The sequence below is a fragment of the Porphyromonas sp. COT-239 OH1446 genome, from assembly GCF_000768875.1.
Classification (GTDB): Bacteria; Bacteroidota; Bacteroidia; order Bacteroidales; family Porphyromonadaceae; genus Porphyromonas.
In genome coordinates this window covers 1-57,363 of sequence record NZ_JRAO01000033.1, presented here as the reverse complement: position 1 = coordinate 57,363, position 57,363 = coordinate 1, and the positions used below count along the sequence as shown (strand labels likewise).

The window sequence follows — 57,363 nt, the reverse complement described above, 5'->3', positions numbered from 1 at the left end:
CACACCTGCTCTCTGAGTCGTGGAGAGAGGCTCTGCCAGTGGCTACAGCTGTAGAGATCTTTCACAACTTCACCCTCCTGCATGATGACCTGATGGATCGCTCGCCGCTGAGGCGTGGCCAGCCTACTGTCTATTGCCGTTGGGATGACAATACCGCCATCCTCTCGGGCGATGCCATGTGCATCGAGGCCTATCGGGCTCTCGAGGGCGTTGCTCGAGGGGAGATCCTTGCGCAGGTGCTCCCTCGTTTCTCCGCTGTAGCTCTTGAGGTATGCCAGGGTCAACAGTACGACATGAACTTCGAGCGTAGGGATGATGTCTCGGTAGATGAATACCTCGAGATGATCCGACTCAAGACCTCCGTACTCATAGGCCTTGCCCTCGAGCTAGGGGCGATGAGTGTGGGGGCAGACGAGGAGATATGTCATCGTCTCTACCAGGTGGGTGAGAGCCTGGGACTAGCCTTTCAGCTACAGGATGACCTCCTAGATGTCTATGGCGATGAGGCTACCTTTGGCAAGCCTGTGGGCACTGATATCGCCAATGCGAAGAAGACGCTGCTGCTGCTCTATACTCAGGCTCAACTCCCCGTTGACCAGAGGCACGAGCTCGCTCAGCTGCTCTGCCTTCCTCCCGAACGCAATGCCGAGCGCATCGAGCGTGTGCGTGCCCTCTACGATCGTGTCGGGGTACGCTCCTATGCCGAGGGACTGATCGAAGACTACACTCGCAGGGCTCTGGAGAGATTGGCCTCAGTTGTACCCGACGAGGCCCGACGGGCCGAGCTGGAGGATCTCTTCCGCTCCCTCATGCACCGCAATAGCTAGGCAATGATCATAGACACCCATGCTCACCTCTATGCTGAGGAGTTTGCCAGCGACCTCGTCGAGGTGGTGGCCCGAGCCCAAGAGGCGGGACTCTCGGAGGTCATCATGCCAGCCACGGATAGGGCTTCGTACGAGCCGATGATGGCTCTCTCTCGATTGTATGCCGGCTACCTCTTTCCCACCATCGGGCTGCATCCGACCTACGTCAAGGAGGATTGGCAGGACGAGCTCAGCTTCGTCCGCAAGCAACTTCCTCAGCACCCCTTCGTCGCAGTAGGCGAGATAGGTCTGGACTATTACTGGGACACAACCTATCGCAGCGAGCAGATTGAGGCCTTCGAGACCCAGTTGGCTTGGGCTCAGGACTTTGATCTGCCCGTCATCATCCACACACGGGAGGCCTTTGCCGATACCTTTGCCTCTATGGCTCGCATGCCCCATCGGGTGCGAGGCGTCTTCCATAGCTTCACGGGCAGCGAGGCGGAGCTGGATGAGGCCCTCAGTTTCGAGGGAATGATGATCGGCATCAATGGCGTGGTTACTTTCAAGAATAGCCGTCTGAGGGAATACATCGCTCGCATCCCTCTCGATCGCCTCCTGCTTGAGACCGATGCTCCTTATCTTGCACCAGTGCCGAGGAGAGGTAAGCGTAATGAACCTGCCTTCATAGCTCATACGCTGAGCTTTGTCGCTGAGCTCTACGGTTGTACGACGGAGCAGCTCGCCGAGGCCACTGGGGCGAATGCTCGTCGCCTCTTCCCCCGCATCCTTCGAAGCTAAGGGCTCGGCATCGAGGCTCTGCCCCTGGTCGGAGGGCAGGGATGGAGGCATGTGGGCGAAGCCTTCGCTCAGGGCTAAGATGCAAGGATAATTGTAACTTTGCCTCCCCGTGCTGCCCCTAAGGCACTAGACCCCTATATGAACCGAAAGAACAATCCCTCCCCCGCTCCTCTAGAGGGGCATCCCTTCTCGCGTCGAAGTCGTCGGCTAGGCCGTGCGCTCTCGCTCGCCCTCTCTCTTGTCGTCCTCGTTGCTCTCAGCTGGGGATGCGCCAATATGGGTAATCCTGAGGGTGGCCCCTATGATATGACCCCCCCAAGGTTCATCGGGGGGACGCCTGACAACCGAGCTACCTCAGTCTCGACGACCAGCCTCCGCTTGCGTTTCGACGAATTTATTCGTCTGCTCAACCAGCAGGAGAAGCTCATTATCTCTCCAGCGCAGCATCAGCCGCCTCGCATCAGTGCCCATGGCAAGGTCATCGATATTCGCCTGGAAGATAGCCTGCGTCCCCATACGACGTACAGCTTCTACTTCGCAGATGCGGTGGTGGACAATAATGAGGACAATCCGTTGGAGGACTTTGACTACACCTTCTCTACTGGTGAGTCTCTCGACTCGATGCGCCTAGGGGGAGTGGTGCTGGATGCTCGTACCCTAGAGCCTGTCGGAGGATTGGTTATGGGTGTGTATTATAAGGATGAGGTCTCTGATAGTGTATTCAGGACAAGCCCCTTCGTCTTCGTGGGTAAGACCTCTCGTATGGGCCGCTTCTCGATCCGAGGGCTTAGAGACTCAGTCTACCGTGTCTTTGCCCTCAAGGATGATGACAATAACTATCGCTACAGCATGCAGACCGAGGGCTTGGCTTTCGATGGGGTGGACTGGTCTACGAGCCTCTTGGACAGCCTGCGTACCGATACCATCCGCATCGACTCGATCGTACGTCGAGACACGATCCGAAGAGACTCGCTCATCACCAAGCCTCATACCTATTATTATCCGGATAGCGTACTTTTGCGCTACTTCGTCGCCCAGGATATGCGTCGAGGGCTACAGAAGCATAGCCGTGTAGACTCACTGCTCTGTCGGCTCGAGTTCGTTCAGGAGCAAGACAAAGCCCCCCTGCTGCGTTCGCTTGAGCGTCCTGAGGTCGAAGCTGACGAGCTCTATGTAGCTTCGGTGCAGGGGCGTGTGGTCGACTATTGGCTCAAGGATGGGGGACTGATCTCTGCCGACTCTATCCGTTTCGCTCTGACTTATGCTAAGACGGACTCGCTCCTAAGGCTCTCGGAGCAGACCGATACGCTGACCTTCTACAAGCCTCGAGAGAAGGCATCAGCTAAGACAAAGGTTGAGCCTCAGCCTCGTCCCAAGCTCACCCTCAAGCTCGAGACCCTCGGTGGAGTCTTCTCTGCGACACCTAAAGATCGACTATACCTTGTAGCCTCTGCCCCCCTTGCTCCTCCTGGAGAGGGTGCTATTATCCTCGAGGCCAGTCGAGACACCCTATACAAAAGCATTCCTTACCGCTTCGAGCAAGACTCGCTCGAGCGACTGCGCTACGAGATCGTTTTTGAGCGTTCGTACGGGCACAGCTACCGGGTGCGCATTGATTCGGCGGCTCTGTCGAGCATCTATGGCTCAGTTAATGATTCTACGGGCCTGCAGATGAGGCTCTCACGGGAGAGTGAGCTGGGGCATCTCAGCATGGAGGTCGTAGGCCTAGAGGGTCGGGTCATGCTCGAGCTCCTGGACAAGAGTGGGGAGGTCCTCGCCCAGCAGCTCGCCCTCGATAGCACAGCCGCCCCAGGGGGGGCTGCCTCGGGGATGGTCGCAGATAGCGTGTCTGCTAGTTATACTCCCCTCAAGAATGGAGCAGCTCCTGACAGTACAGGTGCCGAGGCATCACTGCCAGTGCTGCAGACCGAATTTAGAGACCTTAAACCTGGGGAGTATTACCTGCGCCTCTATATAGATCGCAATGGTGATGGCGTGTGGACGACAGGCAGCTACCCCGATCGTCAGCCCGAGGAGGTATACTATTGCTCGGAGCTCCTCTCCGTCAAGAAGGGCTTCACAACTACCGAGCGATGGGAACCTCTAGCCAAGCCGCTCCACCAACAGAAGCCTGAAGCCCTGCGTAAGACGAAGCCTGAGAAGGTTCGTGAGCGTGTAGACAAGAATGTAGAGTACTACCGCCGCATGGAGGCCAAGGCCAAGAAGTAAGCCCTCGGCCTCCAGTGCGAAGACTCCTAACCCAAGATCATGATCAGGCTACAAACCCCTGTCCCTCTGCCTCCTCGCCCTCGGCTGCTCTCGCATGGCGAGCAGCTCCTGAGCCTAGGCTCTTGCTTTAGTGAGCATATTGCTCGAGAGCTTCATCGATTGGGGCATCGGATCGAGATCAATCCACATGGCGTCCTCTACAACCCACTCTCGATCTGCACTGCCCTAGGGCGGATGCTCGAGGGGCGACTCTATACCGAGGGCGAACTGCTGCCGCATGCAGGCCTCTGGCATAGTATGATGCATCACGGCCGCTTCTCCCGCCGAACGCCTGCCGAGACCCTGGAGGCGATCCAACGCTCCTATGAGGCTGGGCGTAGGGCTCTCTTCGGGGCTCGTTACCTGCTCTTGACCTGGGGGACGGCCTATGTCTATCGCCTTGGCTCGACGAACGAAGTCGTGGGCAATTGCCACAAGATGCCTGAGTCGCACTTCTCCCGTTCGCTCGTCTCGGTTGAGGAGCTACTCGAGCCTTGGGTCGAGCTCCTGGGGCGTCTCCTGGAACATTTGCCGGAGCTGCAAATCATCTCCACCATCAGCCCCATCCGCCATCTGCGTGATGGAGCGCATGGCAACCAACTGAGCAAGGCTACCCTGCTGCTCTTCGATCAAGCCTTGAGGGAGCACTTCCCCGAGCGCATGGTCTACTTCCCCTCGTACGAGATTATCCTGGACGAGCTGCGGGATTACCGTTTCTATGCCGATGACCTGACACACCCCTCGTCCCTCTCGCAGCGCATCGTGAGCGAACGCCTGATCGACTGGCTCTGTAGCGACGAGGCCAAGGCCCTGCACCCACACATTGATCGTCTGCGCAATCGTTGGCTGCATCGTCCGCTACAGCTCGATGAGTGGGAGTATGAGCTCGAACGAGAGCAAACCTTAGTGCTGATCCGTTCGTTTCAGATGCAGCATCCCGAGCTGGATCTCAGCGAATGGTTCATGCCCTCCCTTGAGGAGGGGTTTTAATGCCCTTTTCTTCCCCCTAAATATACCCTCTTCGGAGAGGCTATTTGCCCCTTTGTCGAAGTATAAGTAGGACCTCGATCGAGGTCCTACTTATACTTCGACCGAACTCCTATTTATATCTCAATCGAGGTCCTACTTATACTTCGACCGAGCTCTTTCTTGATGCTCTCCTGAGGCCCAACCGAGAGCTCAATTGCGGCCCCAGGGCTTTGCATCGGTCGATCGGTTGAGAGCTCTACTCTGTGCTCCCTGGTACGAAGAGACCCTGCCCTCGAGTCCCTTTTTTCGATAAATATTGGCTCGATCCTCCTCCCTTAGCGGACAAATCGCCTCGCTAGGGAGGACAAATTCGATAAGGTTCTGAGGAAAATTTGGTTGGAGTAGGGAAAAAATGTATTTTTGACCTCCGAAGTTGCCTCTCCCGTCGTAACAAGAGGGCTGGGCCTGTATGGTTGCCAGGTCAAGTCTCGAGGGGTCGCTCAAGCTCAAGAATAGAATAAACTAAGTATAACAACTAATTCAAAAACAAACAACGATGAAAAAGTTATTTGCAACGATTGCATGTGTCGCTCTTCTGTCTGTTGGTTTCTCTACTGCAGCGGTAGCGCAAGATCAAACAGCTGCTACTCCAGAGCAGGTAGTTACTGACGCTGAAGCTGCTGTAGAAGAAGCTACTGCTACAGAAGCTCCAGTTGAGGCATCTGCCGAAGAGACTGTGGTGGCAGAGAATGCTTCTTTCCACCAGGCTCTCAAGTCTAAGTTCATCGACGGAGGTGCTGACTTCATGTCGTTTGTGGTGATCACTCTGATCCTTGGTTTGGCTATCAGCCTTGAGCGTATTATCTACCTCAACCTGGCCAACGTGAACCCAGATCAGATGCTCCACGACATCGAAGAGGCTCTCGTTAAGCGCAATGACCTAGAGGGTGCTAAGAAGATCGCTCGTGAAACTCGTGGCCCTATCGCCTCGATCGCCTATCAGGCTCTGTTGCGTGCAGATCAGGACATTGACATCGTTGAGAAGTCTGTAGTATCCTATGGCGGTGTACAGGGTGGTCTGCTCGAGAAGAACCTCTCTTGGATCACGCTCTTCATCGCTATGGCTCCATCACTCGGGTTCTTGGGTACTGTAGTAGGTATGGTGCTCGCCTTCGACAAGATCGAACAGGTAGGGGACATCAGCCCAACAGTTGTGGCCGGTGGTATGAAGGTGGCTCTGATCACAACCATCGGTGGTCTCGTAGTCGCTCTGATCCTTCAGGTGTTCTACAACTACATCCTTTCTTTGGTAGAAGGTATCCTCAACCGCATGGAAGATGCTTCTATCACGCTGCTTGACCTCGTAGTTAAGTACAACGTTAAGAACAACAAGTAAGCTTACGTACACTTTTATCAATCAAGAACAATGGCTGTAACTGGAATTAGAAAGGTATCCAGCTCTACTCTCTTGGCTCTTGTGGTCATCAGCATCGCTGTCATCGCTCTCTTCTTCGGAGGGGGCTTCGAGCTCGACGACAAGGGAAATAAGGTGTACGAGTTTACAGATACTCTTCTGTGGTGGACGTACGCCCTCCTAGGCGTTACGATCCTGGGCACCCTCGGGTTTGCCCTCAAGGGTTTCTTCTCCTCTTTTGCAAACGACTCCAAGAAGGCTCTGCTCTCACTCGGCGGCTTGATCGGTCTCATCGCTCTACTGGGGATCACCTACGCTATCGGCGATGGTACGCCTATGGCTAATCTGAATGCAGACTCTCAGCGTTTTAATACCGAAGGCTGGCTCAAGCTCACCGACATGTGGCTCTACTCTACCTATGCACTCTTCGTGCTCGTAGTCGGTGCTGCCCTCGTGGGTGCAATCAGCAAGGTGGTCAAGAAGTAACGGGTGGTAATCAGAAACGAAATATCAAACAAAAAGCATTATGGCTAAGAAAAAAAGAAAGACTCCAGGCATTAACGGATCGTCCTCGGCCGATATCGCTTTTATGTTGCTTATCTTCTTCTTGATTACAACTTCGATGGACACTGACAAGGGGCTCAAGCGTCGCCTGCCGCCGCTTGCCCCTAAGCAGCAAGATCAGAAGCCAGTAGAGATCAACGATCGCAACGTAATGCGCTTGCTTGTGGACCGCACCGACCAGATTGCGATCTCCAAGCGTACAGCGGTCATCCCTGTGCGTATCGAAGAGCTCAAAGACAAGGCTGTTGAGTTTATCATGAACCCCAACGATGACCCACGTCTGCCAGATAAGGAAGTGCGTGAGATCCCTCTCTTGGGGAGCAGGAGAGTAACGACTAGCGGTTATGCGATTTCGCTCAAGAGCGAGATCGAGACGAGCTATCAGATGTTTATCAACGTGCAGAACGAGCTGCTCAAGGCTTACAACGAGGTGTGGGAGAAGACCGCTCTCAAGGAGTTTAAGACCTCCTTCGCAGACCTCTCACCTGCAAAGCAAAAGGCAGTAACCGAGATGTACCCTATGCACATCTCCGAGATGCCTCTGTCTAACCTCAAAAAGAAGTAAGTGAACTATGGGAAAGTTTAGTAAATCAGGTGGGCGCGAGATGCCCGAGTTGAATACTTCTTCTCTACCAGACTTGGTGTTCGCCTTCCTCTTCTTCATTATGATGGTAACGTCGATGCGTGAGGTAACGCCTAAGGTGAGCTACAGTAACCTGCCTCAGGCTACCGAGCTTACCAAGCTCGAGGAGAAGTCGCTCGTTACCTTCATCTATGTAGGTAAGCCTACCGAGCAATATCGTGCGATGTATGGTACTTCATCGGCTATTCAGCTCAATGACCAGATCACTCAGAATGCCTCTGCCGTTTATAACTACGTCAAGGAGGCCGAGGGCAAGATCAAGGATGAGCGCAAGAAGTTGATGCAGATCTCCATCAAGGGCGATAGAGATACGAAGATGAACATCATCTCCGATATTAGGGAGGAGCTGCGCCGAGCAGATGTGCTCAACATCAGCTACTCTGCTCGCCAGAGCAAGAAATAAGCATTCTAACTGGCGATATCCTGAGGCTCGATTACAGAGAGCCTTAGGGCATCGCCCCCTCAAAAGGAGAGCCTCATGCCCACCCTGGAGCGTGGGGCTCTCTTTCTTTATCATCACACACATTCCTCTAAACAAAACTTATGAAGATCAAGCAGCTTATCTATGCGCTGGGCTCTTTGGCCCTGGCCACGACGACTGTACTGGCTTCGGAGGCCGGATCGTCTCCCCTGTGGATGCGTTATCAGCAGATCAGTCCAGATGGTTCTCGCATTGCCTTCTGTTACCGTGGCGATATTTATACGGTCTCCTCTTCGGGTGGGCAGGCCGTTCGTCTGACGAGTAACCGAGCCTACGACTATAGCCCCGTTTGGAGCCCCGATGGAGAGCAGATCGCTTTCAGCTCGAACCGTGATGGCAGCGATGATGTCTACATCGTTTCGTCAAGGGGGGGGAGTCCTCGTCGCCTTACCTTCAATAGTGCTACCGAGAGACCTGTTGCCTTCGATGGTAATCAGAGATTGCTCTTTACGGCGAATATCATGCCTTCGGAGCGTTTCGATATGTTCCCCTCGGGTCTCTTTGTTCAGACCTACCGCATCTCGACCCAGGGCGGACGAGCAGAGCTCTATAGCTCTCTACCTATGGCCGACATCGCCCCTCGAGGTGGAGGTGAATTGCTCTACACCGACATCAAGGGCTACGAAGACCCTTGGCGCAAGCACCACACCTCGTCTGTGGCTCGGGACATTTGGCATCGCTCTACGAAGGGGGAGTACACTAAGATTACCTCCTTCAAGGGAGAGGATCGTAACCCCGTTTGGGATGCTACTGGAGGGATGTACTACCTGAGCGAGCAGGACGGGACTTTCAACGTTTATCATCGTCCTCAGTTCAACTCTCACCTAGCTGAGCGTCAGATCACGACCTTCAAGGGCAATCCTGTTCGTTTCCTCTCTGCCTCGGACAATGGTCGTCTGTGCTTCGGTTACGATGGCGAGATCTATACCTGGGATGCTCAGAGTGGTCTGCGCCAAGTGCCCATCTCGATCAGCTTGGACAATGAAGAGCGAGACATCGTGCATCGTCAGCTGAGTTTGGGATACTCCTCCTTCGCGCTCTCGCCCGACAATAAAGAGGTCGCCTTCGTAGTCAATGGCGAGGTCTATGTGGGCAATATTGAGTTCGGAACGACCAATCGGATCACTAATACTGCCGAGCAGGAGCGCGATGTAGACTTTGCTCCCGATGGCCGCTCGATCGTCTATGCCGCCGAGCGCAACGGGCAATGGAACATCTACCAGGCCTCTCTTGTGCGCAGCGAAGATCCACAGCTCAGTTATGCCACAGAAATCAAGGAGAAGCAGCTGACCAAGCATGCTAAGCCTTCGCAGACCCCACTCTTCAGCCCCGATGGCAAGGAGGTTGCTTTCCTCCGAGATCGTACCTCTATCGTTGTGTTGAACCTAGCTTCGGGCAAGGAGCGCGTTATCCTAGATCGTAAGCACAACTACTCCTACGCTGATGGAGACCAGCACTTCCGTTGGAGCCCTGATGGCAAGTGGATCTTGACTAACTACATGGGTAATGGAGGATGGATGCATGTCGATGCCGCAGTGATCAAGGCTGACGGCTCGGGCGAGATGGTTAATCTGACCGAGAGCGGCTACTCTGATGGTGGGGCTACGTGGGTGATGGGGGGCAAAGCAGTCCTCTTCACCAGTGATCGTTCGGGCTTCCGCAGCCATGGGAGTTGGGGGGCGCAGAGCGACCTCTACCTCATGTTCCTGGATCGCAAGGCCTACGAGGAGTTTCGCCTGAGCAAGGAGGAGAAGCAGCTGCGTAAGGAGATCAAGGCCCTAGAGGAGAAGAATAAGAAGAAGGATACCAAGAAGGAAGAGCCCAAGAAGGATACAGCCAAGAAGAATGGCAAGAAGGATACCGCTGCAGACAGCACCAAGACCGAGTCTCAGAAGGTGAAGACCATCAAGCTTGAGTTCGAGGATAGAGACAACCGCACGATCCGTTTGACCCGCTTCTCGGGCAGCATCGGCGATGCCTTGATCAACAAGGATGGCACGAAGCTCTACTACATCGCAGGCTACGGCTCTGAGGGTGGTCTTTGGGAGCATGACTTTGAGAAGAAGTCTACCCGTCTGCTCTCCTCCAGTGTCAGGGGTGGCTCGCTCTTCCTCGGCAAGGATGGTCGCACGATCTATGTGGGTAGCTTCATGGGCCTGAGCAAGCTCAATGGCAATGCACCTACGCCTATCCGTCTAGCGGCAGAGTTCGAGCACAAGCCTGCGGCAGAGCGTGAGTATATCTTCAATCATGCCTGGCAGCAGGTACTGGACAAGTTCTACGATGTGAACCTGCATGGGGTCGATTGGGCGCATTACAAGAAGGTGTATGCGAAGTTCCTCCCCCATATCTCTAACGATCGCGACTTCGCCGAGATGCTCAGCGAGATGCTGGGTGAGCTGAATGCTTCGCATACAGGTGCTAGTGGACGAGTGGCCGTTGTCGCTACGCAGCAGACAGCGGCTCTAGGTGCTTTCTTCGATTCCAAGCACGAGGGCGATGGTCTGCGTGTGCAGGAAATTCTCAAGGGTGGCCCTCTCTCTCTGCTCGATCGTAAGATCAAGCCTGGGGCGATTATCGAGCGCATCAATGGTGAAGTGATCAAGGCTGGGATGCCCGTCGAGCTGCTCCTCAACGACAAGGTCGGTAAGCGTGTCGTGCTGACGATCAAGGATGCAGGCTCGAGCAAGAGCCACGAGGAGTCTGTCTTCCCCATCAGCCAGTCCTATCAGAATGAGCTGCTCTACCGTCGTTGGATCGAGCGTCGTGCCGAGCTGGTGCACAAGTGGAGTAAGGGACGCATCGCCTACGTTTACGTTCGCCAGATGAATAGCCCCAGCTTCCGTGAGGTATTCCGTGATCTGCTCGGTAAGTACCGCAATTGCGATGCGGTGGTGGTAGATACTCGCTACAATGGTGGCGGTTGGCTGCACGAAGACCTAGCCTACCTGCTGAGCGGGAAGAAGTATCTCGAGTTCACCCCTCGTGGGCAGTACATGGGCCAAGACCCCTTCATGCAGTGGACGAAGCCCAGCTGCGTGCTCATGAGCGAAGGCAACTATAGCAACGGACACGGCTTCCCCTGGGTGTACAAGACCCTCGGGTTGGGTAAGCTCATCGGAACGCCCGTGGCTGGTACGATGACGGCCGTATGGTGGGAGACGCAGATCAATCCTGCGATCGTCTTCGGTATCCCACAGGTTACCTGCTCCGATCTCGATGGACGTGCTTTGGAGAATATGGATCTTATCCCCGACATCGAGGTGTACAACTCGCCCGAGGACTACCTCACGGGTGAGGATGCTCAGCTACGCCGTGCTGTCGAGGAAATGATGCGTCAGGTCGGCGGCCGCTAAGCGGCTTGCTCGTCCGAGCGCACGCTCTCGAGGCCTCATCCCCACGCTCTACCTCTTGCGAGGTCGGGCGTGGGGATGCTCGTTTGTGGGGGCGAAGCGTATCCGTTACCCCTTTGGGTGGATGTCTAAACTTTCTTGCGCAAGGCGAGAAATTTTCTTCCGCACGAAAAAATATTTTCTTCCGCAAGGAAATAAATTTTCTTCCGCAAGAAAAAATATTTTCTTCCGCAAGAAAATTTGGACGCTTTGGCGAAGAAATTTTTGTATCTTAGCAGAGCGATATAACACATTGTTCAACAGTAAATTGAATTATCATGATTAAGATTAAAGCAATTGAGCGCAAGGTGGGCTTCAGTAAGACCGGAAAAACGCTTTGGTACCCTGCCATTCACTTGCATTCGGACGTGAAGTTCGATGAGTTTATCGACTTGGTTTCGGACGAGACAACGATCTCTTCAGCCGATATTAAGGCGGTATTTGATCGTGCTTCGAAGGTACTCATTCGCCTTCTGCAAGACGGCAAGAGTGTCGATTGTGGCGACATGGGGACATTCCGCCCCAGCATCACGGCCCGCTCGGGATCGGGAGTTGATGCAGCCGACAAGGTGAATATTGACCTTGTAGACAAAGCCAAGGTCATCTATACCCCACGTGTTAAGGTCAAGACTGCTCTCAAGGGCGTTCGCATGGAGCGTGCCGAGCGCGTCTTGGACGTGCCCTACAACTCTTCGGGCAAGAAGACAGAAAAGCCTTCTCCTGGAGATACTGCTGGCGGCGGCGATACTGCTGGCGGTGGTGATTCACACATCGGGCTGTAGGGCTTAGCCTCCGCCCCGAAACGACGATCCCCCGAGCTGTGCATCATGGCACACCTCGGGGGATCAGCTGTATCGCCTCGTGGCTAAAGACCTTCCCTGCCGCAGCTCAGGACGAAGGGGCAGTGCCCACAGCCCTGCGCACTCCTCTCTTGGCGGAAGGGTTGCCCTCGGTCGAAGAGCTCCTCGAGACTCTGCCCCCATACCTCGACGAATGCTTCTCTGAACTCCTCATATTCCCCCAGGTCTCTCTCGCTGCGTCTCGTCTTCCCCTCCTCGACTTCGTAGAGGACAACCTCCGAGCGATAAGCCTTCCCCTCACGGCGCATGCTGGGCAGGTGATAGATGTGCGGACGTAGGGGCTTGCCCCGTAGAGCCTCGAGGCTCGGGCCTGACTCGCCCGTATGGCCTCGGTAGAGCAGCTCGCAGTAGATCATGGTCTGGGCGATAGCTTTGTGTTCGCCCTCGCTGTCGAAGAGCTCCTGCCAGCTGGGCAGCCTGCGCACAGCATAGCCCGTCTTGTAGTCAATGACCCGTATCGTTCCCTCGTGCTCGTCGATGCGGTCTATAGTTCCCTTGAGGCGCACCCTACGGCCATCCTTCAGCTCCAGCTCGAGGTGAACCTTGAGCTCCCCAGCATGGTAGACGAAGGGGGCGAGCTCTCGGTCATACCGCAGGACGGTGTAGACCTCCGAGAGGATGAGGTCGCAGTAGATATCGGCCAGGCGGGAGAGGGGAGCTCGGTGCTGCGACTTCGGCAGGACAGTCCGCTTGTATTCCCGTCCGACGAGCGTGTGCAGGTAGGCCCGATGCCCGGGGGAGAGCAGGTCGTCGAGGAACTGAGGCCGGATCTCCCTCCCCCCCTCGTAGGGGCGGTAGAGCTCCTGGACGACGTTGTGCAGGATCGTCCCGAATTCATTGGCCTGCATCAGCGGGCTAGGCGTTTCGTCCTCGGCGAGCCCCTCGATCTGCTCGTAGTAGAAGCGCAGCGGGCATGAGGAGTAGATGCTCAGCGTGCTGGGCGAGAGCTCGTGGGTGAGGCGGTAGGCCTCGAGGTGCTCCCAGGCTTCGCCCTCTTTCTCGACGATGATAGCACGTTGCGAGGGCTTGTCCGCCCTGCTTGAGAGGCTTTGGTGCTCGACGTTTGCCCCGTAGAGGTGCTCGAGCTGCTGCACATATCGGCTCAGCTCGGCCGCTCCGCCGAGCTGCTCCTCAGCTCCATAGAGCAGGGTGAGCGTCTCGGCCCGAGCAATCGACTGATAGAAGTTGTAGGCCGAGGCCATATCCTGCTCCTGCCCTGTGGGTAGGCCATGACCTTGCCTCAGGCTCAGGGGGATGAGAGTCGATGCCATGAGGTCTCGGGGTAGCTTGCCCTCCTCGGCCGAGAGGTAAATGACGTGCTGGCAGTGCAGCCCTCGAGCCTCCAATAGGCCCATGACCTGCACCCCTCGGAGCGGATTGCCCTCGAAGGGGATATTGACCCCCTCGATTAGGCCTTTGAGTAGTCGGATGGCGGTATCGACATCCACTAGATCGACATACCGCTCGAGCTGAGAGCGGAGTCGCTCGATGAGCAGGAGATAATGGTAGATGAACTCTAGGTCAAAGGGCGAGAGCCCCTCGCCTCCATCCTCCGCCTCTGCGCCCTCCTCGCCCTCGACACTCTCAGCGATCTCGGTCGGTAGCAGGAGGCGTAGCAGCCGTTGCATACGCTCCAGGAGCTCTATCCCCTCTGTGGGCCTGGATGGCACAAGGAGCTCTAGGAGCGGACGAAGCTCCAGCGTGTCGATGGTCTCGGCATGATCCTCTAGGCAGACGTAGTAGCTGCGCCCTCGCTTGATCCCCTCGGCGAGCCTCCCGATCGAGGGGAAGCTATCTCGCAGGAGGCGACTGCTCAGCAGCCCGGTCAATTGGTCGAGGGGGTAGGTGTCTCGCTCCCGAACGATGCGTTTGTGCTCTAGAAGGCGCATCCAGCGTTCGATGAAGACCGCTACAGGGGCGAAAGAGAGAGGATAGCCGAGGCTCACGTTGATGCTGGTGAAGCTGTCAGGGATAGAGCTCACGACTGGGAGCAAGAGCTGCTCATCGGGTAGCAGGATAGCTGTCGATGGGCTGGTAACCTCTCGACTATCGACTCCGATCTCATCGAGTAGCAGCGGGAGAGTCTTGACCTGTGCGATGCTTGAGCTACAGCGTATGAGGCGGATCGATCGCGGTAGGGTCGGGGCATCGCTCTCGGGGGCAAGGGCCGAGACCTCGCCCAGGAGCTCGAGGTTACGCTGCATCTGACGGTAGGCTGGATGCTCCTCGTCCTCGAGGATACGCAGCTGTCTATCCCAGCACCATTCACCTAGATCCCTACGACGGATTTGGGCAAATAGCCGCTCCTCGCTGGGGGTGAGTTGGAAGAGACCGACGAAGACGATCCTGCGCCCTTCTCTTCCCAGCCGATCGACGACCTCGACGGCTTGCTCGGCGACCTCTCGGTAGAGTGCACCCTCGTAGGCGATGCCGCCCTGGCGTAGCCGACGACCATAGGACTCGTAAAGTGGATAGAGCCTAAGCCAAAAGTCGAGGAACTTGTGTCGCATCAGCTCACTCTCCCCCTCCCCCCGATCGGGAAGGTCTCTGAACTTGCCCCAGAATTGCTCTACGAGCTGCCGCAGCTCAGGGCTTAGGTGTTCGAGCTCGTCCGTAAGCTCTCTGTAGTCGTAGACATTGGCATACAGCCCCCGAGCCGAGACGAGGTGGCGGTCGATGAGGTCGAAGTCTTTGAGGATAACTCCCCCCCAGTAGAGGAAGCTGTCGAAGCTCTCGGCATCGGGGTGGATCTCCCGATAGGCCTCATAGAGCTCAAACTGTAGGCTGGTGTGATCGGCGAGCCTACGTCCCTCGGGAGAGAGGGAGGTGATGAAGTCATTGATCGTCTGACATTCGGGGGCGAAGATCGGCCTCTCGGCCAGCTGAGAGAGGTAGTGCCTAAAGAATAGAGCAGCTCGCCTCGAGGGGAAGACGAAGCGTAGCTCCGAGACTCCACCCCCATAGGAGGCGTAGTAATGCTCAGCTACCGAACGAAGGAAGTGCGACATGGCTCTAGATAATTGGTCTTCTTAGCATTTCCCCTGCCCGTCGTTAGACATGCCGTTCGGCATGGTAGGAAGAGCGTACCAGTGGCCCGCTCTCGATGCGGTCGATCTTCTTCTCTAAGCCGAGGATGCGGAGCTTGGCGAACTGCTTGGGGTGTACATACTCCACTACAGGCAGATGCCTACGGGTGGGCTGTAGATATTGCCCGATGGTCAGCACCGAGACCCCTATAGCCTTGATGTCGTCCATGAGCTCGAGAACCTCCTCCTCTGTCTCTCCGAGCCCGAGCATGATCCCCGTCTTGGCTCGAACACCACTCCGGGCGATTCGCTCCAGCACAGCTAGGCTGGTCTCGTAAGTGGCCACGTGGCGCACCGAAGGGGTTAGTCTACGAACAGTCTCGAGATTGTGCGATACGATGCGGGGCTTCAGGGCCGTGATCTGATCGACCAACTCTAGCTCGCCATTGAAGTCGGGGATCAAGACCTCGATCGTTACCTCGGGGGTCGTCTGCTGTATGGCGCGTATCGTAGCCACCCAGTGGGCTGCCCCATAGTCCGGCAGGTCATCTCTGTCTACGCTCGTGATGACGGCGTGCCGTAGGCCCATCTGCTTGATGCTATCGGCCACTCGCTGGGGCTCTCCTGGGTCTAGGGGGGCAGGGGTACGGCTGGTCAAGGTGTTGCAGAAGCGGCAGGCTCGGGTGCAGTGTGCCCCTGCGATCATGAAGGTCGCAGTGCCTGCTCCCCAGCATTCGCCTATATTGGGGCAACGCCCGCTCGTGCAGATGGTGTTCAGACCATGCCCTTGCAGGTTTGTCTTAGTGTCGGTGAAGGTGCTATTGTCGCCCAGCTTGGTCTTAAGCCACTCGGGCTTGCGTACTCGAGTGCTGGTGGGTTTAGGGTCTTGTTTCGTTTCCATTATGCTGTCTCGTGGTGTGAGCCCTCCTTCGGGGCTGAACTGCGAATATAACTAGAACAAAGAACTGGGCCAAATGGCTCATCCGACGAGCTCACCCTCTTGGCTTCTCTGCTCCTCCTTCGTCGCCTGAGAGGAACGAGCATCCCCGCCAAGCAAGGATCCCTCTCCGAGAGTTCGGGCAGGGTCTCCTCTTGGCGGGGATGGGGTCTAGGGTGTGGGTGGTTAGTACATCACCAGGGAGATGAGCATCTCGTCGCCCTCGCCCTCGAAGTTGAGTTTGCCTTCCTTGGCGAGCCATCCGAGTGCGGCGAAGAGCTCCTTGTCTGTCTTGAGCTTAGTTGCCTTCTTGAGGGCCTTAGGACTCATCTTACCCAGCTCATTGAGTGCATTCCAGACGAGGCCAGCATTTGTTCCGATAGTTGCGATCATAGAAAATCTTGAATTGAATTAGTAATGTGTATCTCTCTCGCCAGGGCAGACGATGGTACTGCTGTAGGCCTTCACCTCGAAGTGTTGGTCAGCGGAGAGGTGTACCTCCTCGAGGGTCTCTTCGAGCCTCGAGGGTTGCCCTGTGAAGTCGTTGACGAAGATGAGGATCTCCTTGGATTGCTCGCCCAAGCAGGTGCGTAGGCTATCGCTCGTAGGGGTGGCGAAAGGGCCTAGGGCATCGCAGTAGACGGGCATTCGATCGATGTTGAGTAGTCCTCTGCCGATCCCCTCGTATTCGTCGCTTGCTCGCCCTAGGCGCAGCTCTACGCTCTCTCCCGAGATGTGCCCTCGGTCGAAGAGCCCCATGGAGTAACCACTGCGCAGGGAAAGCAGATTGCCCCAGTCTACTACCGCATGGACACGATAGAGACCAAGGGCATTAATGATCCGTCGCCCCAGCTGATCCGCAGCTGGACGATAGCGGTTAGGGTCTTTGCCGCAGCGTTTGTAGGCTCGGCGGGTGGCGGCGATGGTGCTGCGTTCACGCCAGGAGGCCAAATCATAGCTCCTGCGTACCCATTCGATGGTCTCACTAATGGAGCTCTCTAGCTGTGGACTCGGGGCTTTGGGGTTAATCGTCATCTCAATCACCCCGACTCTAAAGTCAGGGCAGAGGAGGGTAAACTCCTCTGAGCAGGTGATGTGGATCGTAGGTGTAGGCATATCTAATGCTCATCCTCTAGGGGCTCATCATCATCCCAGTCAATCTCGATGTACTCGCCCTCTTCGTCGTCGAAGTCCTCCTCCTCCTCGTCCATGTCGGGGATCTCCTGCCAGGCGTCGTCGTCCCACGTCAGGCTCTTGATGTCCATGGGTTTGTGGACAATGCTCTCGACACGGTGCTTGGTCTCTCGATTGAGCTCTCGCCAGAGCAAGTCCTTGAGCTCGGTCAGGTGCATGTGGGCCACGGAGGAAATGAAGATGACAGGCAAGCCCTCGGGCAGCTCGGCCCGAAGAAGCTCTTGTAGTTCCTGGTCGATGAGGTCGCACTTGGTGATGGCCAGTACCTTGCGCTTCTCGACGAGCTCGGCATTGTATTTGGTCAGCTCACCTAGGAGCATCTCATACTCCTGGGCAATGTGCTCTGTATCTGCTGGGATCATGAAGAGCAAGAGCGCATTGCGCTCGATGTGGCGCAGGAAGCGAAGCCCCAGCCCCTTACCCTCGGATGCTCCCTCGATGATACCTGGGATGTCGGCCATGACAAAGGATCTATTGTCTCGATAGCGAACCATCCCGAGGTTGGGCTCGAGGGTGGTGAAGGGGTAATTAGCGATCTTGGGTTTGGCGGCAGTCAAGACGGAGAGCAGGGTCGACTTGCCCGCATTGGGCAGGCCTACGAGCCCCACATCGGCGAGCATTTTGAGCTGGAGGATGATCATGCGTTCCTGCGCTGGCTCTCCTGGCTGGGCGTAGCGAGGGGCTTGATTGGTCGAGGTTTTGAAGAAGGTATTCCCCTTGCCGCCTCGCCCACCCTTGAGGAGGATCTCGGTCTGTCCGTCCTCGGTCAGATCCATGATGAACTCTCCTGTCTCGGCATCGTAGACGACTGTGCCTACAGGTACTTCGATGGTCCGATCCTCTCCGTCTGCTCCTGTGGATCGTTTGCCTGATCCGTTGCCCCCTGCGGTAGCCATGATGTGGCGTTCGTAGCGCAGGTGGAGCAGCGTCCAGTAGTTGCCATTGGCACGGATGTAAATATTGCCTCCGTGTCCGCCATCGCCTCCGTCGGGTCCGCCCTTGGGGATGTACTTCTCACGTCGGAAGTGCGTCGATCCTCTGCCGCCCTTACCTGAGCGGCAGTAGATCTTGACGTAATCGACGAAATTGGATTCTGCCATCGTTGCTCCTCTCTGTTTTTAAGCTCTAGGGGTTATGTATCGGGGTGGATAGATGCGCTCTGTGCTCTAGTTGAGGGCGTCAATTACCTGCGAGAGTCGAGCGGTGATGTCCTCGAGAGCCCCTGAGCCTTGGATGGCATGGTGTACGCCCTTGTCGGCATAGTATGCTGCCAGTGGTGCGGTCTGAGCGTGGTAGACGGCTAGACGCTTCTCGATGGTCTCGAGGTTGTCATCGCTTCGACCACTAGCCTGGCCACGCTTGAGGAGTCGATCGACGAGCTCCTCCTGGCCCACTTGCAGATCCAGTACAGCGTGTACACGGGTGTTGTACTTGGCCAGGAGCTCTTCGAGAGCTTCTGCTTGGGGGATGGTACGGGGGAATCCGTCGAGGATCAACCCATGCTGAGGGCGACGCTCCTCGAGGACACTCTCGATGAGGCCGATGATCAAGGCATCGGGGACGAGCTGTCCATTGTCGATATATTGCTTGGCGGCCTTGCCGAGCTCGCTCTGGGCCTTGATGGCCGAGCGAAGTAGATCGCCCGTAGAGACGTGTTCGAAACCGTACTTCTTGATGAGCAGCTCACTCTGAGTGCCCTTGCCGGAGCCTGGAGCTCCGAAGATAATGAGGTTGAGCATTGATTGATGTGGTGAATTAGTCTTTGATCTGATAGATGTCTCGGTACATGCGTCCATAGCCGTCGAAGTCCAATCCATGGCCGACGATGAATTTGGGCTCGATCTCCATGGCCACGTACTCTGAGTGTACGTCGCACTGTAGGGCTGCGGGCTTGCTGAGCATGGTGGCGATGTGCACCTCCTCGGCCCCTTGACTCTGATAGAGGTCTCGTACGCACTTCATCGTGTACCCCGTGTCGATGAGATCCTCGACGATGACGACGATGCGATCCTTGATGCGCTCAGGCTCGACGGGCATGATCTCTTTGAGCAGCATGGTGCTCTGTGTGCCCTCGTAGCTTGAGTAGCGTGCGAAAGCGACCTCGAAGTCCTCGTCGATGGCGTACATGAGTTCGGAGGCAAACATAAATGCCCCGTTCATGATACAAACGAAGAGGGGGTTCTTGCCCTTGAAGTCATTCTTGAGTCGTGCTCCTAGTGCTGCGACGGCTTGGCTGATTTCTTCGGCAGTGATGTATAGCTCGAACTGGCGACCATGCAGTGTAACTTCCTTCATCTTGCGATCTAACATTAGTTATTAAAGCACAAAGGTACATCTATTCTCCCAAATTTCGTCCCCCCTATGTCCTTGGGTTGAGAAGGCTGTATGCCCTTCGGCCCTCCTCTCCTTAGGTCTAGATAGGATCGTCGATGAAGTCTAAGTAGGCTCTCGGTAGAGATCTAAATAGGATCACGATGGAGGTCTAGATAGGATCGTCGATGAAGTCTAAGTAGGCTCTCGATGGAGGTCTAAATAGGATCACGATGGAGGTCTACATAGGCTCTCTCTAGAGGTCTCCATGGGGCTTCGCTTGAGTGGATTGCCAGACGCATACGAAGAGGCTACTTAGCTCGAGGGGCTAGATATGAGATTTGCGTCCCAGGCAGATCCTCCGAGGTATTTTGCTCTCAGACTATTTGCACTCTAAGGCATATTCGTTACCTTTGCTACATCAGTCAAATCATCGCTCGATGTGCCTATCGCTTGAGGCTTGGGGGCTTCTCTCAGCTCCTAGTCGGGGAGGGGCGCATTGTTCATCACTCAAAGTAATTACAGCATCATGGACTTGATTCAGGACATCATCAATCGGGCCAAAGAAAACCCACAGCGCATCGTCTTCCCCGAAGGGACAGAGGAGCGTACCCTAAGAGCAGCCGACCGACTGCTCCGAGACAAAGTATGTAAGCTAACCCTGATCGGCGATCCCTATTCGATCCGCGCCAAAGCCCAGAACCTCGGGCTGCGCAACATCGCTCAGGCGGATCTCTTAGATCCTAAAAATCACGAGAAGAAGCAGGCCTATATCGATCTGCTCCTCGATTTGCGCCGCAGCAAGGGTCTGACCGAAGAGAAGGCCGCCGTACTCGTCGAAGACCCCCTCTACCTGGCCTGCCTCATGATCAAGGCCGGAGATGCCGATGGTGAGCTCGCTGGAGCTATCAACGCAACAGGCGACGTGCTCCGCCCCGCCCTACAGATCATCAAGACCATGCCAGGGATCAGCTGCGTGAGCGGGATCTTCCTCATGTTCCTACAGACCCACGAGTACGGAGAGCATGGGCTCATGCTCATGGCCGACTGTGCTGTGATGCCTAACCCCACGGCTGCCGAGCTGGCACAGATCGCTGTCTCGTCCGCCCTCTCTGCTCGTGCCATCGCAGGTATAGAGCCTCGCATCGCGATGCTGAGCTTCTCCACCAAGGGCAGTGCCAAGCACGAGATGGTGGACAAGGTCGTCGAGGCTACCCGCATGGCCTGCGAGATGGCCCCCGATGTGCAGATCGACGGAGAGCTGCAGGCCGATGCTGCCCTCGTGGCCAAGGTCGCTGCCCTCAAGGCTCCTGAGAGCACCGTGGCAGGCCACGCCAACGTACTCGTCTTCCCAACCCTCGAGGTGGGTAATATTGCCTACAAGCTGGTACAGCGTCTCGGTGGCGCAGAGGCCGTTGGTCCTATCCTGCAGGGAATGGCCGCCCCAGTCAATGACCTTAGCCGTGGTTGCTCGGTCGACGACATCTACAAGATGGCCGCCATCACAGCCAATCAGGCGATCGCACTCAAACATCACAACGCTCAATAATCTATCTTCCCCTCATCCCCTCTCACGTTATGAATATAGTCGTGCTCAACTGCGGCAGCTCGTCGCTCAAGTATGCCCTGATCGAATTGCCCGAGTATCGGGTGATTACCTCTGGGGGTATCGAACGCCTCGGCACTAACGAAGCCTTCATCAAATTCAAATCCCGCACGGGCGAGAAGGTACAGCTCGACCAGCCCATCCCCGACCACACCCATGGGGTAGAGCTGGTGCTTCAGGTGCTTACCCATCCCGAGCATGGGGTGCTCTCCTCTGTGGAGGAGATCGATGCCGTCGGCCACCGCCTCGTGCATGGTGGCGATGTGTTCTCGGGCAGTGTGCCCATCACAGACGAGGTCATCGCTCAGCTCGAGAAGTGTAGTCAGCTCGCCCCCCTACACAACCCCGCCAATATCCTCGGTATCCGTGCCGCTCAGAAGGCCCTGCCCCTCGTTCCTCAGGCAGGTGTCTTCGACACCGCCTTTCACCAAACGATGCCCGAGCATGCTTACCTCTATGCCCTGCCCTATGAGCTCTATGAGCAGCACCGCATTCGTCGCTATGGCTTCCATGGCACGAGCCACAACTACGTGAGCCAGCGCGGTGCAGAGGTCGCTGGGTTGGATATTAATCACTCGAAGATCATCACGGCTCACATCGGTAGCGGAGCCTCTATGGCTGCTGTCCTCAATGGTAAGAGCATCGACACCTCGATGGGGATGACCCCCTGTGAGGGATTGGTGATGGGTACTCGATCGGGGGATATCGACCCTGGGCTCATCGACTATCTGCTCAGCAAGAATGACTTCAAGCCCGAGGAGATCGCCGACTACATCCAGGACAAGGAGCGCAAGGGCAAGGCCACCTCGCTCACACTTGCCGACCTCAACTTCATGCTCAACAAGCGTAGTGGGGTCTTCGGGGTCGGGGGCATTGGCTCTTCGGATATGAGAGACATCGATGCCGCTATGCACCAGGGTAACCACCGTGCACAGTTGGCCTATGATATTCTCATTTACCGCATCAAGAAGTATATCGGAGCTTATGCAGCTGCTCTCTCGGGGGTAGACCTCATCGTCTTCACAGCAGGGATGGGTGAGAACCAGGCCTCGCTGCGCTGGGATGCCTGCCAGGGGTTAGAGTTCCTCGGGGTCAAGCTTGATCCTGAGCTCAATCAAAAGATGCGCCTCGGTGCTGAGGGCTTGATTAGCACGCCCGATAGCCGTGTCAGGGTGGCCATCATTCCCACCGACGAGGAGTACATGATTGCCAAGGATACCTACGAGATCGTCTCGGCTGGTATCTAGGTCTGCATCCAATGAGGGAGGGGCTACACCGAAGTCAATCGTTCGGTGTAGCCCCTCTTCTTTGTGCCCTTGGGGTGGCATGCACTCCTCTAGGGCTCTTCGCCTAGAGGGGATGCCATTGCCCCCGAGGGGCTATACGACACGGCTGATACCCTCTTTGCCCTCGAGGAAGCCTAGGACGTTGTCCACCATCTCATGCACCATTCGGGCACGGGCCTCGTAGGTCTGCGTCCCTACATGTGGGGTCATGACCACATTATCCAGCTCGAGCAGGCCGAGCGAGGGGATATCTTTGTGCTCGAATACATCTAGAGCGGCCGCAGCGATACGCTTCTTTTGGAGGGCTTCGACGAGGGCAGCTTCGTCCACGATAGCCCCTCGGGCGGTATTGACCAGGATGGCCGAGGGCTTCATTAGGCTCAAGGCCCTAGCATCGATCTGATGATGCGACTCGGGGCTGTAGGGCGTGTGTAGCGAGACAACATCACTGCTCCTCAAGAGCTCGTCAAGGGGGGCATACTCGAGCCCCAGCTCCACCTCTCGCTCCCTGTCGAGGCGATGACGTTTGTAGTAGAGTACCTGCATCCCGAAGGCCTTGGCCCTCTGGGCTACAGAACCCCCGATATTGCCATAGCCCACGATCCCAATGGTCTTGCCATAGAGATCCGTCCCTAGGCGGCCTAGACGCCCCAGCCCGAGGGTCGGCCCTTCGGTGCGGATGAGCCTGTCGAGCTCGGCCACACGCCGAGTGGCAGCCATCATGAGGGCAAAGGCAAGCTCGGCCGTCGGTTCTACTACAGCCCGAGGGGTATTGGTAACGGTTATCCCGTGCTTCTGTGCATGGACAATGTCTATATTGTTGTAGCCTACCGCATAGTTGGCTACGAGTCTGAGGCGACGACCACGACGCATCAGCTCAGCTGTGATGGGGATATCAAAGACGCTGCACAGCACATCGCAGTCCTCGATGAGCTGCTCTAGTTCCTTAGCGGAGAAGTCTCGCCCTCGTGGAGGGCGGATCAGTTCATGTGCCTGGCTTAGGCGTTCGAAGCCTTCGTCTACAGTGTCGAAGGCGACAAGGATCTTTGCCATGATGTATTGAATTAGCGTGGAAGGTGATACTGCAAATGTACGACTTACATTCCAATGATTTATTTCCTCTCGGCCACTCAGCTGCGGATACAAAAAGAGATCGTGCCACGACTGCCCTACGGCACCCATAGCACGACCTCTGTCTTGTGCGGTTGAAGGGACTCGAACCCCCACGCCTCTCGGCATCAGATCCTAAGTCTGACGTGGCTACCAATTACACCACAACCGCAGGATCTTGTGCACTGAGATCTCGCTCAATTGCTCTGCAAAGGTAAGACTTATTTTTGTACTATCCAAACCTCTCCTCTTCGGCCTAGGCTCAGTTAGAGGACTAGTTGCATCCTTCGTATCTCCTAGATTGATAGATGTATAACCTTTCCTTTTGGCGGATATTGAGGTTGTGTGCGTTAAGATTATTTGATTACCTTTGTTGTGCTATCGTAATTTATGCAAATAGTCTAAATCGTATTCTCAGATGAAAAAGTTTATACAAGAGTTTAAGGAGTTTGCTGTCAAGGGCAATGTAATGGATATGGCTGTGGGTATCATCATTGGTGGTGCTTTTGGCAAGATCGTTACCTCCCTCGTCAATGACGTGATCATGCCCCCCATTGGCCTCCTCCTAGGTAATACTTTTGCCTCTCAGCGGATTATCTTACGCTCTGCTGTTGCCGAAAGCACGGATGCGGCAGGTAATGTCGTCCCTGCTGTCCAGGAGATCGCCATCAATTATGGGAACTTCCTTCAGGTAACTGTTGACTTCCTTATCATTGCCTTTGTGATCTTTCTCGTAATCAAGGGAATGAACAGCCTTCGTCGCAAAGAGGAGGCTGCCCCCGCCGCCCCTGCTGCTCCTGCCGAAGATCCAGCAGACATCAAGCTCCTGCGTGGCATCCTCGAAGAGCTCAAGAAGAGAGACTAGCTCCACGCTGGTGATTGGGCTGCTGGCCAATGGCTAGCGGCCCAATTGCTGTGGTACTGTGATTATTCCCTAACTATATCAAATATTTAATTCATGAAACGAGTAATCTCTACCGACAAAGCTCCCGCAGCTATCGGCCCCTACAGCCAGGCGATCCTAGTCAATGGTACGCTCTATGCTTCTGGGCAGCTAGGTATTATCCCCGAGACGGGAGAGTTCGCAGAGGGTGTAACGGCTCAGACAGAGCAAGCCTTCCGCAACATCCGGGCGATCCTTGAGGCCGCAGGTCTGAACCTCTCGCACGTGATCAAGACTACGTGCTTCTTGGCAGATATGGGAGACTTTGCAGCGATGAACGAGGTCTATAGCCGTCAGTTCGACGGAGCTTTCCCAGCTCGATCTGCAGTAGCGGTACGGACGCTACCTAAGAATGGTTTGGTCGAGATCGAGGTGATTGCCATTGCTGACTAGGCAATCGCCTAGGAGCGCACAAGAAAGGTCGGGGGCAACGAAACAGCTGTTTCGTTGCCCCCGCCTCTGTTTGGGTTGCTGGGTCTTGCCCTCGGGCTACATGCGCTCGGGCATCTCAATGCCGAGCAGCCCCATCCCCTGGGCTATGGTGCGTGCGACGATGCTCGAGAGGGCTACTCGGAAGGCACGTAGAGCCTCATCCTCCTCCTTGAGTACGGAGAAGTCGTGGTAGAACTGATTGTACTCCTTGACCAGGTCATAGACGTAGTTGGCAATGACCGCCGGGCTGTAGCTGCGCCCTGCCTCAGCTACGACCTCGGCATAGTCGGCGATCGCAGCGATGAGCTCTGTCTCCTTGGTCGATAAGGGAAGTGCAGCTGGGTCGAAGGCCTGGGGCAACGTAATGCCAGCCTCGCTGGCCTTGCGTTCGAGGCTGCGGATGCGAGCATAGGTGTATTGAATGAAAGCTCCTGTATTGCCATTGAAGTCTATGGACTCCTTGGGATTGAAGGTCATGTTTTTGCGAGGATCAACCTTGAGGATGAAGTACTTGAGCGAACCGAGGCCCACCCGACGGGCTACCTCCTGCGCCTGCTCGGCGGGCATATCCTTGGCCTTGCCTTGCTCGGCGGCAATGCTTGCCGCTGTGTCGATCATCTCCTGCATGAGGTCGTCGGCATCGACGACCGTCCCCTCACGGCTCTTCATCTTGCCCTCGGGCAGCTCTACCATGCCGTAGCTGAAGTGTACGAGACCCTTACCGAACTCGAAGCCGAGCTTGTCGAGTAGGATAGAGAGTACCTGGAAGTGGTAGTTCTGCTCATTGCCCACGACGTAGACCATGCGGTTGATAGGGTAGTCTACGAAGCGGAGCTTGGCTGTGCCGATGTCTTGGGTCATATATACGGACGTGCCGTCGGAGCGTAGTAGGATCTTGCGATCGAGTCCCTCGCCAGTCAGATCCGCCCATACCGATCCGTCGGCATCACGGACGAAGATCCCTTCGTTGAGGCCACGCAGTACCTCTTCTTTGCCGACGAGGTAGGTCTCACTCTCGTAGTAGATCTTGTCGAAGTCTACCCCCATGCGGCGGTAGGTCTCGTCGAAGCCAGCATAGACCCACTCGTTCATTCGTCTCCACAGGGCGACGGTCTCGGGGTCTCCCTCCTCCCACTTGCGCAGGAGCTCTCGAGCCTCTGTCATGAGGGTGGAGGCTGCCTCGGCCTCCTCGGGGCTCTTGCCCGAGGCGATGAGCTCTTGGAGCTCAGCCTTGTAATGCTTGTCGAAGAGGACGTAGAAGTCGCCGATCAGGTGGTCGCCCTTCTTGCCCGTTGTCTCGGGGGTTGCGCCCTCGCCCCACTTGATCCATGCCAGCATGGACTTGCAGATATGGATGCCACGGTCATTGACGATATTGGTCTTGACCACCCGCAGGCCGCAGGCCTTGAGGATCTCGGAGAGGCTGTAGCCGAGCAGGTTATTGCGCACGTGCCCCAGGTGTAGGGGCTTGTTGGTATTGGGTGAGGAGTACTCGACCATGACCAGGGGGCTAGAGGCGGAGGCCTCTCGGTGTCCGTAGCTCGCCTGGCTGCGGATCTCGTTGAAGAGCTCTACCCATGCCGAGGTGCAGATCGTAAGGTTGAGGAAGCCCTTGATCACCTGTGTCTCACGGACGATAGGGCAGTGGCTGAGGAGGTACTCGCCGAGCTCTGTGGCTGTGGCCTCGGGGGCCTTGCGGGAGAGCTTGGTCAGGGGGAAGACGACGAGGGTGAGATGCCCCTCGAACTCTCTCTTCGTTTTCTGTAGCTGGATCTGTGCCTCGGAGGCCTGGACACCGTAGAGTGCCTGAACGCCCTCAGAGACGGCTTGGGTTAGTTTGCTTATAATGGACATGATGGGGTGTGGGAATGCTTTTTCTTTGTCAATATATCTCAATAAATCGATGGGTTTAGCCTCGCTTGGTTGCCTGGGCGAAGTTGATCGCAGGGTTGGCGTACATCTCGAGTAGGCAGCGGCGCAGGAAGCCCACGTCGGGGGTTAGCCCCTCGGGCAGGCGGATCTTGCCGATGCGCTGTGAGAGGTACTCCTCGAATTGCTGCTTGTCCTCCGAGCTATAGTGCTGTGCATGCTCCTCTCGGCCCAGGAAGAGATCCCAGGCGATGTAGTTGCAGGGGTAGAGCTCGTAGCCTCGGTGGATCTCCTCGTCCATGAGGCTGGCGATGAAGTCGGGCAGCTCCTTGTCGGGTGTCTCCTGCCAGGAGCTCTCCTCGATGAGTTGGGAGAGTGGACGCCCCAGGCGCATGGTAACGCGGCCCTTGTAGCCGAGTACTCCGGTGGCCATGTTGAGCGCATCCTCTGCTCCGCTCTTGCGGTAGTGGGGGACGTCTCTTTTCATCTGCATCTCCCAGGCCTTAAGGTAGTCGCAGGGGTCGTACTCGTAGCTGCAGGTTACGGGCACAATGGACAGTGGTCTGAGGGCCTCGACGAGGTTGCGGCTGCGTCCCCCGATGCCGAGCATCTTGAGCAGGGCTGGCTGTGTGCGGTCGGTGGAGTCCTTGGCTCGTCCCTCTCGCTGTGCGATCCAGAGGTTGATGCCCTCGGCTGCTGCGTCGTGCATGTACTCGGAGAGCTGCTTGGCGGCCAGGAGCACCTCACGGCCCTCGAGGCCTCGGCGCACGATGAAGCTGCCATTGAGCTTGACCAGCGTCTCGACCCAGGGCTGGAGCATGAGGTTGTCGCCGATGGCGATCTGAGGCAGGCCGAAGCCTGCATCATGCAGCAGGACGTTGAGGAAGGCCGAGTCGAGGATGATGTCTCGGTGGTTGGAGATGAAGGTGTACTGCCGCTCGGGGGGGAGGCCCTGCGTGTCCAAATGCACGCTGGAGCAGCGATGCTTCATGACCTGCTTGACGAGGTAATAGCCGAGGCGTCGCTTGAACTCGTCTACACTGTCGCAGCCCTCGAGCATCTGGGCTACTCCCTCCCAGGGCATCTCGACCTGTAGCTGCTCGTAGGCGTGTCGGAGGGCAGGCACAGTCAGTAGCTGTGCGATAGCCCCAGGCACTTCGCTGGCGATCAGGGGGCGTATGTCGTGATATTTCTCGTAATTCATAGCTCGTAGTCGGGCTTAATGGGTTGATGAGGTAGGGGCTAAGCCCTGGCGAATAATTTGGGTGAGCAGCTGCCCGATCTCGAGCCCTGCTGCGCTGACCTGCTGGGGGATGAAGCTCGTTGGGGTCATCCCAGGTGTGGTATTGACTTCGAGTAGGGTAGGCAGGCCATCCGCCTCGATGATGTAGTCCACACGGATGATGCCTCGAGCATCGGTGTAGCGGTAGATCTGACGGGTCAGCTGCTGGATGTGCTCGGTGAGCTCGCTGGAGATGCGGGCGGGGGTAATCTCCTCGACCTGCCCGTTGTACTTGGCATCGTAGTCGAAGAAAGCGTTGTCCGTTACCACCTCGGTTACAGGCAGAGCGATGGCCTCGCCCTCGAGCATGTAACAGCCACAGGTAACCTCTGTGCCGTCGATGAAGCTCTCCAGGAGTACATCGTCGCTCTCCTCGAGGGCCCGCTCGATGGCTGGCCACAGCTCCTCGAGGGCATTGACCCGTGAGGTGGCTACGCTAGAGCCTCCGACATTGGGCTTGACGAAGAGGGGGAGGCCGAGCTCCTTGGTGAGCTCGCAGGGCTCGATGCTCATGCCTCGGTGCAGCCGCCTGGCTCGGGCAATACGCACCCCAGGCAGGGAGTCGAGGTAGCGGTTGCAGACAAATTTGTTGAAGGTCAAGGCCTCGCACAGCACGCCGCCCGTATTGTACGGGATGCCGATGAGGTCGAGGTAGCCCTGTAGGAGGCCATTCTCGCCCGGAGTCCCGTGGATGGTGATGTAGGCATAGTCGAAGCGGATACTGCGCCCCTCGTGGCTGAAGCCGAAGGTTGCTCGGTCAATGGGCAGGCTCTCGCCCTCGACGAGGGCGTACCATCGCTCACGCTCGAGGATGACCGTATAGACCTCGAAGAGCTCACGATCGATCCACGACATGAGCCCCTGTGCACTGCGCAGCGATACGACATACTCGCCTGAGTAGCCGCCTGCTACGACTGCTATGATTGGTTTGTTCATTGATCTTTTGTTCCGTTCGGCCCTCGATCTCGGGCCAATTGTATCACAAATATAGGTATAAACTTCCACTACTCTTGTCGGATCGGATGCAAAGACCTTTGTATCAGTGGGGTAATTGTCCTCCTTGGGCCTCTCGTGCACCCTCTCTTGATTGTCTTCGGAGCTCCTACTTAGATCGCTCTTGAGATCCAAGTAGGATCGCAGGTGAGGCTCAGATAGGAGCTCGAGTGAAGTCCTATTTGAGGCTCTGTCGCAGTCCTACCGAGGCTTCAGGTGCGAGGCTTCCGAGAGCACAACCTCGATCCCCTCTGCGCTTCATTCGTCTCTCCTATATATGATAGGTATAGGGTGTCTCTTTTGGGGTGGTGGATAACATCCCTCTACGGTGTATAGATGTGTATAACTCCTGTGCATAACGTGAGGCGTGTGCTCGAGTGGGGCGAGGGGGAAGGTGGATTTGAGCATTGGTGCTCGGTAAACTTGTCAAGAGGATGGGGCAGGGCTTATAGTCCTAGTCAATGGGTCGCACCCTTGCTGAGTGCATTCTAATCAGCCCTCTACATCTTCATATTGCGTTGATGTTGTCGGGTGGAAATTTTTTGTATCTTCGCCTCGACTAATTAATTTAAGTAACAATCAAATGAATTACATAAGAACTGCGTTTATCCGCCTTGTCCTGGGATATGCGATATTTGTCGTGGTATGCCTATTGGGCATCGTGTCATTCGAGGTTTTTGAACGCTGGCAGCTACATGCTGCTTTTGTAGGCATAGTAGTTGCCAATATGGCATGGCGATATATGGTTAGGTCTTCTCTAAGATTAGATTCAACTCCTGAGGAGGGCGCATAGAGAGGTAAGATAGCAAGACGAAATCGTCTTGAGCGGACAATGGGGTACAGCGTGTTCTTGTTCATCGCTGTGATGTTGCGTTTGGCGACAGCAAGATAATTTAGGGCTGGCTTCCTGGTATGGGGGCAGCCCTTTAATTTAGCGCAGAGCAATAAATTTTGAGGGACTATTTGTGGGAACGAAATATTTGCCTTACCTTTGCATTCGCAATTGAGGCCGCTTTGCCTCGCTTGCCCAATGGCAGGCCCATTCGTCTATCGGTTAGGACGCAAGATTTTCATTCTTGAAAGAGGGGTTCGACTCCCCTATGGGCTACAGATTAAGAATAAAAAGGAAAGAAAAGAAGAAATGGCAAATCATAAGTCATCTATCAAGAGAATTCGTCAGATCGAAGCTCGTCGCTTGCACAACCGTTACTATGCCAAGACCGCTCGTAACGCTGTGCGCAAGTTTCGTGCTCTGACCGACAAGGCTCAGGCCACAGAGGCTCTTCCTAAGCTCGCCTCTATGCTTGATCGTCTTGCTAGCAAGAACATCATCCACAAGAATAAGGCTGCTAACCTGAAGAGTAAGCTCGCCAAGCAGGTCCTCAAGCTAGCCTAATAGCAGCATCGCATCCTTAGGGTGCTTTTAGGTTGGCCCATTCGTCTATCGGTTAGGACGCAAGATTTTCATTCTTGAAAGAGGGGTTCGATTCCCCTATGGGCTACCACAGGAGGCTGTCAGACTTTGTGTTTGCTCAGCCTCCGTTTGTGTTTCTATATTTGTTTTATTTCCCCAGGGAGGTCTCGTGTTTTTCGGAGCATGAGACCTCTCTCGTTTATGTGGAATGTATATATGATGTAAACGCTCAAATATCGTTACCTTTGTGAGGTTATCATCATAATTCATCCGCTTCTCTAGCGACTAATCCTCTCTGAAGGCATTGCCACAGTCTGCGAAAGATCTTAGAGAGCTCACAGCTTAATATCCTTATGAATATCACCCAATCCCTTGGCCGTGGGGCAGTCTCGCTACTGCTTCTGCTGGGTCTGCCTATCCCAATGCAGGCGCAGAGCAGTACCGATACGCTGCGTCTGTCGATGCGCGGGGCCCTCGAGATCGGTCTCGAGCGTGGCACTAAGCTACAGGTCGCCCAGCTCGAGATCCGCCGTGCCGATCAGGACTACCGCAAGAGCAGGGGTGGCCTCCTCCCCCAGGTCAATCTCAGCGGAGCATACAGCAATATGCTCAAGAAGCAGCGAGTGTATTTCGACCTAGAGGACGGCTCCTCCTCTTCCTCACCCATGTCCAAGTTCTTCCCCGAGGACGGCATCGAGATGGGGCAGACCCATAGCATACAGGCAGGAGTGCAGGCAGCTGTACCCCTCGTCGCCCCTCAGCTCTGGGCCAGCCTCGGTCTCAGTGCCCGTGCCGTCGATCTGGCACGAGAGCGGGCTCGAGGCTCGAGGGTAGCCCAACGCTCCGAGATCCGCAAGGCTTACTTGGCAGCTCTGCTCGCTGTCAAGGTGCATGAGACCCTCCAGGCGAGCCATCGGGCCATACAGCAGGCTTACGAACAGATCTCTCAGCAGTATGAGCGAGGCTTAGTGGCCGAGTACGACAAGATCCGCATGGGTACACAGGAGTGGAACGTGCGCTCTGAGCTCTTCCGAGCACAGCGGTCGATCGACTTGGCAGAGATGAAGCTCAAGACGCTCATGGCCCTACCCCTAGACACCCCCATCATCCTCACCGAGGACCTCGACAGCTACGCCTCTCTGCTCAGCCCCGAGCGTCTACAGCAGACCGAGGACATCCGCCTCGATCAGAATACGACCCTGGGCGAATTGGATGGCGAGCTCGCTCAGCTGCGCCAGGCTATCAAGCTCAAGCGTATGGCCTTCATGCCTACGCTCTCGGCCAGCTTCATCTATCAATACTCCTTCGCCAGCAACCTCTTCAAGCTGGACAACTCCCGCCGCTGGTCCCCCTTCTCGACCCTAGGGCTGACGCTCAGCATCCCCCTCTACAGTGGGGGCTCGCGCATCTATGACCTGCGCAGCAGCCGAACCCAGCTCGAGCAGCTCAATCTCAGCCGCAGACAGGCCGAGCTCGAGCTCGACCTGGCCCTCAAGGCCGCCAAGGTCGAGCGTAATAGTGCCTTCGCCCAGTATTCTGCCAGTCGAGCAGCCCTCGAGAGTGCCATCCGAGGTCTCGAGATCGCTCAAGCTCGCTATCGTGTGGGCGAGAGCACCCTGGTCGAGCTCAACGATGCCGAGATGGCCCTGCGCCAGGCTCGTCTAGGCTGTAGCCAAGCCATCTATAGCTTCATGACTGCACTGATCACTCTCGAGCAGCTTGAGGGCCGAGAGGCCATCGAGAGCGAGGTCTGGTCGCACTAGTTCGCCCCTTCATTCACCCTTTATCCTTATTCACCCTATGATCCATCGCAATATCCCCTCCCTTTGGTCTTGCCTCGGCCTCTGTGGCCTCTTGGCTCTAGGTGCTTGCTCCCGCTCGGCGAGCAAGTCTGCCTCCACCTCCGATAGCCTCACAGTTCGCTCCGTCGAGTGCACACCTGCCGAGCTACGCTCTGTCGAAGAGCAAGAGACCTATACTACTGCTCTTATTGCCCGAACGACTAATCACATCAGCTCGCAGACAGGTGGTCGCCTCAGCAAGCTCTCCGTCGAGATCGGCTCTCGAGTGCAGCGAGGCCAGATCGTTGCTCAACTAGAGGCCTCGGCCCTCAATCAAGCCCGAGTGCGCCTCGAGGATAGTCGTACGAGCCTAGCACGCATAGACGAGCTCTATCGTGTCGGGGGGATCTCCAAGTCCTCTTGGGAGGCCGCTCGCAGTGCTGTAGATCTTGCCCAGGAGGTCTTCAACAACATCCAGGAGAATACCCTCCTGCGTAGCCCTATCTCCGGTGTCGTAACCAAGAAGAACTACGATGTGGGCGATATGACCCCTCCTGCACAGCCCATCGTTGTCGTCGAGGAGCTGAGCCCCGTCAAGGCCGTCGTACATGTCTCAGAGACCTATTTCTCGTACTTGCGCCTAGGCCTTGCTGCCTCCATCGAGGTCGATGCCCTCGAGGGCAGACGCTTCGAGGGGCGTGTCTCCAACATCTATCCGACCGTAGACCCTACGACCCACACCATTGGGGTAGAGGTCGAGATCCCCAATGCCGACCTGAGCCTGCGCCCTGGGATGTATGCCCGCATTACCCTCAGGCTAGGGGTACGAGAGCGTCTGCTCATCCCCGAGCGTGCCATCGTGCGTCAGGCAGGTACAGGTGAGCGTAATGTCTTTGTCCTCTCGCAGGGTAAGGCTCTCTATCGTGTCGTCGAGCTCGGTAGGCTCTACGGTGATCACTATGAGGTTCTCTCGGGACTCAAGGAGGGCGAGCAGGTGATCTGCTCCTCCCCCTCGACCCTTACCCCTGGAACAGAGGTCTCAGTCAAGCACCAACGTTAGCATCCTACCCCTATGAGTATCTATGCAACTGCCGTCCGCAAGCCTATCACCACTGCCTTGATCTTCTTGGCCGTAGTGATCCTGGGGGTCTTCTCCTTAACCCGTCTCTCTGTGGCTCTCCTGCCAGAGACCGATCCTACTCAGATCATGGTCGTTACGGCATACCCGGGGGCGAGTGCCCAGGATATAGAGAGCAACGTTACCAAGCTCCTGGAGAATAGCCTCAATAGTGTCGATGACCTCAAGCACATCGTCTCCAAGAGTAGTGAGAATAGCTCGGTGATCTCGCTCGAGTTCAACGTAGGCTCTGACATCACCGAGGCGACGAACAACGTCCGGGACAAGCTCGATGCCGTCCGTAATCGCTTGCCCGATGGGGCTACGAACCCGATGATCTTCAAGTTCAGCACCAGCGATATCCCTGTTACGATCCTCTCCGTTGCCTCCCAGGAGAGCACGGGGGCACTCTCCAAGCTCCTCGAGGACAAGCTCGTCAATCGCCTCGCTCGTATCGATGGCATCGGTTCGGTTACGGTCTCGGGCACACGAAAGCGTACTATACAGATCTACTGCGACCCTGACAAGCTCGAGGCTTATCGCCTGAGCCTGGGGCAGATCTCACAGATCATCGCTGCTGAGAACAACAATATCCCCGCAGGGCAAATCGACCTGGCTAGCAAGACCAATTCGATCCGAGTGCAGGGGGAGTTCGCCGAGGCTACAGAGCTCGGCAGCATCGTCCTCTCGAGCATGGGAGGGCGTAGTATCTATCTCAGAGACGTTGCCCGCATCGTCGATGGACCCTCAGAGCGAGAGCAGAAGTCTTATGTCAACGGCCAGCCAGGGGCGATCGTCTCCATCAACAAGCAGTCGGGCTCCAATGCCGTAAGTATTGCGGATCTGGTCCGAGCAGAGCTGCCTAAGATCCAGGCCGAGCTGCCCAGTGATGTGAAGATCGAATATTTGATGGACACCTCTAGCTTCATCACCAATTCGATCAATAGCCTTGTCAATACGATCTTGGTTACCTTCATCATCGTCATGCTCGTGGTCTATGTCTTCCTAGTGCGTTGGCGAGCCACCATGATCGTCATCATCACGATCCCAGTCTCACTGGTGGCTTCCTTCGCTTACCTCTTGGCCTCGGGCAATACGCTCAATGTCATTTCATTGAGCTCCCTATCGATCGCCATCGGTATGGTGGTCGATGATGCCATCGTAGTGCTGGAGAATATTACCTCGCACATTGAGCGGGGAAGCTACCCCAAGCAAGCGGCCGTCCATGCGACCAACGAGGTGGGCATCTCCGTCGTAGCCTCTACTCTCACGATGCTGGCTGTATTCCTCCCTCTGACGATGATCCAGGGGCAGAGCGGGATGATGTTTCGTCAGCTCGGCTGGATCATCAGCATCGTGATGATCGTCTCTACCGTGGCGGCCCTCTCCCTTACTCCTATGATGAGTGCCCAGCTGATGAAGCGTAGGCTCAACGCTTCTCTAGCTCCTAAGGGGCTTCTGGCCCGCTTTCACCGCTTGCTCGACAGGCTCGACGGCGTCTATGCCTCTACGCTGCGTTGGTGTGTACATCATCGTAAGTTCACCATCTTTGGGGCTCTAGGACTTTTTCTTCTGAGCCTCTCTCTCATGCCTCTGATCAAGATGGACTTCATGCCTCGAAGAGATATTGGCTTCGTCCAAGCGACTATAGAACTTCCGATTGGGACGCGTACCGAGATCTCGACCGAGCTCGGGCATGAGATCCAGCGACACTGGCGTGAAGAGATCCCTGCCATCTCACTTGTCTCGATGACCACAGGGCAGGCTGATGGCTCTGATGCTTTCGCTGCCTCTCAGGACAATGGGACGAACATCATCTCCTATTATGTTAGTCTGCATCCGCGCGAGGAGCGATCGCTTTCGCAGGATGAGGTTGCTGACCGCATGCGTCAGCTGCTACAGGAGTATCCACAGATCTCTCGAGCGGAGGTCAAGTCCGCTGAGGGTTCGGGCTCGTCGAGCAATACGATTGATGTAGACCTCTTCGGCTTCGACTTCGAGGTTACAGACCGATTGGCTAAAAATCTCAAGCAAGAGATCCTCAAGAGCGAAGCCTGCGCTGAGGTGCGCATCAGCCGCAAGGACTATATCCCTGAGTTGCACTTCGTCTTCGACCGTCAGCGTTTGGCTGACCATGGGCTCAACCTCTCGGTAGCCTCAGCCGTGCTGCGCGGTGCGGTCAATGGTAGCATCGCCTCGACCCTCAGAGAGGATGGCGATGAATACGACATCCGAGTAAGCCTAGCTCCAGAGCATCGCACCTCGCTCTCGGACATCACCTCGCTCATCATCTATACGCCTCGAGGGGAGGCTGTTCGACTAAGAGACCTCGGTCGCCTCGAGGAGGCCTTCACTCCGCCGACGATCGAGCGCAAAGACCGCTCTCGTGTCGTAACCCTACAGGCTACTATCTCTCCAGGCTATGCAATCAGTGATCTGAATACATACATACAGCGCATCCTCAAGGGGACTCAGATACCCGGTGGTGTGAGCTACAAAATCGGAGGGGTCGTCGAGACACAGAGTGAGACCTTCGGAGAGCTGTACCTGCTGATGGGTCTGATCATTATCTTGGTCTTCATTGTGATGGCAGCTCAGTTCGAGAGCCTCCTTAATCCGTTTGTGATCATGTTTGCCGTGCCCTTTGCCTTCACAGGGGTCTTTCTTGGTCTAGTAGTTACCCAAATCCCTATGGGGGCGATGGCGATGATCGGGCTGATCATGCTCATCGGGATTGTGGTGAAGAATGGTATTGTGCTTATCGACTACATCCGCCTGTGTCGAGAGCGAGGAATGAGTATTGCTCGCTCGGTAGTGGTCTCTGGGCGCTCTCGCCTACGCCCTGTGTTGATGACCACGCTCACCACTGTGCTGGGGATGCTCCCTATGGCTATCGGTATCGGTGAAGGGAGTGAGATGTGGCAATCTATGGGAGTAACAGTTGCCTGGGGCTTGAGCTTCTCGACACTGGTTACCCTAGTGCTTGTCCCCACGATCTACACAGCTCTCGAGGCCCGTGTGCTGGTGCTCGAGCGCAAGCGACTGGATAGCAAACTGCGCAGTAAGCAGGCTGCTCGATCATGAACTCTCAATTCATCTAGCATATGACACCAATAGCAATGCCCCAGCGAGGGCAAGACCTCAAAGGGATCTTCATCGCTTACAATCAAGCCTATCACCCACTGATCCTTAGGCTGCTGCACAGACAGGCTCTTAGGGGCTATACCTCCTGGGAGGGAGTCCAGGGACAAGGCTCTGAGGGGGGTGAACCTCATCTAGGTAGCCATGCTTGGCCTACGATGAATCAGGCGATGATGGTCTTCGCCCCTGCTGATCGTGTCCCCGCCCTCCTCGAGAGCCTGCGTAAGCTGGACGAGGCAACGCCCGAGCAAGGCCTTCGGGCCTTTGTCTGGAGCGTAGAGGCCTCGATCTGAGGCCTCGAGCGGCTTTCTTAGGAGGGCCTGATAAGAGCAGAGCGGCTGCAGGGGGTTAACCCTGTAGCCGCTCTGTTTTGTACCCCTACCCTCGGAATGAGATCTCCTAAGGGCGAATGCTCACGACACCTCGATCTCTGTCGTAGAGGGCTCGATAGCGTCCGAGGGGGCTCTCCGCTGGGCCACTGAGGGGTGCTCCATGGCCTGAGAGTAGGTCGAAGTGGCTGTGGCACGTCTCGCAGACAGCCTCAAGCTCATCAAGGTGCAGACGATGCTCTCGACTGCGCTCAAGCGGGCAAGCGAGATCGTAGGCGAAGAAGCGATCGGCCTCGAGGGGCGAACGCACGACGATCAAGCCCCCGAGTCCCAGGGCATCGATCGAGGTCTCGGCCTGGGTAATGAGGACGACCCCCCCAGGGGTCGAGAGGGGTCGAAACCTTGGGTCAGCGAGGTGCAGTTCGTAGTGCACGGGCATTGGGGGGAAGTGTGGAAGATCCGCTTCTGCACATCCCCCGACAAGCAGTATCGAGGCGATGCAGAGGAGGGCTCTGCGTCGCCTCGATACCTGGAGATCCCTTAGGATAGAGGTCATGCGTAGGGGGGAGGCTAGTAGGGGAGGGCGGCCATGATGTCGGCGAGCCGCTCGAGGCCCTCCTGTAGCTTGCCCCCGACCATCTTCTTCATCATGAAGTTGAGCTCGGTGCGTAGGGTCAGCCTCAGGCGGGTGTCGCCTGCCTCGGGCTCGATGAGCTGTATCCAGATGGTCAGCGGGATCGGAGCACTCTGTGCCTCGAGCTTGATGGTCTTGTCGGGCTCTCGCTCGACGATCTTGAGCTCCAGCCGTCCAGCCATGGGGATGACGAAGGCACAGGTATCGCTGTCGATGGCCTCGATGTCTATCTTGCCGAGCTTGTCGGCTGGGATGAGCTCCTTGACCTTGGAGAGGCCTGAGAGGTCGGAGAGACGGGCATAGACCCGAGGGCGAGGGGCTAGGATCGTCTTGATGTTGCTGGTATAGTCTGCCATAGGGGTGTAGGGATTATTTGACGCCAGTCCACTCTGCTGGTGCTTTGCGCCACTCACGCAGCATCGCCTCGTCTTCGGGGCTGATGTAGCCTGTGCGCAGGGCCTCTTCGATGACGGCATTGTAGTGGCTCAGGGTGATGAGCTTCACTCGGGCTGCCTCGAAGTTGCGCTCGGCATCTGGGAAGCCGTGGGTGTAGATAGCGACCATCCCGAGGACTTGGCTGCCGGTCTTGCGTACGGCCTCGACGGCCTTGAGGCTGCTACCGCCTGTGGAGATCAGATCCTCAACGATGACCACTCGGCTGCCCTCGGGCATATTGCCCTCGATGAGGTTCTCCATGCCATGATCCTTGGGGGTAGAGCGGATGTAGGCGAAGGGTAGGCCTAGTAGGTCGGCCACGAGTGCTCCCTGGGCGATAGCCCCAGTGGCGACCCCTGCGATGATCTCGACCTCGGGGAAGTGCTCGCAGATGATGCGGGCAAGCTCGAGCTTGATGATCGAGCGGAGCTGTGGGTAGGAGAGGGTCTGTCGGTTGTCGCAGTAGATGGGCGACTTCCAGCCCGAGGCCCAGGTGAAGGGGGCATTGGGCTGTAGCTTAACGGCCTTGACCTCTATGAGTTTCTGTGCAATGAGTTTCTCTAAGCGTTCCATAAATATGAGTGAATTGGTCTCTAAGTCAGTTTATAGGTGTAGGTCGAAGCGGTCGGCATCTCGCCAGACGGGGAACTTCTCCCGCAGTCGCTCCATAGACTCGTAGTCGATCTGAGCGATGACGACCTCCTCGGTATGTGGTCGGCACGAGGCGACGACTGCACCTCGAGGGTTGATGATGGCCGAGTCGCCACTATGTATAAGGCCGTCGGCATCGGTGCCGACACGGTTGCAGCCGACGAGCCAAGCTAAGTTTTCCATAGCTCGGGCTCGCATTAGGGTGCGCCACACCTCGGCTCGGGCCTCGGGCCAATTAGCTACGGCCAGGATGAGGTCGTACTCGTTGTCCACGCAGCGACACCACACGGGGAAGCGCAAGTCATAGCACACGATGGGCAGGATGCGCCAACCTCTGAAATTCAGTAGTTTGCGGCTCTCTGCTGCCCGTACGCTCCTGGCCTCGCCAGCCATGGAGAAGAGGTGTCTCTTGTCCTGAGTCTGTAGGGGCTGCCCGCCGTCAATGAGGAAGAAGCGGTTGTACACCCCCTCTGCCTCTCGGACGAAGAGTGTACCCGCAATCCCCACACCTAGCCGATCGGCCAGGCTCTGCAAGCGTATGAGGCTCTCGCCCTGCATGGGCTCGGCCGCCTCGGTCGCTCCTAGAGCGAAGCCTGTAGTCATGCTCTCGGGCAGGACGAAGAGGTCTGCCTCGGTATGCTGCTGCTCGATGATCGAGACGAAGCGGTCGAGGTTGGCCTGGGGTTGCGAGGCGATGAGGTCGCTCTGCACGAGGGCGATGCGCAGGTCTCTAGGCCTTGTACTCATAGAATAGTTCGGGGTGCTTGGCCTCACTGGCATGGTACTGGTTGCGGATGTAGGCGAGGTCAGCCTCGAGATTGCCCGTTGGGGTGAAGACCTCGAAGATACCCACCTGCTTCGCTCCGTAGTCGATCTTAGCCAGCTCGATCGGCACGCCTGCTTCGAGGGCTATGTAGTAGAAGCCGTGGTGCCAATGCTCGCGTCTAGAGCGTGTGCCCTCGGGGGTGATGGCGATGTGCAGCTCCCGGCCGCTCGAGAGGAGCTCCCGAACCCGCTCTACCGTTTGGCCTCGCTGTCCTCGACGTACTGGGATGCCGCCCATGGCCCGAAGAATCCATCCGAGCGGAGGAACGAACCACTCCTGCTTCATCAAGAAGCCCGACGGTTTGCCGATGGTCATGTAGTAGAGCTTGCCGATGAAGAAGTCGAGGTTGCTCGTATGAGGGGCAACGCAGATAACGCTCACTCGGGGCGACACCTCGGGCTGGGGCAGGATACTCCAACCGAGCCGTTTGAGTAGCCACGATGCTAATGGTCGCAACACTTGCTCCTAGGTTTTAGAGCTGCTCCAGGAACTGGGTCAGACGTTCGTCGATCTGGGCCGCACGCTCGCTGATCGCCTGGCGTAGGGCCTGATAGTAGGCGTGTACGAGCTTGGGATTGTCCTTGGCGTCGGGATTACCGATGCGGCGAATGGTATCGTCCGTCCAAACGATGATCTCATCCAGGATCTCGTCTACCTGGGCAACCTGCTCCTGGGAGGCAAAGGTGCGCAGCAGCAGCCCCTGCTCGAAGAAGAAGTTGGCTAGGGATATGAATTGTTTCTTGAGGGATCTTTTACTTGCCATAGCTATAGTTTGTTTGTGGGTTGAAGACTAGAGCCTGCTCTCGGTGAGCGAGGCTCGATACCTCCACAAATGTAACCATAAATTGCCTAACTCGCTCTCGATACTCTCGTCTAGGAGCACCTATTTGAGTCTCTGTGAAGCTCCTACTTGGATCTCACCTTCGATCCTACTTAGACCTCACCTTCGATCCTACTTGGATCTCTGTGGCGATCCTACTTAGACCTCGACGTAGCCTCTACATAGCCCCCTCGGTAGGGGTAAGAGGAGAGCACTCGAAGGGGCAAGCGGAGACAAAAGAGGGTTTCGGACTTCGTCCCTCTTTCTGTACCTTTGTGCTCCAACGATGATACAGTCATGATATGAACCAGTGGTTACAGCAAAGTATAGAGTACGCCAATCAACGATCATACCTTGATGACCTATTTAGGGTCTATCCGACTATCCCTGATGGTATTAGGGAGGTCGACCAAGCTCTGTGGCGGGAGGTAGAGCAAAGCTTCGAGCTGCAAGATAATGAAGCCCTGGTGCGTGCCATGCTCAAGATGAAGCTGTTCCACAGCATCACTACAACCTACAGGGATGCTCATATTATGAGTGCCCTCGTTTTACGCAACTTCTTGTACTCCCTATAGTCATGCAAAACCTACTGATACATGGGGACAATATAGAGGGTTTGCAGTACCTATTGCAGCAGGGCTACGGGGGGAGGGTCGATCTCATCTACATAGATCCTCCCTTTGCCACGGGGGGCAACTTCACTGTCAGTGCTGGGAGGGCATCCACGATTAGCCAGGCCAAGAGCGGAACAATAGCCTATACAGACAAGCTCATCGGGGCAGACTTCGTAGAGAGCATCCGCAGGCGGCTGGTCCTCGCTAGAGAGCTCCTCTCCGAGCGAGGCTCGATCTATCTGCATACAGACTATAAAATCGGGCACTATCTGAGGGTGATGATGGACGAGGTCTTCGGTATAGATAATTTTCGAGGAGACATTACACGTATCAAGTGCAACCCCAAAAACTTCTCTCGTATCGGCTACGGCAATATCAAGGATATGATACTCTTCTATTCCAAGACGAAGAAACCGATATGGAACGAGCCCCATGAGCCCTATACACAAGAGGAGCTACAGAGACTATACCCCAAGAAGGATGCTGCTGGGCGGAGGTACACGACTGTCCCCATCCACGCACCAGGGGAAACGGATAACCCTGCTTTGTTCAAGGGCATGCTCCCGCCCAAGGGGCGACATTGGCGCACCGATGTACCAACCCTCGAACAGTGGGATCGTGAGGGGCTAATTGAGTGGTCAGAGAGGGGTAGCCCCCGCAAAATAATCTACGCTGACGAAAGGCCTGGCAAGCGAGTCCAAGATGTATGGACCTTCAAAGACCCTCAGTACCCAGTCTACCCTACGGAGAAGAATGATGAGCTGTTGGAGCGCATCATCAGCACCTCTTCCCATCCCGAGAGTATCGTCTTAGACTTCTACTGTGGTAGCGGTACAACACTTAGCTGTGCAAGCAAACTGGGACGCCATTGGATAGGAATTGACGCATCTCCCTTGGCTATACAAACGACGCAAAAGAAGTTGGGTTGGGGTGATGATGGCCTTTCTCGCCTCAGCGATGTGCTGATCTCGCTCCATCCCAGTCCGAGCCTAATGGCGGAGTAAACAAGAAACCCTCTATGACATCGTGCCATAGAGGGTTTCTGCTTTTAGTCCTTAGTGTGAACCCAGGATGGAGCGGATCATCTGCTCGAGCTGCCCCCGCTCCCTCTCGGGCAGAGCCCTCCAGGCTGCGCTCCCCCGTAGCTCTGCCCAAACGAAGGGCTTCGTCGGAAGCTCCTGGGGCAGGAGGCGGCTGAGGACGGACTCTGCATCCCGCTCATACTCTCGGGCAAGCTCTAGGGGGCTCACGCCCAGCACCGAGGCGTAGTAGTCGAAGAGGCTGGCGAAGTCGTCCCCACAGTAGTTTGTCTCTCGGAGGTGTCTCGCTACGGCGTTATCTCGCTGCCCCAGGGCCTCGAGCTTGCGGATCAGCGTGGCGTGTACCAGGGCCCTCAGTAGCCCCGCCTCCTGGGCGAGGCCATTGGGCAGCTCGCCTACATGGCTCAGGCGTATCTCCAGGGTTTGGCTGCTCGTGCTGCCAGGGCTTTGGGGGCGGAAGAGGGCTACCCAGCCCCCTGGCTGCGTCTGATAGCCTCCACGCTCTGTGTCTAGGTACTCCAGGCTCCCACGAGAGAGGATGATGTCCTCCAGCCCCTGAGCCTCTTGCTGCCCGAGGAGGCGAGAGCCCCAGGCGTAGAAGCGCATGAGGGTGAGGAGCTTCTCTGCCCACTCCTCGGAGGAGGAGTACGCTAGCTCTTTCGTGGCCCTGATCCTAGAGAAGTCTTGGGGCGAGGCACTCAGCTGCCTGAGTTGGGACTGCTTCTCGTCTCTAGGGAAGATATGTGGGCCTGTGTACTTCTTGCCATTGAAGCCTAGGTGTGGAGCATAGATAGGTCGGTAGAGGTCGATATTGATCCTCCCCTCTCCATTCCCGAAGTGTCTGAAATAGAGATCTCCGCACTTGACCGTTGGGTTGTCTAGGTCGGTGCTCTTGTACCCGAAGCTGTAGATGTTCACTTGGTCGCTATATGTCCCATGGTAATGTCCTGCCTTCCACTCTGTATAGCCAGGGTGCATGAACTCATTGTGCTTGTCGCTGCCCTTGTCGTAAGCCCTAAAGGCTAGGCGTAGCTTGTCTGAGAAGTAGTGATACTTTTTCTCCCGATCAGGGTCGTACCCCTCCTCGTCGAAGCTCGTGATGTAGGCGCAGCTGTCTCGGGAGATGAAGAACTCGTAGAGCTTACCCTCTGCCTCCCCCTGCCAGTAGCCGACGAAGGGCATGAGCTCCCCCTTCGTGTCCTTGAGGTAGACATCCTGCTCGTGAACCCAATATCTATAGGATGTTCCTCGACCAGATCGGATGATCTTTGTCTCCTCCTCTAGGGGGACGATGAGGGCGTTGCCCCTGGGTTTGCGTTCCTGGGCCGAGGCTGTAAGCACCGAGGCGAGGAGGATGAAGGCTAAGGATACTTGTCTGAAATCCATGTGGCTATTTTCTTGATTAGATGCCTGTGATTTGCTTGTGAATGTAAGGACTTCTGAGCATCCCTACAAGGCCTATCTACAACTATCTGCCCACAAGGGTAGACGAGTGCTCACTAGAGGCATCCATTGTCCTCTTGGGCAGGCCACTTGTCCCTGGGGGTGGAGAAGATTGGGCCAAGTCCACTATCTTTGTAGTTGTATTATCAACACCTCCCTAAACAACGCAACCTCTTATCTATGGAATGGCTTCATGCCCTATGGACGTTTGTCCTCGAGCATCCTCTGCCCCTTGTCGCAGCACTGATCAATTTCGTTTGGGTTTACCTAGAGTATCGGGCCAGCATTTGGCTCTGGCCCGTAGGTATCCTCCTGCCCCTGCTCTATATCGCTGTCTCGTGGCAGGAGCGGGTCTACGGCAATCTCGTGATCAATGTCTATTACCTCATCACTAGCATTATTGGCTGGGTGGTGTGGCTCAGGAGCAAGGGGCAGGATGACGAAGAGCTCCCCATCACTACGACGCCGACCCGTGTGGCTGTGTGGGGGACGCTCTCCGTCTTCCTACTCTCTTGGCCTGCCTACTGGTTGCTCTCCTCCTACACCGATAGCGCCCTGCCCTGGGCCGATGCCCTGGCCACCGTATGGGCCTTCGCAGGGATGATCATGCTGGCCCGCAAGTGGCGTGAGCACTGGGTATGCTGGATTATCTCCAACTTCCTCTATGCCCTAGTCTTCTATACCTCGGGCGATGCCATTACGACCTTTGTCATGCTCGTGAACCTCTGTGTCGCCCTCATGGGCTACAGACACTGGGGTCGCCTCCAGCGACAGCAAGCCCATGAGTAAGTACTTTCCCAAGCTCTCGGCCGATACCTCGCCCAAGACACTCATCCTGGCCAATGGAGCCTACCCCAAGTGTCCCTTAGCTCTCGAGCTGATCCGCCGATGGAGCGAGGGGGGCGAGGGCTATCGCCTCATCTGCTGCGATGGGGCTGTCAATAAGCTCCTGCAGCATACTGGCCTCCTGCCTGATGCTGTCGTGGGCGATCTCGACTCCATCTCGCCCGAGCTCCGCAGGCAGCTCGAGGGACGCATCCATCACCGCCCCGACCAAGAGACCAACGACCTGACCAAGGCCATGAACTTCGTAGCCCATGAGCTGAGTCTGAGGGCTGTTACCCTCCTGGGGATCTCGGGCGGGCGAGAGGATCATCTCCTAGGCAATATCGCCCTCTTGCCAGGCTACGCCTCTATGGTAGACGAACTCCTGGCCTTGACTGACGAGGGACACTTTCGCCTGATCTCCTCACCCTCTGTGCTCGAGGTCGAGAGAGGGCAGCAGGTCTCCCTCTTCGACTTCTTCGGCTCTCCTCTCACGGCTCGAGGGCTACACTGGCCCCTGGAGAGCTTCCGTTTGCCCTATCTTTGGTCGGGGACGCTCAATCGTGCCGACCAGGAGGAGATCTACCTCGAGGCCGAGACCCCTCTCCTGGTCTTCTTAGCCAAGCAGTGCAAACCCCTTAACCACGAACCTTAACCCCCCTTATCCTATGCACAGCCCTACAGCCCCCCAGCCCGAGCAGGAAGAGCTCATAGACTTCCTCTTGCGCTTCGCCACGGTACAGACCAGCGTCGGGGTACAGACTTCCCGTATCGTCCTCAATACGACCCGCATCGCAGAGGCCTATGGTTATGAGGCCAATATCATGATGTTTCAGCGCAACATCGCCATGACGCTTAGCTCCAAGAGCCAGGGAACTAAACCTCTGGTCTGCAACCACCCCATTACGGCTCTAACCCACCACCGAGCTCGGCCACTGAACTTCTATCTCAATGCCGAGCTGAGCCGCCTGAGCTGGTTCGCCTACGACAATCGTCCTAGCCTCGCTGAGCTCGAGGTGCGTATGCAGCAGATCCTCGACCATGAGCCGACCAATCGCTGGCTCATCCTGCTCCTCATTAGCCTGGCCAATATGGCTTTCTGCCGCCTCTTCGGTGGGGATCTGCCTGCAATGCTCTTCACTCTGCTGGGTACGGCGGCAGCCTTCTACCTACGCCAGGAGCTCAATCGTCGCCATGCCTATCATTATCTTGTGGTTGTGGTCGCCTCCTTCGTCGCCTCCTTCGTCGTAGGCCTAGGGGTGTGTCTGGGGTGGACAGCAACCCCTCAGATTGCGCTCAGTACGAGCGTCCTCTTCCTCATCCCTGGCGTTCCCTTCATCAACTCGATGATGGACTTCTTCGATGGCTATATCCTCAACGGGATCTCCCGACTGGTGAATGCCCTGCTGATCGTCCTAAGCCTCAGCATTGGGCTCAGTGTCTCGCTCCTCCTGCTCGATCTCTCACTTCTCTAAGCCCTCTGTATTATGTCTCTCGATCTTTTGGCTATACTCGAGGATGGCCTCTTCGCCGCCATCGCTGCTATTGGCTTCGCTGCGGTGTCTAATCCTCCTCGTAAGTCCTTCATCTACGTCCCTATACTAGCAGCTCTGGGACATATGTTTCGCTTCGTGCTGATGAGCTATCTGAGCTTCGAGATCGCTGTAGCTTCGTTCTTTGCAGCTATGCTGACAGGCTTCGTCGGGATCTTCTTCGCCTACAAGGCTCGTTACCCCTCGGAGGTTTTCTCTTTCCCCGCCCTCTTGCCAATGATCCCAGGGATGTTCGCCTACCGCTCTCTCCTGGGTATGATCCAGTTCATGCGTACCACAGACGAGGCCCTAAGAGGGGAGTATCTCAATGTGATCCTGAGCAATGCAATCACGGCAGCCTTTGTCATGATCTCGCTTGGTATCGGGGTAGCGATCCCGATCTTTATCTTCTACCGACAGTCCTTTCGGATGACCCGAGCTCGAGAGGAGGAGCGGAGGTAGCCACTCTCCCTCCTCTTGCCCCAGGCTATGCGTTGGCCCGTCGTCTGCACCCTCCTCTGGGACTACATCTACCCTCGGCTATGCCCTGTGTGCGATGCCCGTCTTGCGCCCCATGAGTGGGAGGTCTGTGCCCCCTGTGCCTTGGCCCTGGAGCGTTATTACCCTGTGCTTCACTGTGCCCATGAGCGGCTCTATGGCTCGCCTCTCTTTCGCCAGCTCTACAGTCTCTGGGCCTATCGGCGAGGCACAGGGGTACAGCGCCTCATCCACGCCCTCAAGTACCATGGCCACAGATCTCTCGCTGGGCACATCGTCCGCATGGCCCTCCTGGGAGGTGTGCGCCCCGAGGGTCGCTACGATGCCATCATCCCCGTTCCCGTCTCGCCCGAGCGTAGACGCCGACGGGGCTATAATCAGTCCGAGCTTCTCGCTCGAGCCCTATCCGAGGAGCTCGGCGTGGAGATCCTTACCTCGGTCGTTGAGCGCAGGCGAGGAAGCCATTCGCAGACCCACCTGCACAAGATCGAGCGCATATTCAACGCTAGAGAGGCTTTCATCCTCTCGGATCGAGCCTCCGAGGCCCTTAGGGGGCGGACGATCCTTCTCGTAGACGACGTTCTCACGACGGGCTCTACACTCATGAGCCTGTGTGATCTACTCGAGGAGGTTGGCGTCGAGGTGGTCGATGTCTATGTCGCTGCCGTGGCCCTCTAGCCCCTGCCCCAAAGCAAACTCCCCACTCCTCCAAGAGCGGGTGTGCTCTCGGAGGAGTGGGGAGATCGGCGAGGGCTGTCAGCCCTTAGCCTAGATGGCGGTAGAGATAGAGCAGTGCCCTGCGGGCCATCCCATTGCTAGGCCATAGGCTCTGGCACATACGCCAACGCCAGTGCTTGGGGCCTATATGCAGGCCTCGATGCTCGAAGTAGACGAGCTCGGCGAGGGCTCCACTCCTGTGGATGATCTCTCGTTGATAGGGGTTACCATCTCCTCTGAGGGTGATTCGATTCCCCTCTACCCGCTCAATACGGTGGATGACGTAGAACCCCTCATTCGTTCGCCCGAGGATGATGTTTCCTGGGACGATAGAGCTTTCGCTGAGGGCTCTGAGGTATAGCGAGTCCTCCCCACTGTGGATCAGGGGGAGCATGCTCCGCCCCTGTGCCCCAATGCAGACGGTCTTCCCTTGGGCTATTTGCTCTAGGATTTCACTGAAAAAGGCCTCTTTGGGTAAAACCAACTTCTTCATTGTCTAGTCAAGCAGTGAGCGGGTCAGGCGTACAGCCTCCTCGTCTGCTCGGCAGTCGAGATGATAGACAGGTATGCACTCGAGGATGTCTGCCACAGCATTGAAGATCTGTTGCTTGCCCTCTCGGTCGAAGCTCAAGCCGGCGACCGAGGAGAAGAGCGAGTTGAGGGCCTCTCGGCCATCACACTTGATGAGCCTATTCTCCGTATGCTGGTAGAGATGGACGAAGGCCACTACCTCCGCCCATTCATTGCGGTAGCAGGGCGTACTGCCGCTCCAGGGAGCTCCGTAGACCCTGACTTGCCCATCAGGCATCATGCGCACAATCGGCTCATCGTCATTGAGTAGGGTACATCCAGGGATGTACTTCTGCCACAGACGGCTATGGGTACTCTTGCCCGTGCCACTGACACCTAGGAAGAGGAGGGCCTTGCCTCTGAGTTCCGTTACAGAGGCATGTACCTTGAGGTAGCCCAGCTTGGCCGTCGCTGCCCCATAGGCAATGAGGATAAATCGGTTGAGGTATGCTGCCATCCCCCTAGAGGTCAGGGGTAGGCCGCAGCGCATCTCTCGCCAGTGTTTATCGATGACGAAGCTTAGAGTCCGCTCTCCGTCGCTCATCTCTGCCCGATAGTGGTGATCGTCTCTGAGGTAGACCCTCCATACAGTCCGATAGTCCTTGGTCGTCTCGACTAGACGCTCTCGTTCTACATCGGGCTGGATGGGCTCATTACCCCAAACCTCGAGCAGAACCCCTACGTCCTGAGGCAGGGAGGCGAGGCGAAAGGGGGCAAAGTTTGGAAGTAAGGCCGCTGTTTCCCTCGCCGAGGGGGTGTGCAGTACAACGATCTGTTCGGCTATTTGATATATGAGTTGCTCCATGAATTTGTATTGCCTTGAGCTCTAGTTAGCCCAAGCGTTTGTATAGCTCAGTAATGATCTCGGCATCCACTGAGGTGCTGAATTTGCGAGCGAAGAGGTTCGGACTGCAGAGCAATTGGTCTAGATCCTTGAGCCTCCATACCTCGGGTGAGTTAGCATCATCCCTCCAGTAGATCTCTCTGAGGCAGGCATCGTCTCGATAGCCCTCCTGGCTTCTATCCTGGCTTGGGCGGTAGAGCCGCTCCCTAAATGGGGAGTCCCAAAGTAGGGACTGAATGAAGATCTCATCCCCAGAGCGGGTGTACTTGTATCGCTTGACAATCTGCTCCCGATGTTCTAGGAGGTAGTCTACGAAGCTCTCGGTAACGCTCACCCAGTTAGCCCCTTTGTAGATTGTCCAGGGGAAGTCCCTCTCCCCGAGGAGAGCTGTGAGTAGGTCGCCAACAAGGTATCTGACCTTAGCCACGAGTATGCTCAAGAGACGAGGACGGATCTTCTCCCAGCGCAAGCCAAGGTGGTAGCGAATGACCTTCAGACGAGCATCGCCACGATGCCCCTCCTCTTGCCAGTAGGAGACGAATTCCTTGCCTTTGTGCTTAGAAAAGAAGCGATGGATCTCCTGCTGAGACTTGATCGGCAGATCAGAGCCCGAGAAGACGTGGTAATAGGCATATCCACCCCTCTGGCGAGCCTGAGCAAAGAGCTCGAGCTCAGTCTCCACCATCCCATGATGCCCCCAGTAGATCTTGCGACGGGGGCATCGGTAGAGCCCCGCCTTAGTCGTCGAGAAGTCCTCCGGAGAGAAATCCTTGCACTTGCGGTCAATGTGCAGATAAATATCATTCTGCTCATGATCGAGCATAGCGATAAGCGTCTTTAGTAGACCCTTATCGCTATGTGCAAAGATTAGAAAAGCATGCCTCATGCTCTCAGTCCTCTATCAAGATACGAAGAACATCTTCATTCGCTCGACAAACCGCTTACGCAGGCTCTTCTTACCTAGATGACCATATCCATAGCCATATCCGTAGTAGCCATATCCATAGCTATATCCATATCCATAGCTGCTGCTGTTGTGGTTCACCCCGTTGAGGATGATGGCCATATTGGTCAGCACCTGCTCCTGGTACAGACGCTCGAGCTCCGGAAGCATGCGTCTATCCATCCTCTCGGCTCTAATGATGAAGAGGGTGAGATCGGCAGCTCTATTAACGATGCTCGCATCCGCTACGACTCCGAAGGGTACATTGTCCATAATGACATAGTCATATCGGCGGCCGAGCTCATCAATGAGGGAGTCCAATCTCTTGCTAAGGAGCAGCTCGGTAGGATTGGGAGCAATAGTCCCTGCAGGAATTATCGAGAGCATCTCGCAGTTGGGATCTTGTTGGATCAACTCATCTATAGATACATCCATTCCCGAAAGGTAGGAGGTAAGCCCCATATTGTGCTCAAAGTTGAGCTTACGGGTTAGTGTGCGCTTACGGATATCTATGTCGATCAGAACCACCGATTTCCCAGCAAAGACAAGACTCTTGGCCAAGTTGTAGGAGATGTAGGACTTCCCTGCCTCTGCTCCGAATGAGGTCAGTACAATGCGCTTGGGCATCACCCCATTCTGCCCCATGAAATCCATGTTACTGCGAAGGATGCGGAAGGCCTCGGAAGTAAGATCTGTTCCCTGTTCGGAAACCCCAATCCCTTCTCCTCCCTTCTTGGTCGTATTGAGGGGAATTTCACCTAAGAAGGGTAAGCTCACTTGATCCACAACGTCTCGACGAGAGTGGATCTTGGTGTCGGTCAAGAGCTTTAGGATCGCATAGGCAGCAGGGATAAAGAGTCCAAGCACGATTCCCAGCAGGATAGAGCGGCTAGGCACTGGAGAGATTGGTGCACTAGTCCCCACGCCGAGGTCAAGGATGTAGGCGTTGTTGTTGGTGATCGTTTGGGCGAATAGGTTCTCCTCTCTCTTACTCAGGAGCTGGGTATAGAGGGCCTCCTTCATTTTGTATTGACGCTCAGCATCTAGCCATTGACGCTCCTTGGGTGGTAGGGTTACCAGCTCGGCATAGGCCTGGTTGTCTTGATACCTCATTTCCTTGAGCTTGATGCTGATGGCTGCTGCCGCATCTTTAAGAGCACGGGCTACAGCCGCACGGGCTACGTGCATGGACTGGTTATAACGCTCGACGATAGGGTTGTCCTGAGAGGCACCTGTGGCCTGCATCCACAGATCTCTCTCTTGTTTGATCTGATTGAACTGTCCGATGCTCTCGTCTAGAGCTGGAGACATGATGCCAATGTTTAGAGGCAGGAACTCGTTAGTCTTACTCGCGTCTTTTAGGTAAGACTGCATGTAGGCTATAAGACGTTCTTGTGCTTCGAGTTCGATACGCCCATTCTGATTGGTTTGCGTCCTGTTCATGTAGCTTTCGGCTAGTGATGCAGGATTGATAAATTGGTTCTCGATCAGGAGTTCCTCCCGATTGTTCTCCATACTCTCGAGCTCCTCTTCAAGGGAGATAAGACGATTGTTGATGAACTCCGTGGTGTTGACCGAGATTTGGGTCCGGAGCGTGTTTACCTCCTCGTTATAGGCCTCTACGAGTGCTCCTAATAGGTCGGTAGCCTTCTGCTTGGAGGCTTCTGTAATGGATAGGCTTAGGATCGTCGCTCTACCCTCAGGCTGTCCAATACTGAGGGAGCCTTGGTACGCAACGGCCAATGCTGGTACAGGTACTCGGCTCACTTGGATCTGTCGGGCAATCCAGGGAGAGGTATAGTTGGGATTTGGCTCTATGATTAGTCTATTTTTGCCGATACTGATGGTGTCTCCGAGAAGGAATATATGCTCCTCTTCATTGTAAGAAACAGAGACTTGGTTTTCATCTTTGTAGCTGACAAAGAAACTGTCGTATAGCTCTAAGGAATCTACAAAACTCACCCGTATAGGGGAGGCTTTGTAGAGTTCGATCATACGAAATTCTTTTTTATACTTATAGCTTACCTGTGCATCTATTTTCTTGAGTGCGTTCTCAATGATACGCTGACTTCGTAGTATCAGACGTTCATTCTCGATGTTGGCTCGTCCGCGTTGTCGAGGATTGATGAAGTCAAAATCTATGGAGGTACGCTGAGAGGGATCCTGGATGATGACCGTTACCTCGCTCATGTATGTGTAAGGTTGCTGGGCAGAGCGGTAGTACATATATCCTGCACAGATCAGCACAGATAGAACAAACCACTTCCAGTAACTCACCAGGTATCTCAGAACGTCAAGGAGATTGACATCTGATACCTGCCTTATGATCTGTACCCTCTTTGTTTCTTTCATAGGAGCTAAATGGATTTACTTCTTGTTCACAAATAGAGCCAGTGCAACAGTGATCGTTGATAGAGCGGAGAAAAAGTACGAGCCGAGTTGTAACCCTCGATCGAGGGAACGCTCGCCCTTGTATCTATGCTCTACGTAGATGATATCGTTCTGCTTGAGGTAGAAGGCCGGTGAGGCAAAGAGGCTCGCAGATTTGAGATTGACCCTATAGGTAGTGTACTTGTCATTCTCCTTGCGGATGACATTGATACGATCGATCTTTGCCTGTACAGGCAGATCTCCAACCATGGCAATGGCCTCTAGGATGTTGATCTTATCCCGCTCACGTACTCGAAGGACACCCCCTCCAGCTGCGTTAAACGCCGTGAAGGCATAATCTCCCCCTTGTTGCCCTCCGCCTAGGTAATCTCTAGAGCCAGCTGCTCCCAACTGTTCTGAAACAGCTCCAAGTAGGAAGATAGTGAAGTTGTCTAGCACGACATGCACATCAGGATCTTTCATATACTTGCCTAGGAGAATCCTCTCCCGCAGAAGCTCTGAGACCGCCGCTGTGGTCATCCCTACTACCTTGATCCGCCCGAGTACGGGGAAGTCAATTGTCCCATCTCGCTTGACTGTATAGCCGATCTGAGGGGCTTGACTGGAGACTGCAGCCCCGCCGCCGCCTTGTTGGCCAGGCATAACGTATCCCGCCCCGTTGAATGGTGCTGCCAGTTCGAGGAATGTAGAGTTTACCTTGACCTTGATACGGTCGCCTACCTGTAGCTTTGTCTCTCTGTCATAAGCTACTGCATACTGCTGAGCGAGCTCAACATCTTGAAGGTAGGTGATAGTTTTTCTAGTAGTACAAGAGGTCCCAAGAGTGATCACTGCGAGCAGTGCAAGCACGGCGTGCTGATATCTTATAGTCATAGATCTATCGATGAGTTAGAATTTCTTTCCAAAGATAATAGAGAATGCTGTTAGAACAATGATTTTTATGTCAAAAAATATGGATTGCTTCTCCAAGTACTCAAGATCTAGCCTTAGCCTCTCGAGCATCTTCTCGATCGTATCGGTGTAACCGTTGTATAGAGTAGCATAGGAGAAGAGCCCTGGACGCATCGCATAGAGGCGTACATAGTCGGGGTTTTGCTGAATAATTTGGTCAATGAAGAACTTACGCTCGGGTCTGTAGCCAACGAAAGACATGTCTCCACGCAACACGTTCCATAGTTGAGGGAACTCGTCAAGGTGATGGGCTCGAATAAACCGCCCGATCTTGGTTAGCCGAGGGTCTTCGTCCTCTCCCAGGTATAATTGGGGGGCATTGTCGAGTTCTGCATCCATGCGCATGGAGCGGAATTTATACAAAGTGAAGGGCTTGCCTCGGTAGCCAATTCTCTCTTGACTGTAAATGATATCGCCGTGGGGATCTTCCCTTTTGATTGCAATGGCGATGATGAGCATAACGGGGGAGAAGACGATCATGGAGATCGTCGCCATGACGATATCTAGTAATCTTTTGATATAGGCTTGCATATTTACCTGAATAAGTACAATAGTGTCTAATCTGGGATTCCTATATGGTGGCTGGGTTCATCGAAATAAACGGAGAGTGATTGTCTAAGAGCTCTTCATATAAGCGAAGCAGGCGGTCGATCATATCCTCGCTGCGAAACATCATACGATATCTAGCTTTGGCGGCTAGTGAATAGCGGGTATAGGTCTCGGGAGTTTGGCATATCTGCTGGATAGCCTTTGCAAGGCCTACGGCATCGCAGACTGGGGCGTTCAGCCCCGATACCCCATGCTCATTGACCCAGGATACCCCTGAGCCAGGGATGTTGGTGCTGACTACAGGCTTGCCCGAAGCCATGGCCTCTACCTGTACGATAGCATAAGCCTCAGTTTTTATGGTTGAACTGAGGCAAAATACATCGCAGGCATGGTAGTAGGCCCCTATCTCTTCGTTAGCAACGTAGCCTAGTAGGTGAACCTTATCCTCTAGGTGCAGCCGATGTATTTGTTCCTCTAGCTGGGGCATGAGTTCCCCCTTGCCTCCGATGAGGATCACGTAATCATCTCCGAGGATCTCTGCAGCCGAGATTAGGTATTCGTACCCTTTGTACTCGACTAGTCGCCCCATGGACAAAATGATCTTTTTGCCTTGGTAACGCTCTCTGATCCTAGCTATATCTTGCAGACAGGCTTGCGGCTCCTGTACGCCGATAGGCAGGTAGGAGACCTTGTCCTGAACACGCTTTAGAGCAGGGGACTCGGCTACGTATGTGGGGGTAGTCCCAACGATCCGATCTGCTCTATGGATGAGCCAGTTCTGTAGTGGTGCGTAGAGCTTGAGAAGATTCTTTTGCTTGACAATATCACTGTGCCAATGGAGGATGACACGACCCCTATATCCCGACATAAAGAGGGCCAGGGCAGCCATAGGGTCCGGATGGTGTATGTGGATGATGTCGTAGTCTCGACAGATCTTGCGCAGCTTGAAGATCATGCCTGGTGAGAGCATGGTCGCTGCTTTCTTTGTCCAAGTTGGGGTCTTGATGATACGTCCATATCCGTTGAGGCTAATCTCGTTGGTACTACCATCTTCGGAAGCGCATAGCATATCACACTCATATCCTCTACAGGATAGACCACAGGTGAAGGCTTCCATGACCTTCTCCACCCCGCCTCTAATGGGATGGAATTTCCCTAGTTGTAATACTCTGTACGACATTATTCCTAACTTAATATATTTTGTATCAGTAGGAACTGAACGCAGCACGCCCACGCTATGGCGGTTACATGACCCCCAGATGGGCTTCTTGAGATGTCATACGCACATTCCCTCCCACAAAGTTACACATTTGTTTACAGAGGGGCAAGCGTTGGGAGGGTTTATTTGTGAGATAAATGTACTTGTGGATCCTTTATATCCTTAAGGACAACCTGATATTCTGCTTTATCTTGTGGACGGGTGTGGAGATATTGGCTCTATTTGTGTGTTTCCCATGCAATATAACTTTGCTGAGAGGTGGATATGACCGATTTTTTTACATTCTGACAGAGAAGCTCCCTCCTCTTTTTAGATCGTACTCCTTTGGCTAAGGAGGAGTCTCGGGCCAAAGGGTGGACTAGAGGTTAACTCGCTTTTGGTAACGTTCACATTGGCCACAGAGGTCGTAGCCGAGGAGTGTGCCGAGAATGAAGTCTTGCTCTGCACTCAGCTCGTGAAGGTAACGATCTCGCAGGAAGTAGCCTACGGTCTCAATACAGGCCTTGTGTCCGAAGAAAAGGTTCACCCTAGAGAGCTTAGGTGTGGGTTGCGTGAAGTGAGCGATCCCTCGAGCCTCGAGTTTGCGCAGGATCAGGCCCAGCTCACCCTTATCGAGGGTGCAGAGGACCATGCTTCGAATGCCCTTCTCATATTCGTAGATATGATGGATGGCAATGCGTTGCATTGTTGTCTCGCTAGAGGTCTGTGCGACGGGGTAATCTGCTAGCCCACGTGTTAGGTAGTCTACTGTCTGCTCCATAAGTTTTGTTAATCCTATCTCGCTCCCCAGGGTTAGGGTGGGGAGGTGAAGACAAAATTAGAGCATCCCAAGAGTCCGAACCATACCTATAAGTAGGGAAATGTAGGCAGATGCCTCACTATATGAGAGGATAATGCACTAGATAGTTCGTATTCTCTCTGATATATTCGGATAAAAACCCAGTCTTCTTTTTAGAGGACTGGGTTTTTGATGAGAAAGAGATCTGAGATCGATATTGACGAAGTGTAGTCAATTGGCGTTTTTGGGACGCTGAACCTTGAACTATTGAGAACCCTGATCCTCATTAAGGTCTCCAGAAAGGAGGTGTTCCAGCCGCACCTTCCGGTACGGCTACCTTGTTACGACTTAGCCCCAGTTACCTGTATTACCCTAGGCCGACCCTTGCGGTTACGGACTTTAGGTACTCCAGACTTCCATGGCTTGACGGGCGGTGTGTACAAGGCCCGGGAACGTATTCACCGCGCCATGGCTGATGCGCGATTACTAGCGAATCCAGCTTCATGGAGTCGAGTTGCAGACTCCAATCCGAACTGTGAAGAGGTTTAGAGATTCGCATCTGGTCGCCCAGTAGCTGCCCTTTGTCCTCTCCATTGTAACACGTGTGTCGCCCCGGATGTAAGGGCCGTGCTGATTTGACGTCATCCCCACCTTCCTCACGCCTTACGACGGCAGTCTCTGCGAAGTTCCCAGCATAACCTGATGGCAATCGCAGACAGGGGTTGCGCTCGTTATGGCACTTAAGCCGACACCTCACGGCACGAGCTGACGACAACCATGCAGCACCTACATAGATGCCCCGAAGGGAGAACGGCTTTCACCATCTGTCATCTACATTTCAATCCCGGGTAAGGTTCCTCGCGTATCATCGAATTAAACCACATGTTCCTCCGCTTGTGCGGGCCCCCGTCAATTCCTTTGAGTTTCACCGTTGCCGGCGTACTCCCCAGGTGGATTACTTAACGCTTTCGCTTAGGAGCATACTGTATATCGCATACGCCCAGTAATCATCGTTTACTGCGTGGACTACCAGGGTATCTAATCCTGTTTGATACCCACGCTTTCGTGCTTCAGTGTCAGTTGTACCTTGGTAAGCTGCCTGCGCAATCGGAGTTCCTCGTGATATCTATGCATTTCACCGCTACACCACAAATTCCGCCTACCTCATCTACACTCAAGCTCGCCAGTATCAACGGCAATTTCGGAGTTGAGCTCCAAGATTTCACCGCTGACTTAACAAGCCACCTACGCACCCTTTAAACCCAATAAATCCGGATAACGCTCGCATCCTCCGTATTACCGCGGCTGCTGGCACGGAGTTAGCCGATGCTTATTCATAGGGTACATTCAATTCAGTACACGTACTAACCATTATTCCCCTATAAAAGAAGTTTACAATCCATAAGACAGTCATCCTTCACGCGACTTGGCTGGTTCAGGCTCGCGCCCATTGACCAATATTCCTCACTGCTGCCTCCCGTAGGAGTCTGGTCCGTGTCTCAGTACCAGTGTGGGGGTTCAACCTCTCAGTTCCCCTACCCATCGTTGCCTTGGTGGGCCGTTACCGCACCAACTAGCTAATGGGACGCATGCCTATCTTACAGCGAATTTCTTTCCTCAAAAAAGGATGCCCCCTCTTGAGAATACGCGGTATTAGTCCGTCTTTCAACGGGTTATCCCCCTCTGTAAGGCAAGTTGCATACGCGTTACGCACCCGTGCGCCGGTCGCCAGCAGACCGAAGTCCCTGCTGCCCCTCGACTTGCATGTGTTAAGCCTATCGCTAGCGTTCATCCTGAGCCAGGATCAAACTCTCCATTGTCAATCTATAATGTTTTGTTTGTTCTCTGTTTGTTGCCCTAATGAATTACTATTCCTAGATCTATCAAAGTTCTCGTTCAATTGACGGTTTAGTTTCCCTAAACGTTTCTTGTACTACACTTCTGTTTGTCAATATCAAATATCTCAAAGATCTCTTGCGTGATCACAACCAGGACTTTAACCCAGTCGAACCTAAGACAAGCGTTCCCGCTCGGGCAGACAACCTTTCTGTCGTTTGCGAGTGCAAAGATAGAGCAAAAGTTTTATTCCCTCCAAATATTCACAAAAGATTTTTT

At 55.3% G+C, this 57,363-nt stretch carries 52 protein-coding genes, 3 tRNA genes and 1 rRNA gene (1 of these 56 only partly in view); 28 read left to right on the top strand and 28 right to left on the bottom strand.

Translation table 11 applies throughout. From position 1 onward, the window contains the following. The 10 genes from HQ37_RS07320 to HQ37_RS07275 form a co-directional block, all read left to right on the top strand. A protein-coding gene (locus tag HQ37_RS07320) for a polyprenyl synthetase family protein (protein WP_036881915.1) crosses the window boundary here: on the top strand, positions 1-827 show its 3' portion. Its footprint begins 166 nt before the window's first position; 827 of the gene's 993 nt are visible here — the last part of the coding sequence; its start codon lies beyond the left edge, outside the window; it ends in the stop codon at positions 825-827. A 3-nt stretch (positions 828-830) separates the two neighbouring features. Then, positions 831-1,607, top strand: coding sequence for a TatD family hydrolase (locus HQ37_RS07315; RefSeq protein ID WP_036881913.1), 777 nt, complete (start codon positions 831-833; stop codon positions 1,605-1,607). A gap of 138 nt (positions 1,608-1,745) precedes the next feature. Then, complete coding sequence (locus tag HQ37_RS07310; protein ID WP_081951808.1) at positions 1,746-3,836, top strand: Ig-like domain-containing protein; 2,091 nt, start codon at positions 1,746-1,748, stop codon at positions 3,834-3,836. Between the two features lie 39 nt (positions 3,837-3,875). Continuing rightward, positions 3,876-4,865, top strand: coding sequence for a GSCFA domain-containing protein (locus tag HQ37_RS07305; protein ID WP_036881911.1), 990 nt, complete (start codon positions 3,876-3,878; stop codon positions 4,863-4,865). Between the two features lie 535 nt (positions 4,866-5,400). Beyond that, complete coding sequence (locus tag HQ37_RS07300) at positions 5,401-6,240, top strand: MotA/TolQ/ExbB proton channel family protein (protein WP_036881908.1); 840 nt, start codon at positions 5,401-5,403, stop codon at positions 6,238-6,240. A gap of 30 nt (positions 6,241-6,270) precedes the next feature. Next, the gene (locus HQ37_RS07295) at positions 6,271-6,744 is read left to right on the top strand and encodes a hypothetical protein (protein ID WP_036881907.1); all 474 of its coding nucleotides are present in this window, start codon (positions 6,271-6,273) and stop codon (positions 6,742-6,744) included. Between the two features lie 40 nt (positions 6,745-6,784). Continuing rightward, positions 6,785-7,387, top strand: a complete 603-nt coding sequence (locus tag HQ37_RS07290; RefSeq protein WP_036881905.1) for a biopolymer transporter ExbD — start codon at positions 6,785-6,787, stop codon at positions 7,385-7,387. Positions 7,388-7,394: 7 nt separating this feature from the next. After that, positions 7,395-7,868, top strand: coding sequence for a biopolymer transporter ExbD (locus HQ37_RS07285; protein ID WP_036881902.1), 474 nt, complete (start codon positions 7,395-7,397; stop codon positions 7,866-7,868). Positions 7,869-8,008: 140 nt separating this feature from the next. Beyond that, positions 8,009-11,302, top strand: coding sequence for a S41 family peptidase (locus HQ37_RS07280; RefSeq protein ID WP_036881899.1), 3,294 nt, complete (start codon positions 8,009-8,011; stop codon positions 11,300-11,302). Between the two features lie 314 nt (positions 11,303-11,616). Further along, positions 11,617-12,120, top strand: coding sequence for an HU family DNA-binding protein (locus HQ37_RS07275; protein WP_081951806.1), 504 nt, complete (start codon positions 11,617-11,619; stop codon positions 12,118-12,120). Positions 12,121-12,203: 83 nt separating this feature from the next. Here the strand turns inward: HQ37_RS07275 and HQ37_RS07270 are convergent, their stop codons facing one another. The 7 genes from HQ37_RS07270 to HQ37_RS07240 form a co-directional block, all read right to left on the bottom strand. Continuing rightward, positions 12,204-15,206 carry a PD-(D/E)XK nuclease family protein gene (locus HQ37_RS07270; protein ID WP_036881898.1) on the bottom strand — a complete coding sequence of 1,001 codons (3,003 nt, stop codon included), beginning with the start codon at positions 15,204-15,206 and terminating at the stop codon, positions 12,204-12,206. 43 nt (positions 15,207-15,249) lie between these two features. Then, positions 15,250-16,125 (bottom strand): lipoyl synthase, encoded by an 876-nt coding sequence (gene lipA, locus HQ37_RS07265; protein ID WP_052080849.1) that lies wholly within the window; start codon positions 16,123-16,125, stop codon positions 15,250-15,252. Between the two features lie 222 nt (positions 16,126-16,347). After that, the gene (locus tag HQ37_RS07260) at positions 16,348-16,554 is read right to left on the bottom strand and encodes a winged helix-turn-helix domain-containing protein (RefSeq protein ID WP_036881896.1); all 207 of its coding nucleotides are present in this window, start codon (positions 16,552-16,554) and stop codon (positions 16,348-16,350) included. Positions 16,555-16,572: 18 nt separating this feature from the next. Beyond that, a complete protein-coding gene (locus HQ37_RS07255) occupies positions 16,573-17,277 on the bottom strand; it encodes a B3/4 domain-containing protein (RefSeq protein WP_052080848.1) in 705 nt (234 codons plus the stop codon). Positions 17,278-17,279: 2 nt separating this feature from the next. Continuing rightward, the gene (obgE, locus tag HQ37_RS07250; protein WP_036881892.1) at positions 17,280-18,455 is read right to left on the bottom strand and encodes a GTPase ObgE; all 1,176 of its coding nucleotides are present in this window, start codon (positions 18,453-18,455) and stop codon (positions 17,280-17,282) included. Positions 18,456-18,521: 66 nt separating this feature from the next. Then, positions 18,522-19,094: an adenylate kinase gene (locus HQ37_RS07245; protein WP_036881889.1), complete on the bottom strand. Its 573-nt coding sequence runs from the start codon at positions 19,092-19,094 to the stop codon at positions 18,522-18,524. A 16-nt stretch (positions 19,095-19,110) separates the two neighbouring features. Next, a complete protein-coding gene (locus HQ37_RS07240; protein WP_081951807.1) occupies positions 19,111-19,650 on the bottom strand; it encodes a phosphoribosyltransferase in 540 nt (179 codons plus the stop codon). Positions 19,651-20,194: 544 nt separating this feature from the next. Here HQ37_RS07240 and pta point away from each other — a divergent pair. After that, positions 20,195-21,214, top strand: a complete 1,020-nt coding sequence (gene pta, locus HQ37_RS07235) for a phosphate acetyltransferase (protein ID WP_036881881.1) — start codon at positions 20,195-20,197, stop codon at positions 21,212-21,214. A gap of 29 nt (positions 21,215-21,243) precedes the next feature. Continuing rightward, positions 21,244-22,518 carry an acetate kinase gene (locus tag HQ37_RS07230; RefSeq protein ID WP_036881877.1) on the top strand — a complete coding sequence of 425 codons (1,275 nt, stop codon included), beginning with the start codon at positions 21,244-21,246 and terminating at the stop codon, positions 22,516-22,518. A gap of 132 nt (positions 22,519-22,650) precedes the next feature. Here HQ37_RS07230 and HQ37_RS07225 read toward each other — a convergent pair whose 3' ends face one another. Together HQ37_RS07225 and HQ37_RS07220 are read right to left on the bottom strand one after the other, a co-directional pair. Beyond that, entirely contained in the window at positions 22,651-23,610 is a 960-nt protein-coding gene (locus HQ37_RS07225) for an NAD(P)-dependent oxidoreductase (RefSeq protein WP_036881874.1), read from the bottom strand. Positions 23,611-23,757: 147 nt separating this feature from the next. Beyond that, positions 23,758-23,839: transfer RNA gene (locus HQ37_RS07220), tRNA-Leu, on the bottom strand. Positions 23,840-24,085: 246 nt separating this feature from the next. On the opposite strand from HQ37_RS07220, the gene mscL reads away from it, so the two are divergent. Next, on the top strand, positions 24,086-24,532 hold the full coding sequence (mscL, locus tag HQ37_RS07215; protein WP_036881871.1) for a large-conductance mechanosensitive channel protein MscL: 447 nt from the start codon (positions 24,086-24,088) through the stop codon (positions 24,530-24,532). Between the two features lie 93 nt (positions 24,533-24,625). Beyond that, positions 24,626-25,003 (top strand): RidA family protein, encoded by a 378-nt coding sequence (locus tag HQ37_RS07210; protein ID WP_036881869.1) that lies wholly within the window; start codon positions 24,626-24,628, stop codon positions 25,001-25,003. 96 nt (positions 25,004-25,099) lie between these two features. Here HQ37_RS07210 and argS read toward each other — a convergent pair whose 3' ends face one another. Genes argS through HQ37_RS07195 form a run of 3 tightly spaced genes read right to left on the bottom strand, consistent with a single transcriptional unit; the run spans position 25,100 to position 29,129 of the window. Continuing rightward, positions 25,100-26,896, bottom strand: a complete 1,797-nt coding sequence (gene argS, locus HQ37_RS07205) for an arginine--tRNA ligase (protein WP_036881866.1) — start codon at positions 26,894-26,896, stop codon at positions 25,100-25,102. Between the two features lie 55 nt (positions 26,897-26,951). Further along, a complete protein-coding gene (locus HQ37_RS07200) occupies positions 26,952-28,115 on the bottom strand; it encodes a 1-acyl-sn-glycerol-3-phosphate acyltransferase (RefSeq protein ID WP_036881864.1) in 1,164 nt (387 codons plus the stop codon). 15 nt (positions 28,116-28,130) lie between these two features. Further along, positions 28,131-29,129 carry a D-alanine--D-alanine ligase gene (locus HQ37_RS07195; protein ID WP_036881862.1) on the bottom strand — a complete coding sequence of 333 codons (999 nt, stop codon included), beginning with the start codon at positions 29,127-29,129 and terminating at the stop codon, positions 28,131-28,133. A 1,093-nt stretch (positions 29,130-30,222) separates the two neighbouring features. Here HQ37_RS07195 and HQ37_RS07190 point away from each other — a divergent pair. The 7 genes from HQ37_RS07190 (at position 30,223) to HQ37_RS07160 (ending at position 36,932) form a co-directional block, all read left to right on the top strand. After that, positions 30,223-30,294 (top strand) — tRNA-Glu (locus HQ37_RS07190). A gap of 33 nt (positions 30,295-30,327) precedes the next feature. Beyond that, on the top strand, positions 30,328-30,582 hold the full coding sequence (rpsT, locus tag HQ37_RS07185) for a 30S ribosomal protein S20 (RefSeq protein WP_036881861.1): 255 nt from the start codon (positions 30,328-30,330) through the stop codon (positions 30,580-30,582). Positions 30,583-30,616: 34 nt separating this feature from the next. Then, positions 30,617-30,691 (top strand) — tRNA-Glu (locus tag HQ37_RS07180). A gap of 262 nt (positions 30,692-30,953) precedes the next feature. Beyond that, positions 30,954-32,363, top strand: a complete 1,410-nt coding sequence (locus HQ37_RS07175; RefSeq protein ID WP_052080847.1) for a TolC family protein — start codon at positions 30,954-30,956, stop codon at positions 32,361-32,363. 37 nt (positions 32,364-32,400) lie between these two features. Further along, positions 32,401-33,441, top strand: coding sequence for an efflux RND transporter periplasmic adaptor subunit (locus HQ37_RS07170; protein WP_052080846.1), 1,041 nt, complete (start codon positions 32,401-32,403; stop codon positions 33,439-33,441). Between the two features lie 12 nt (positions 33,442-33,453). After that, positions 33,454-36,582 (top strand): efflux RND transporter permease subunit, encoded by a 3,129-nt coding sequence (locus tag HQ37_RS07165; RefSeq protein ID WP_036881858.1) that lies wholly within the window; start codon positions 33,454-33,456, stop codon positions 36,580-36,582. A 20-nt stretch (positions 36,583-36,602) separates the two neighbouring features. Continuing rightward, the gene (locus HQ37_RS07160; RefSeq protein ID WP_235264650.1) at positions 36,603-36,932 is read left to right on the top strand and encodes a PG0541 family transporter-associated protein; all 330 of its coding nucleotides are present in this window, start codon (positions 36,603-36,605) and stop codon (positions 36,930-36,932) included. A 106-nt stretch (positions 36,933-37,038) separates the two neighbouring features. Here HQ37_RS07160 and HQ37_RS07155 read toward each other — a convergent pair whose 3' ends face one another. From HQ37_RS07155 to HQ37_RS07130, 6 genes are read right to left on the bottom strand one after another with little or no spacing between them, the layout of a single operon-like run. After that, positions 37,039-37,524, bottom strand: coding sequence for a hypothetical protein (locus HQ37_RS07155; RefSeq protein WP_152566816.1), 486 nt, complete (start codon positions 37,522-37,524; stop codon positions 37,039-37,041). A gap of 14 nt (positions 37,525-37,538) precedes the next feature. Beyond that, on the bottom strand, positions 37,539-37,958 hold the full coding sequence (locus tag HQ37_RS07150) for an SRPBCC family protein (RefSeq protein WP_036881849.1): 420 nt from the start codon (positions 37,956-37,958) through the stop codon (positions 37,539-37,541). Positions 37,959-37,971: 13 nt separating this feature from the next. After that, positions 37,972-38,610, bottom strand: a complete 639-nt coding sequence (pyrE, locus tag HQ37_RS07145; RefSeq protein WP_036881847.1) for an orotate phosphoribosyltransferase — start codon at positions 38,608-38,610, stop codon at positions 37,972-37,974. 30 nt (positions 38,611-38,640) lie between these two features. Then, positions 38,641-39,435, bottom strand: a complete 795-nt coding sequence (locus HQ37_RS07140) for an amidohydrolase (RefSeq protein WP_036881845.1) — start codon at positions 39,433-39,435, stop codon at positions 38,641-38,643. Continuing rightward, positions 39,419-39,970 (bottom strand): 1-acyl-sn-glycerol-3-phosphate acyltransferase, encoded by a 552-nt coding sequence (locus HQ37_RS07135; protein ID WP_036881844.1) that lies wholly within the window; start codon positions 39,968-39,970, stop codon positions 39,419-39,421. The genes HQ37_RS07140 and HQ37_RS07135 overlap by 17 nt, the downstream gene beginning before the upstream one ends. Before the next feature lie 16 nt (positions 39,971-39,986). Continuing rightward, complete coding sequence (locus HQ37_RS07130) at positions 39,987-40,277, bottom strand: hypothetical protein (RefSeq protein WP_036881843.1); 291 nt, start codon at positions 40,275-40,277, stop codon at positions 39,987-39,989. Between the two features lie 359 nt (positions 40,278-40,636). Between HQ37_RS07130 and HQ37_RS07120 the strand changes: the two genes are divergently transcribed. Then, positions 40,637-40,909, top strand: a complete 273-nt coding sequence (locus HQ37_RS07120; protein WP_052080845.1) for a hypothetical protein — start codon at positions 40,637-40,639, stop codon at positions 40,907-40,909. 2 nt (positions 40,910-40,911) lie between these two features. Beyond that, complete coding sequence (locus HQ37_RS07115; RefSeq protein WP_052080844.1) at positions 40,912-41,952, top strand: site-specific DNA-methyltransferase; 1,041 nt, start codon at positions 40,912-40,914, stop codon at positions 41,950-41,952. 51 nt (positions 41,953-42,003) lie between these two features. On the opposite strand, the gene HQ37_RS07110 is transcribed toward HQ37_RS07115, so the two are convergent. Further along, positions 42,004-43,374, bottom strand: coding sequence for a hypothetical protein (locus HQ37_RS07110; protein WP_036881839.1), 1,371 nt, complete (start codon positions 43,372-43,374; stop codon positions 42,004-42,006). Positions 43,375-43,611: 237 nt separating this feature from the next. On the opposite strand from HQ37_RS07110, the gene pnuC reads away from it, so the two are divergent. The 5 genes from pnuC to HQ37_RS07085 are packed head-to-tail and all read left to right on the top strand — an operon-like array spanning position 43,612 to position 46,964. After that, positions 43,612-44,220 (top strand): nicotinamide riboside transporter PnuC, encoded by a 609-nt coding sequence (gene pnuC, locus HQ37_RS07105; protein WP_036881837.1) that lies wholly within the window; start codon positions 43,612-43,614, stop codon positions 44,218-44,220. After that, positions 44,213-44,911, top strand: coding sequence for a thiamine diphosphokinase (locus HQ37_RS07100; RefSeq protein WP_036881835.1), 699 nt, complete (start codon positions 44,213-44,215; stop codon positions 44,909-44,911). Before pnuC ends, HQ37_RS07100 begins: the two co-directional genes overlap by 8 nt. A gap of 13 nt (positions 44,912-44,924) precedes the next feature. After that, complete coding sequence (locus tag HQ37_RS07095; protein ID WP_036881832.1) at positions 44,925-45,731, top strand: threonine/serine exporter ThrE family protein; 807 nt, start codon at positions 44,925-44,927, stop codon at positions 45,729-45,731. 9 nt (positions 45,732-45,740) lie between these two features. Further along, complete coding sequence (locus tag HQ37_RS07090) at positions 45,741-46,250, top strand: threonine/serine exporter family protein (RefSeq protein ID WP_200879452.1); 510 nt, start codon at positions 45,741-45,743, stop codon at positions 46,248-46,250. Positions 46,251-46,277: 27 nt separating this feature from the next. Beyond that, complete coding sequence (locus HQ37_RS07085) at positions 46,278-46,964, top strand: ComF family protein (protein ID WP_036881963.1); 687 nt, start codon at positions 46,278-46,280, stop codon at positions 46,962-46,964. A gap of 85 nt (positions 46,965-47,049) precedes the next feature. Here HQ37_RS07085 and HQ37_RS07080 read toward each other — a convergent pair whose 3' ends face one another. The 9 genes from HQ37_RS07080 to HQ37_RS07035 form a co-directional block, all read right to left on the bottom strand. Further along, positions 47,050-47,496 (bottom strand): S24 family peptidase, encoded by a 447-nt coding sequence (locus HQ37_RS07080; RefSeq protein ID WP_036881826.1) that lies wholly within the window; start codon positions 47,494-47,496, stop codon positions 47,050-47,052. Positions 47,497-47,499: 3 nt separating this feature from the next. Next, on the bottom strand, positions 47,500-48,378 hold the full coding sequence (locus HQ37_RS07075; RefSeq protein WP_036881823.1) for a hypothetical protein: 879 nt from the start codon (positions 48,376-48,378) through the stop codon (positions 47,500-47,502). 25 nt (positions 48,379-48,403) lie between these two features. Continuing rightward, positions 48,404-49,303 (bottom strand): beta-1,6-N-acetylglucosaminyltransferase, encoded by a 900-nt coding sequence (locus HQ37_RS07070; RefSeq protein ID WP_036881820.1) that lies wholly within the window; start codon positions 49,301-49,303, stop codon positions 48,404-48,406. A 15-nt stretch (positions 49,304-49,318) separates the two neighbouring features. Next, positions 49,319-51,712 (bottom strand): polysaccharide biosynthesis tyrosine autokinase, encoded by a 2,394-nt coding sequence (locus HQ37_RS07065; protein WP_052080841.1) that lies wholly within the window; start codon positions 51,710-51,712, stop codon positions 49,319-49,321. A 15-nt stretch (positions 51,713-51,727) separates the two neighbouring features. Beyond that, positions 51,728-52,624 carry a polysaccharide biosynthesis/export family protein gene (locus tag HQ37_RS07060; protein WP_036881818.1) on the bottom strand — a complete coding sequence of 299 codons (897 nt, stop codon included), beginning with the start codon at positions 52,622-52,624 and terminating at the stop codon, positions 51,728-51,730. Positions 52,625-52,639: 15 nt separating this feature from the next. Further along, complete coding sequence (locus HQ37_RS07055) at positions 52,640-53,233, bottom strand: sugar transferase (RefSeq protein WP_081951804.1); 594 nt, start codon at positions 53,231-53,233, stop codon at positions 52,640-52,642. 40 nt (positions 53,234-53,273) lie between these two features. Then, positions 53,274-54,431 carry a glycosyltransferase gene (locus HQ37_RS07050; protein WP_036881816.1) on the bottom strand — a complete coding sequence of 386 codons (1,158 nt, stop codon included), beginning with the start codon at positions 54,429-54,431 and terminating at the stop codon, positions 53,274-53,276. A 397-nt stretch (positions 54,432-54,828) separates the two neighbouring features. Then, entirely contained in the window at positions 54,829-55,230 is a 402-nt protein-coding gene (locus tag HQ37_RS07040; protein WP_369794065.1) for a DUF2023 family protein, read from the bottom strand. Between the two features lie 317 nt (positions 55,231-55,547). Continuing rightward, positions 55,548-57,068 (bottom strand): 16S ribosomal RNA (locus tag HQ37_RS07035). Between the last annotated feature and the right edge of the window lie 295 nt (positions 57,069-57,363).

Bases quoted from the DNA above. Each gene is read 5' to 3' on its own strand.
- HQ37_RS07195 (WP_036881862.1), bottom strand. From the start codon at position 29,129: ATGAACAAACCAATCATAGCAGTCGTAGCAGGCGGCTACTCAGGCGAG.
- HQ37_RS07290 (WP_036881905.1), top strand. From the start codon at position 6,785: ATGGCTAAGAAAAAAAGAAAGACTCCAGGCATTAACGGATCGTCCTCG.
- HQ37_RS07040 (WP_369794065.1), bottom strand. From the start codon at position 55,230: ATGGAGCAGACAGTAGACTACCTAACACGTGGGCTAGCAGATTACCCC.
- HQ37_RS07175 (WP_052080847.1), top strand. From the start codon at position 30,954: ATGAATATCACCCAATCCCTTGGCCGTGGGGCAGTCTCGCTACTGCTT.
- pyrE (WP_036881847.1), bottom strand. From the start codon at position 38,610: ATGGAACGCTTAGAGAAACTCATTGCACAGAAACTCATAGAGGTCAAG.
- HQ37_RS07155 (WP_152566816.1), bottom strand. From the start codon at position 37,524: ATGACCTCTATCCTAAGGGATCTCCAGGTATCGAGGCGACGCAGAGCC.
- HQ37_RS07130 (WP_036881843.1), bottom strand. From the start codon at position 40,277: ATGGCAAGTAAAAGATCCCTCAAGAAACAATTCATATCCCTAGCCAAC.
- HQ37_RS07285 (WP_036881902.1), top strand. From the start codon at position 7,395: ATGGGAAAGTTTAGTAAATCAGGTGGGCGCGAGATGCCCGAGTTGAAT.
- HQ37_RS07245 (WP_036881889.1), bottom strand. From the start codon at position 19,094: ATGCTCAACCTCATTATCTTCGGAGCTCCAGGCTCCGGCAAGGGCACT.
- HQ37_RS07115 (WP_052080844.1), top strand. From the start codon at position 40,912: ATGCAAAACCTACTGATACATGGGGACAATATAGAGGGTTTGCAGTAC.
- HQ37_RS07160 (WP_235264650.1), top strand. From the start codon at position 36,603: ATGACACCAATAGCAATGCCCCAGCGAGGGCAAGACCTCAAAGGGATC.
- HQ37_RS07280 (WP_036881899.1), top strand. From the start codon at position 8,009: ATGAAGATCAAGCAGCTTATCTATGCGCTGGGCTCTTTGGCCCTGGCC.
- HQ37_RS07170 (WP_052080846.1), top strand. From the start codon at position 32,401: ATGATCCATCGCAATATCCCCTCCCTTTGGTCTTGCCTCGGCCTCTGT.
- HQ37_RS07260 (WP_036881896.1), bottom strand. From the start codon at position 16,554: ATGATCGCAACTATCGGAACAAATGCTGGCCTCGTCTGGAATGCACTC.
- HQ37_RS07055 (WP_081951804.1), bottom strand. From the start codon at position 53,233: ATGCAAGCCTATATCAAAAGATTACTAGATATCGTCATGGCGACGATC.
- HQ37_RS07110 (WP_036881839.1), bottom strand. From the start codon at position 43,374: ATGGATTTCAGACAAGTATCCTTAGCCTTCATCCTCCTCGCCTCGGTG.
- HQ37_RS07075 (WP_036881823.1), bottom strand. From the start codon at position 48,378: ATGGAGCAACTCATATATCAAATAGCCGAACAGATCGTTGTACTGCAC.
- HQ37_RS07310 (WP_081951808.1), top strand. From the start codon at position 1,746: ATGAACCGAAAGAACAATCCCTCCCCCGCTCCTCTAGAGGGGCATCCC.
- HQ37_RS07270 (WP_036881898.1), bottom strand. From the start codon at position 15,206: ATGTCGCACTTCCTTCGTTCGGTAGCTGAGCATTACTACGCCTCCTAT.
- HQ37_RS07275 (WP_081951806.1), top strand. From the start codon at position 11,617: ATGATTAAGATTAAAGCAATTGAGCGCAAGGTGGGCTTCAGTAAGACC.
- HQ37_RS07230 (WP_036881877.1), top strand. From the start codon at position 21,244: ATGAATATAGTCGTGCTCAACTGCGGCAGCTCGTCGCTCAAGTATGCC.
- HQ37_RS07080 (WP_036881826.1), bottom strand. From the start codon at position 47,496: ATGAAGAAGTTGGTTTTACCCAAAGAGGCCTTTTTCAGTGAAATCCTA.
- HQ37_RS07085 (WP_036881963.1), top strand. From the start codon at position 46,278: ATGCGTTGGCCCGTCGTCTGCACCCTCCTCTGGGACTACATCTACCCT.
- mscL (WP_036881871.1), top strand. From the start codon at position 24,086: ATGAAAAAGTTTATACAAGAGTTTAAGGAGTTTGCTGTCAAGGGCAAT.
- HQ37_RS07140 (WP_036881845.1), bottom strand. From the start codon at position 39,435: ATGAGTACAAGGCCTAGAGACCTGCGCATCGCCCTCGTGCAGAGCGAC.
- HQ37_RS07065 (WP_052080841.1), bottom strand. From the start codon at position 51,712: ATGAAAGAAACAAAGAGGGTACAGATCATAAGGCAGGTATCAGATGTC.
- HQ37_RS07165 (WP_036881858.1), top strand. From the start codon at position 33,454: ATGAGTATCTATGCAACTGCCGTCCGCAAGCCTATCACCACTGCCTTG.
- HQ37_RS07255 (WP_052080848.1), bottom strand. From the start codon at position 17,277: ATGCCTACACCTACGATCCACATCACCTGCTCAGAGGAGTTTACCCTC.
- HQ37_RS07070 (WP_036881820.1), bottom strand. From the start codon at position 49,303: ATGAGGCATGCTTTTCTAATCTTTGCACATAGCGATAAGGGTCTACTA.
- HQ37_RS07295 (WP_036881907.1), top strand. From the start codon at position 6,271: ATGGCTGTAACTGGAATTAGAAAGGTATCCAGCTCTACTCTCTTGGCT.
- pta (WP_036881881.1), top strand. From the start codon at position 20,195: ATGGACTTGATTCAGGACATCATCAATCGGGCCAAAGAAAACCCACAG.
- HQ37_RS07100 (WP_036881835.1), top strand. From the start codon at position 44,213: ATGAGTAAGTACTTTCCCAAGCTCTCGGCCGATACCTCGCCCAAGACA.
- obgE (WP_036881892.1), bottom strand. From the start codon at position 18,455: ATGGCAGAATCCAATTTCGTCGATTACGTCAAGATCTACTGCCGCTCA.
- HQ37_RS07200 (WP_036881864.1), bottom strand. From the start codon at position 28,115: ATGAATTACGAGAAATATCACGACATACGCCCCCTGATCGCCAGCGAA.
- HQ37_RS07240 (WP_081951807.1), bottom strand. From the start codon at position 19,650: ATGAAGGAAGTTACACTGCATGGTCGCCAGTTCGAGCTATACATCACT.
- HQ37_RS07095 (WP_036881832.1), top strand. From the start codon at position 44,925: ATGCACAGCCCTACAGCCCCCCAGCCCGAGCAGGAAGAGCTCATAGAC.
- lipA (WP_052080849.1), bottom strand. From the start codon at position 16,125: ATGGAAACGAAACAAGACCCTAAACCCACCAGCACTCGAGTACGCAAG.
- pnuC (WP_036881837.1), top strand. From the start codon at position 43,612: ATGGAATGGCTTCATGCCCTATGGACGTTTGTCCTCGAGCATCCTCTG.
- rpsT (WP_036881861.1), top strand. From the start codon at position 30,328: ATGGCAAATCATAAGTCATCTATCAAGAGAATTCGTCAGATCGAAGCT.
- HQ37_RS07210 (WP_036881869.1), top strand. From the start codon at position 24,626: ATGAAACGAGTAATCTCTACCGACAAAGCTCCCGCAGCTATCGGCCCC.
- argS (WP_036881866.1), bottom strand. From the start codon at position 26,896: ATGTCCATTATAAGCAAACTAACCCAAGCCGTCTCTGAGGGCGTTCAG.
- HQ37_RS07305 (WP_036881911.1), top strand. From the start codon at position 3,876: ATGATCAGGCTACAAACCCCTGTCCCTCTGCCTCCTCGCCCTCGGCTG.
- HQ37_RS07120 (WP_052080845.1), top strand. From the start codon at position 40,637: ATGAACCAGTGGTTACAGCAAAGTATAGAGTACGCCAATCAACGATCA.
- HQ37_RS07300 (WP_036881908.1), top strand. From the start codon at position 5,401: ATGAAAAAGTTATTTGCAACGATTGCATGTGTCGCTCTTCTGTCTGTT.
- HQ37_RS07315 (WP_036881913.1), top strand. From the start codon at position 831: ATGATCATAGACACCCATGCTCACCTCTATGCTGAGGAGTTTGCCAGC.
- HQ37_RS07150 (WP_036881849.1), bottom strand. From the start codon at position 37,958: ATGGCAGACTATACCAGCAACATCAAGACGATCCTAGCCCCTCGCCCT.
- HQ37_RS07050 (WP_036881816.1), bottom strand. From the start codon at position 54,431: ATGTCGTACAGAGTATTACAACTAGGGAAATTCCATCCCATTAGAGGC.
- HQ37_RS07060 (WP_036881818.1), bottom strand. From the start codon at position 52,624: ATGACTATAAGATATCAGCACGCCGTGCTTGCACTGCTCGCAGTGATC.
- HQ37_RS07225 (WP_036881874.1), bottom strand. From the start codon at position 23,610: ATGGCAAAGATCCTTGTCGCCTTCGACACTGTAGACGAAGGCTTCGAA.